Genomic DNA, 47,246 nt, shown 5'->3' on the forward strand with positions numbered 1-47,246 from the left:
ACCAGTACCGGACTGAGCCGAGATAAAATTGAAACGTTAAAGCATTAAATTAATCTTCTCTTTTACAGCAAAATGCCGATATTTAAGATCGGCATTTTTGTTCTTATTTATGGCTTTAGCCAGTTTAAGTAGCGTCAGCTTCTTAAACATAAAACCACCCGCTATGCGGGTGGAAATCAAGGGTTATACCAAGAAAAACACCTTTCCGTTACGATATAGATGTTCAAGCTAATATACGTAACTCAAATAAGGAAAGGTGTTTATGGGAATTAAAGCACAAAGCTCAGCACATACAAAGTGTAGTGGTCAACTAATTCCGGACAGTAAATTAGAGAGAGCCTCAGCTTTTGCCGGTGGCACCCCCTCGTTGAACTGATGTGGCCGACTCCAGTTGTCATAATCCATCAGGTAAAAACTTATATCCCGCTGGGCTTCTGCTCTGGTCATATAACCGGTTACAGGCATCCATTCTGATTTCAAGCTTCTAAACAGCCTTTCCATTGGGGCATTATCCCAGCAATTGCCACGGCGGCTCATACTTTGCGTCATGCGATAACGCCACAGCCTTTGCCGGAATGAATGGCTGGCATATTGGCTACCCTGGTCTGAATGGAACATCACGTTTTGCGGTCTGCCGCGTTGCTCGTATGCCATATCCAGTGCTTTAACCACTCAATCCGCATCCGGCTTTGCCGATAATGCCCAGCCAACCACTCGACGACAGTATAAATCCAGTACCACAGCCAGATAATGCCAGCCGCCTTCTGCCCAAATATAGGTAATATCACCGCACCAGACACTATCTGGCGCGCTAACGTCAAATTCCCTATTGAGATGATTCGGGATATCTGACCGTTCAGTCCGGGCCGTTTGATAACGGTGTGGGCCAGGCTGCTTACTGATTATCCCGGCTTCTTTCATCAGGCTTCTGACCTTGAAGCGCCCTATCTGATACCCCAGAGCACGCATCATGCCCAGTAACGTTCTGCTGCCAGCTGAGTGGCGGCTTGCTTTAAATAACGCGGTGATTTTACTGCGCTGCTCTAACCGTTCAACATTAATCAGCCTGCTGCAATGCTTGTGTTCGTAATAACTGCTGGCGGCAACATCAAACACATCACAGACTAATTCCACTGCTTCATGCTCTCTTAACGAGTCTATCAACGTGTACGTTCGAGTTCGTCCGACATCAAGAGAGCGGTAGCCTTTTTTAATATCGCTTTCTCCCGCTCTAACCGATTGACTCTGGCCTCCAGCTCTTGAATGCGCTGCTGCTCTGGCGTCAGGGCTTTAGCCTTCGGTGTCACACCGCCCCGTTCTTGCTCAAGTTGCTCAACCCAGCGCCGCAGCACCGATTCACCCACACCAAGTGACTTAACTGCTTCTGCAAGGCGGTAGCCTTGGTCAAGTACCAGACTGGCAGCATCACGCTTAAACTCTGTAGAAAACGTACGACGTTGTCTTGTCATTGAACACCTCTTTTAACTAACGTGGTAATCTTACCACTTAAATGGGTGTCCGGTTTTATTAGACCACTACAACCTGAAAGATAACGGGTATAAATCCTTGAATTAATGAAGGGCTTATGGTTGCTCCCCTTGTGTTTCATTTATCCTTCGAAAAAAGCAAACCATAGGCTCAACACGATCTTCTCTACTCACTCTTTTGATCATCAATTAATCGATGAAAGAAAAATAGCCAAATAACCTCATTCCTGATAAATAACTTTTCAAAATAGTAGAACACTTGGAGGGAACTCAGTCCAATTTTTGCAATCTGATCAATTGTAAATAATCCCAAACCACTAAACGGACTGAGTTATGCCTATCATAGCACCTATACCCCGCAATGAACGACGCCAGATGAAAAAAATTATCCAGAACACCCGAGATAAAGATTATGCTCGCAGGCTCATGGCCATATTGATGCTGCATCGAGGCGAGTCTGTCTCTCTGGTCGCCAAAACCCTTTGCGCCAGGCGTTCTTCTGTCTATCGCTGGATAAACTGGTTGACTTTATATGGTCTGGAAGGACTCAAAAGCCTGCCTGTGGGCAGACCCGCTGTCTGGAATTTAATCCCGCTTTATCCTTTGCTGTCTTTTTTATTGCAATATTCTCCCCAGCAATTGGGTTGCCTGCGTTCTCGCTGGAGTCTTGAGTTTTTTATAATTAAAATCAATGAATTATTAAACATAAAATTATCCATCAGTACCTTCTATCGTTACTTACATAAAATGGATATCGTGTGGCGAAGGGCAGCCCCGACGCTTAAATTACCCGATCCCGAGTACCCTGAAAAAATGGCGAAAATTACCGAGGCATTGTCAAAGTGTTCAGAAAAACATCCCGTTTTTTATGAAGATAAAGTCGACATTGAGCTGAATCCAAAAATCGGTGCTGACGGGTATTTAAAAGGGCAACAGAAACGTATAGTGACACCAGGAAAAAACCAAAAACATTATTTTGCAGGTTGCCTGAATGTTCAAACGGGAAAAGTGACTTATGCTGACGGGTTAAATAAGAATTCTCAGTTATTTATCAATGTATTGGAAGAACTTGAACGCCAGTATTGTCATGCTGAAACCCTCACTTTGATTTTGGATAATTACAGTATCCATAAAAGCCGACGGGTCAGAGATTGGCTGGCTTGTCATCCTAAATTTAATCTGTTGTTTTTACCTGTTTATTCACCCTGGCTGAATAAAATTGAGCGTCTGTGGCAATCCTTACATGAAACGGTGACACGAAATCATGGCTGTCAGTATATGTGGCAGTTGCTTGAGAAAGTGAAAACGTTTTTAAATTCATGTCCCTACAGGAATAGCAGAGAATAAAAAGAGTGAGTGTATTATAATTATGAAAAGTTATTTATTTATTACTAAGTCATGCTCTCCCTGCTGACTGGGGTAGCACCCCACTTTGTTTAACCTGCCATAATCATTTAAAAATGAGAATACAGAAGTATTAGGAATACTATATCGAGGACAGATTTAATTCAATAAGTGCAATTTTTTAAAAGAAGATTTAATTGCATTTACTATGCGAATTTAAGGATATTAAAGTTATCTTTGCTATTTTTTGCTGTCGTTTAACTTTGTTATATCCAATTGAATTATTGAGAAGATTTCCAGTCCCGATACTTTTTTGTGAATCGCTTTTCGGTACTGGAAGAGCTGACATTGAGAACGATTGATTTTGCATTGGCAAGATCAAGGATAGTTTAAGAGCCGTGAAGGGGGAAATGTCACCTCTTGTCATGTCAGGTGTCAAGATTTAGGCCATTGTCTGGCGGTATGTAGTACACGGAGAATTCTTACTATTCTGCCTGCAACGTCATAAATTAATGTGTAATTTTTGTGGGCCACTAACTCACGAGTGCCGTTAACCCTGCCTGGACGACCAGAGTCGGGGTGATTAGTTAGATAACTGGCTTTCTCTGAAAAAAGTTCATCAAGAGCTAATGCTGCTAAAGGGTTATTTACCTCAATGTAGTTATATATTTCCTCACGGTCTTGAATGGCTTCTGGCGTCCAAAATAATTGCATTACTTGGCCTCAAAACGGCGGAGTGTAGCTTTGCGGCGGGCTAAAAATTTAGCCTCAACTTGGTCGGCTGGCACTAGATTACCGGCATCGGCAGAAGCTTGGCCTATTTCTATTTGCCTGCGGAGCCAAGCATCGTGGACGCTCGCTTCTTGTTGCTGACGCACGAAATCGCGCATGAAGTCACGTAGTAGTTGTGCGCCTTTGCGATCGAGTGATTTCGCTGCTGCGGTAAAGTCATTTTTCAGGGCATCATCAACCCTAAAGGTAAAAGTAGTTTCGCTCATAGCTAATGATTCCATCGTAATGTGTTACAAAGTAAGTACAGTGTAGTACTTAAATGGGTGGAATACTACCTTTCGCTTCTAGATCGACGAGGCTTTTCTGAATTTAGTCGACCATAAGCTGGCCGATACGGCAGTCGTACAGCGTAGCTAGTTTCTCTAGAGTAGATCGACGAGGCTTTTCTGATTTTTCCCACTGAGAGACAGCAGACTGACCGACACCTAATTTTTCTGCAACTTCTGATTGTGACAAGTCGCGATAAACACGCCAAGCAGCAATGATACTAATTTGTTGTTCAACCATGATCCCAACTACTTCATGTGGGATAGTTTCTTCATCATTTTCACCTACTTCATATGATACTGATACATAATCTTCATCTCGATCAGACAGGGCTAGTAGACGTTCATACTCCGCTATAGGCAAAATTACTGATTGCCGTACACCGTTTTCGTCAGTAATAAAGTTGATTCTAGGCATGGAATTTACTCCGGTTAAATTAAATTTAATCAATATAATACAATAGATTATGATTTTTCCTTGCTATTTTTTGCTAATAGGTGTTTGTTTGTCTGCGTTTTACTTCTTTGACTTCGATGATCACAGGTTCACCGTTAATTACGTCAAATAAGATGCGATAATCACCTACTCTTAATCGATACTGGTTTTTGCTGCCGCTCAGCTTTGTTATATCCAGTTGAACTATTGGGAAGCTTTCCAGTTCCGATACTTTTTTGTAAATCGCTTTTTGGTACCGGATGTCGATCTTGGCTAACTGTTTAGCAGCTCGACCAGACCAAACCACTTTGATCATTTTTTCCCTTATCGATTAAAAAACAGATCTATTTTAGATGAGACTAATATTAGATTAAAAGTCTGATATTGACAATGAAAATCTAATTTTTATGTCCATTTTTCTAATGTAAGAATAGTAAGTCTAATAATCAAGTAGTAAGCTAATAATGTTAACTACAGAGATATCTCTATAACTGACATTGAGAACGGTTGATTTTGTATTGGCAAGGAAAGACAGCCTAGGAGACGACTGTCAGGGAAGAGAGGGCTACTTAGTCATACAGTTTAGAGCTTTTCTCCATTAACGGCTGACCAATGATAAGGTTGTAATTCACTTATGGTTTTAAATAACAGCTCGTTTTTCTCATTAGTCACCGCCGCTTTTACGGAGCCTCCCCAATGAACCAGACGTTCCCGACATATTCCACAGGGTGACAAAATGATATATTCACAACCGGCATCTTCACGGCAGAGACATATAGAGTGCGTTACCGCTTCATTCAGTTTATGGGCCTCTAAATAGGCGCCAACTTCCATACAAAGAGATAATGCGTCATTTTTGGTATCAGGGGCAATGCTGGTTAAGATTTTGCCCGATTCTGTCCGTACCGCGGCAGCGCCACCCCATCCTTTGGGGTATCGTTTTTCAATTAAGTTAACTGCGGCATTATATAACTCTTGTTCTATATTCATTAATTTACTGCTCCTATCTCGTTAGCTTATTTTATTTTTCTGGGTTAATAAAATAGTACAATTTATATCATATAAAATACGGATGGTTTTTTCCAGGTAGACTTTGTTTTAAATAATATTTTTAAATAACCATCCCACTGATAATGACCGCCAGTCGATTAAATAATTCACTAAACATACGTTCGGTAAATGGCGCTAACATCGGGATTAAAAGTGTGAGTACCAATATTCCGGTAGTTAGTGTTAACGGAAAACCGACCACAAAGATGGAAAGCTGTGGTGTCATCCGGTTTAAAATCCCCAATGATAAATTCAGTGTTAATAATAGTGTTATCAATGGTAGAGCCAGCATCATGCCGTTGATAAATATCATGCTGGCGCTTTGTGCTAGCAGTAAAAATCCTTGAGCGCTGAGTTGCAGTGGTTGTACCGGAAGAATCTGGAAGGTGTCTGCCAGAACCGATAATAGCCATAGGTGACCATCAAAGGCCAGAAATAACAGTAAGGTCAAGAGGTTAAAGATTCGTGCCAAAATAGGCATATTGGGGCCGCCGGAGGGATCAAAAAAGGTAGCGAATGAGAGCCCCATTTGTAAACCAATCACTTCACCGGCATGACGCACGGCTGCAAAGGCAATTTGCATTGTCAGGCCAAGTGATGCCCCAATTAAGATTTGCTGGAGCATCACCCAGAATGCCGCAACAGAGAAAATAGGCACTTGCGCAGGTTGCAGGTTTGGCATCAAGAGCAGTGTTACCATCACGGCTAGTCCGATTTTGACTTTCTTAGGTGCCTGTTTTTCACTGAATAATGGCGCAGTACTGAACAGCGCAAGCACCCGAATCAGCGGCCAGAAAAATTCACTGACGAACTGGATCAGCATTTCACTGTTAAAAGAGATCATAACTAGCCAATTATCACCGGTATGCTGCTGTAGAGTTCACGCATGTAGTCCAGCAATAGGTTTAGCATCCAAGGACCGGCGATAACGGTAGTGACAAATACCGCCAGAATTTTGGGAATAAATGATAGTGTCATTTCGTTAACTTGTGTTGCAGCTTGCAATAAGCTCACAATTAAACCACATAATAAAGCCGCTAACAGCAACGGCGCAGCTAGCGCCAATGCGACTTTCATGGCTTCTGTTCCCAATGCCATTACTGATTCAGGAGTCATAATGTTTGCCTCTTTTCAGGTCAACCGTAAAAACTTTGTGCCAGAGAACCCAGTAGTAATTGCCAGCCGTCAACTAAGACAAATAGCATGAGTTTAAAGGGCAGTGAGATGGTTGCAGGGGGGACCATCATCATCCCCAACGCCATCAATACGCTGGCGACCACCAGGTCAATAATCAAAAATGGAATAAACAGGGTAAAACCAATCTGAAAAGCGGTTTTCAATTCGCTGGTAATAAATGCCGGCATTAATACTCGCATAGGAACAGAATCGGCAGTTTCAAATGGCGGCTGATCAGCAAGACGTGCAAACAGCGCTAAATCGTTTTCCCTTGTCTGACGCAACATAAATTGCCGTAACGGCTTGGCGCCATTTTCTAACGCGGTTTCCAGACTAATTTTATCTTCACTGAAAGGCAGATAAGCATCTTGATAAACTTTATCGAAAACCGGTGACATAATGAAAAACGTCATAAATAACGCCAGTCCAAGTAAAACCTGATTAGGCGGTGCCGATGGGGTGCCTAAAGCATTACGCAATAAACCCAACACGATAATAATGCGGGTAAAACTGGTCATCATGAGTAGGGCTGCGGGAATAAACGTCAGCGCGGTAATGAAAACTAATGTTTGAACCGGTAGTGACCAACTCTGCCCACCGTTTGCCAGCGGTTGACTGATGATGCCCGGTAACTGTGCCGCGGCATCTATCGGTAAAATAAGCGCGGCGAGTATCATCCCCAGGCGGCATGACAATGCAAACTTATCCCTTATAAAGAGAGAACTACTTTTTTTCATCATCTTTGCCTTGTCGCATCAGCGTATTTTTTAAAATCTGACCAAATAGTGCCGGTTTTATAGTTTGTTCTTCGGTGGTATCACGGTGGGATTCAGGTATTGGCATCTGGTGTAATAAATTAATTTGCTGAGCAGTGACACCTAATACCAGCCAGTTATCTTCAATTTCGACAATGACGACACGTTCACGTTGTCCCAGAGAGCAACTGGCTTTGATACTCAATTGTTGCTGAGTTTTCCCTTTGTTGGAAAACAGCCCTATACGGCGTATTAGCCAAGTGAGGGTGAAAATCAATAGCAATACCCCCGCCAGCGCACTACTGACCTGCATCAACGTCTGACCTGCGGGAAGTGGCGCGGATGTGGCGACTTGAGTAACCGCTTGGGTTTGCGCGGCAGAACCTGCCGCGCCATTATGCAAAGAGGGCTGGAAAGCCATATTAACGACTCAGGCGACGCATACGTTCAGAAGGGGTGATGATATCAGTGATACGGATACCGTATTTATCGGATACAACCACAACTTCACCCTGAGCAATCAGATATCCATTGATTAAAATATCCAACGGCTCCCCGGCAAGGCCATCAAGAGAAACTACTGAACCTTGAGATAATCTCAGCAGTTGTTTGATGGTCATTTTTGTTCGGCCCAATTCTACGGATAATTTAACCGGAATATCCAGAATCAGGTCGATATCCGATAAGTGAGCCAGTGTATCCTGAGGCTCCAGAGATTCAAAAATTGCCGCGCTACTGTCAGAGGTTTGTTGTTGCGCGGCCTGTTGTTCCAGAGCTTCTGCCCACATATCTTCGGCAGATCCGGTTGAAGCGGTATCTGTGGGTTGCTTAGCATCACTCATTGGGCTGTTCCTCATCCAGAGCATTTAAAACAGGGTTAATAAGATGTTCGACACGCAGGGCATATTGCCCGTTTAATGTTCCGTACTGACTGGTGAGCACGGGCACACCATCAACGTGAACGATCAGGCGTTCGGGTTTATCAATAGGTAAGATATCGCCCGGCTGAAGTTGCAGGATTTTTGACAGCCTCAGCGGGATATCAACAAAGTTAGCGACCAATTCCAGCTCTGAATGCTGAACCTGTTTTACCAGGCTTTCTCGCCACAGGCTGTCTTCTTGCCGGGCATTTTCCAATGGTGGATTGGTCAGACGTTCCCGTAGTGGTTCGATCATGGCAAACGGAATACAGATATTAAATTCACCACTCAACGCACCAATTTCCACTTGAAATGGCGTTGTCACCACAATATCGTTCGGTGATGTTGTAATGTTGGTGAATTTCACCTGCATTTCAGAGCGAATATATTCCACTTCAATTTTGAAAATGGCGCTCCAGGCATCACGATAGGAATCCAATGCCATGCGTAACATCCGGTTAATCACTCGCTGTTCAGTATGGGTGAATTCACGACCTTCCACTTTGGTCGGGAAACGTCCGTCACCACCAAACAGGTTATCTACCGCGATGTAAACCAGGCTTGGTGCAAATGCAAACAGCGCTGTTCCTCTTAGCGGTTTCAGATGAACCAGATTAAGGTTGGTCGGTACTGCCAGGTTACGGGCGAATTCATGATAAGGCTGAATTTTTATTGCGCCGACGGTAATGTCAGGACTACGGCGGAGCATGTTAAACAACCCCATCCTAAAATGACGAGCAAAGCGTTCATTAATAATTTCCAGTGCTTGCAGACGTTCCCGAATAACACGACGTTGGGTATTGGGATCATAAGGGCGAACCTCATTTTCCCCGGACGCGGTATTTTCTACGTCGTCACTGGCACTGTCGCCATTGAGCAGAGCATCAATCTCTGCCTGTGAAAGAATATTGTCACTCATGGTGATTATCGCAGAATAAACGTGGTAAACAGCACATCGGTGATGACCTGATCCGGTTCACCGGGTACCAAGGTTGGGCGAAGTGTTTGCTTGATGTCGTCCATTAGACGCAATTTACCGCTGTCATGAGCCAGATCGGCTGATTTTTGGCGTGATAATAGCAACAACATACGACTACGAACTTCCGGCAGATACTCGTGGAAACGCTGGCGAGTTTTTTCATCAGCTAAACGTAAAGTCACACCAATGTAGAGCACTCGGTCAAAGTGATCTTCATTGTCGATCAGGTTGACGGTGAAAGGCTCCAGAGTCATAAAGACAGGGACTGCTATGGCTTTGGATGCCGCGGAGTCACTCTCTTTTGCCTGTTTAAGTGCCCACCAACTGTATCCCCCGATGGCGGCACCGATAACGGCAATCAGTACTAACAGTATCATCCCAAATGGATTTTTGCGTTTATGCTCGTAGCTATAGTCAGACATGGACAGACAAATTCCTGTTTTTGTTGCGGATAAGTGTCCACGCATTCCATAGTGGGCTGACTTATCCATCAATATCGATAATCATTATCCCGCGTATTTCCGCAGGCAATAGCTGGAACAAACGGGGAAAAAACGACTAACTCGTTCGTTTGTTGTGAAGCTACTTGTCACTATCAGGCGAAAATATCCACACCTCCTCGGGCGGACGCGAGTTGATGAGGTGTTAAATGTACTGTGGATTCAGTGGCTGAGTGATTTTCCGAGGTGGCATCAGCATTGCGACTTGCGGTTCCGCCTGAATGTTGTGAATCAGAGCGTTGTTCTTGTTGCCACGGGCTAGCGTTATCACTGCTGACACTGCTTTGGGTCAGTTGAATACCACTTTCTGCCAGTGCATGGCGAAGTCCAGGTAATGCCGCTTCCAGTGCTGCCCGGACATGGCTGTGAGCCGATGCCAGATGTAATTGTGCTTGATTATCTTCAACGGACATGCGGATTTGCAAGGCACCTAGTTCTTGTGGATGCAGGCGCAGCTCTGCCTGTTGCAGGCCGTTGCGGTTGAATAAAATAATTTGTTGGTTTAATTGTTGTTGCCACTCTTCACTACCTAACTGGGCATTCAGTAAGAGGGTAGAGGTACTGGATAACTGAAACTGGGCGGTCTGATTGTGTCCTGCGGAGAGCAGGGGAGAGGTTGCCACAGAGGAGATTTGCCCGATTTGCTGATTTTCAGTGGCGGTCGGTGCGTGCTGGATCTCAGCTTGAGCGGTAGTTTGAGTTAATGCTGATTCGCGTGGATGGGGCTGAGTTGTCGTTTCATGCTGGATAGTTGCGACAGCAATCTTGGGTTTTACTGAAGAATGTTGCACCAGTCTGTTTTCAGGTTTGGTTTTAAAAAAGGTTTCTGCTTTTTCTTCTTCTTGTTTTGGTTGTTCTGCAATCTCTGTCAGAGGATTCTCTTCAGCCGATAATCCTGTAATGGCTAATTCTTTCGCGCTAATTTGACGGTTTTTATCATTATGCTTGATGAGTCCGTCAGGTTGGAGGCTACTTTTCTGGTTTTCTGATTTGATGGCTAACCCGGATAATTGTATGGGTAAACTTGCCGCCAGCTCTTCTGCTGACATGAGTTTCTCATCAACAGCAACCGGTTGTTTGTTTGCATCTGCTTTTACATCAAGGGGAATCAGCGAGGAGGTAATAGGCTCCGTTGGTATTTCATTGGAGGTAGATAATTCATTTGCGATAGACAATTCGTTTGGGACAGATAATAATGGCGACAAATCGTGGTCTGTATCATCAATAATCTCTTCTCCTTCTTTGGATGATACTTTTCCTGGTTTGACCCCGCCTTTCTGCGCCAGTTCGGTTTCCAGATTAAGAAATTGAGCAAAAGCCGAAGGTTGATCGGCATCAGTGAGTGAATTACTGCGCGTTGGTTGATTTTCTGTCGGTTTCAGGTCGGCAGGCAAAAGAGTGAGATTCATTATTTATTTCTCCGTTGTGCGCTACGTTGGGCATATTCATCCATCTGTTTCTGTTCCGTTCTGTTCTGATGTAATCTTCGGTTGTTATCTGCCCGTTGTTGCAAAGTATCGAAGGCATTAAGGCGCTGTTGTTTTTCCCGCCACTGTGATAAAGCCGTATCAAGCCGCTGTTGCCATTGATTAAGCTGCAATTTGTGCTGTTCAATCGCTTTTTCCAGCGTTTTCATGAATTGCTGATAATTTTGCCAAGTGGTACATGGCATACCATTACTCAATGTGTCATTTAGGCGTTCCCGGTATTCATCCTGATAGCCCATCAACGTTACGAGTTGTTGCTCCATTTGCTGATAGTTCTGACGAACTTGTGCTAAGTGAGTGGCGGCTTTTTCCACTGCATTTTGTGCAAGGTCACGCAAGGTTATGAGAGGTGATTGTTGCTGCATCTTATTCCTCGCTTTAATGGCAACACCCAGAAAATCGTTACGTTATGTAGGTAACAACTGTTGTAATTGAATGCAGGCAGCTTCATATTCACTACGCTCTTCAATATCTTGCTGTAGAAATTGTGCCATGTAGGGATAAAGCTCAATGGCTTTGTCCAATAGCGGATCACTGCCAGCCGCATAAGCACCGACGTTAATCAGATCACGGTTACGCTGATAGCTTGCGAGTCGTTGTTTGAACTGCTGTACCCGCCGGTAGTGCTGCTTATCAATGAGTGCGGTCATCGCGCGGCTGATAGAGGCTTCAATATCAATTGCCGGGTAATGCCCTGATTCTGCCAGCGAACGGGAGAGGACGATGTGACCATCGAGAATTGCTCGGGCAGCATCGGCTATCGGGTCTTGCTGATCATCACCTTCGGTGAGTACGGTGTAGAACGCGGTAATCGATCCACCGCCATTCACCCCATTGCCTGCACGTTCCACGAGTGTCGGAAGTTTGGCGAAAACCGAAGGCGGGTAGCCTTTGGTTGCAGGAGGCTCGCCAATGGCTAGGGCAATTTCACGTTGAGCCATACTGTAGCGGGTCAATGAATCCATAATTAGCAATACATGTTTACCCCGGTCACGAAAATCTTCAGCGATACGGGTAGCGTAGGAGGCACCTTGCATGCGCAACAGAGGTGAGATATCGGCGGGTGCGGCGACAACCACTGAGCGGGCTAAGCCAGCGGTGCCGAGGATGTTTTCAATGAAATCTTTAACTTCGCGGCCACGTTCACCGATCAAGCCAACGACAATCACATCAGCTTGTGTGTAACGTGCCATCATGCCAAGCAGAACACTCTTACCGACCCCGGAACCGGCAAACAATCCCATACGCTGCCCACGGCCTACGGTCAGTAGGGCATTAATCGCTCGTACACCGACATCCAGTACATCACTGATTGGTGTACGTTGCAGAGGATTGATTGGCGGTGTGGTGAGTGGGGCACGATAGCCGGTATCTGGCGAAGGAAAACCATCCAGTGGACGACCGGCGCCATCCAAAACTCGTCCTAACAGTTCCGGGCCAAGCGGTAACTGGCGTCCACTGCCACAATCTTCACTGTATGGGCGGGCGTATACACGGGCGCCGGGTACAATGCCTTCCAGATCTTCAAGTGGCATGAGGAGAAGTTTTTCGCCATTAAAACCGACAACTTCACTTTCAACTTCTTCAATATTGCTGCCATTTTGCCGCTCAATCAGGCAGGTTGCTCCGAGAGGTAGATGTAAACCCGTTGCTTCCATCACCAGCCCGGTCGCTCTGGTCAGACGTCCATAACGACGCACTGGTGAAGTTTTCTCCAGTTTCTGCTCAAAAGCATCCAGTGTCGCCAGCCAGCGCCCGAGTCTTGCTGTCATTACAATTCCCCCGGTGCGGCCAGCCGGCATAACTCATGCCAGCGAGTGGCCAAACTAGCATCTAAATCGCCTTCATCGGCACTGATTTTGCAACCACCAGGATGCAGTTTGTTATCTGCCAGTAAGCGCCAGCCGTGTAATGAGAGCGTATTGCCTAATTGTTGTTCAACCATTGGCATGTCGCGTGGATGAACCCGCAATTGGGGTTTTCCACTCAACATTGGCTCCTGTTGAATAAATTCACGGATCTGATTGAGCAGGGCGGTGCCATCACAAATCGCCGGTTGACCTAAGATCTGTTTCGCCGCGGTCAGTGCTAGCTGCATCAAGCGGGAGGCAATGATCGTGTCAAGCCCTTCCAGTGAGTGTTGGAAATCCGCCAGCAGATTTTGCCACTGTTCGGTGATAGGTTGCTGTTGCTGAATAGCATCTTTTCGCCCCTGTTCCAAACCGGCCTCTAAGCCGGTCTGGTAGCCTTTTTCATAACCTTGCGCTTGACCTTCGGTAAATCCCTGTTCATGGCCTGCTTGTCGAGCCTGTTCTTTCAGGTTATCCAGCATTACCGCCTGTTCAAGGATTTCATTGTGCTCAGAGTCTTCCTGTGAGTCATCAACGGGCTCTGGTTTGGCCCGTAGTTTTTCCCACTGTGTGAGTTCGTTTGGTTTCCAGGGTTGCCAGTCAGCATTGTTTAATTTATCAGACATAGCTATCGTCGCCACCATTTAGGATAATCTCACTGTTTTCTGCCAGACGACGAACAATAAGCAGAATCGCTTTCTGTTCGCTTTCCACTTGCGACATCCGCACCGGACCACGGTTTGCCAGGTCATCGCGCATAATCTCTGCGGCACGTTGAGACATATTGTTGAGGAAATGATCGCGCAGTTGCTGGTTGCAGCCTTTCAATGCAATGAGCAGGGAGTCAGTCGTGATTTCCTGCAACAGGCGTTGGATACTGCGGTCATCCACATCGATAAGGTTTTCGAACAGGAACATTTCATCGATGATTTTTTGTGCCAGTTCATTATCGTAGGCACGCATGGCTTCGATAACATTCTCTTCTTGCTGACTTTTCATCAGGTTGATAATTTCAGCCGCAGTACGAACGCCACCCATTTTGCTACGCTTGAGATTCTGACCGTCTAACAGGTTATTGAGCACTTCTGTCAGTTCAGCCAGTGCCGCTGGCTGTACCCCACCAAAAGTTGCGATACGTAGCATGATGTCGTTGCGTAATTTGTCATCAAACAGCGCAAGGATATCGGCTGCTTGTCCACGATTTAAGTGAACCAGAATGGTGGCGATAATCTGTGGATGCTCTTCACGGATCATATCGGCTGCCATTTGTGGTTCCATAAAGTTGAGGGTCTCAATACCAGTGGTGGTTTCACGGGATTCAAGAATATCCTCAAGCAGACTGGAAGCGCGTTCTTCACCTAGCGCTTTAATTAACACCGAGCGTAAATAGTCACTGGCGTTGATACTCAGTGCTGCATACTGGCCGGCATCTTCTTCAAATTCTGCCAATACATCCACCAGTTGCTGGTTAGAAATTTGGCGCATGCCTGCCATTGTGATACTGAGTTGCTGGACTTCCCTGGAGTTTAGGTGTTTAAACACCTCAGCCGCCTGATCTTCTCCCAGGGTCATTAACATGACGGCGCTTTTTTCTGTTCCGTTCAGGCTCATTGTTCGTTACTCATCCATTGACGGATCACCAGTGCCACTACGCGAGGATCTTTTTCTGCCAGCTCGCGAATGCGTTGGCTTTGAATTTCAGCACTGACTCGTTGACGTGTCAGTTTCTGGCGCGTTTTTTCATCCATTTCTGCACTAGATTCAGTCATTTGTTTTTTCTGAACTTTCTGTGCTTCAAGGGCGGCTTTTTCCGCAGCGCGTTTTTTGGCAAGTTGAGGCACAACCATTTTGCGCCACAGCAGCCATGCCACCAGAATCAATAGCAGGTAGCGGCCAAAATCGAAGGCTTTTTCCAACAGAACCGGATTCTGCCAGACAGGGATAACCTCGATATTTTCTTTGCTTTCAGTAAATGGCGTGTTAACCACATTTAAGCTGTCGCCACGCTCTTTAGAAAAGCCCATCGCTTCTCTGGTCAGCGCTTCTATTTTTGCCAATTGCTCAGGGGGTAGTGCCTGAGTTTCCGGGCCATTCTTGCCTTCTACCGTGGCATAATTGACGACAACAGCGACAGATAAGCGTTCAACACCGCCGGCTTGTTGTTGCACATGGCGAATAGTCCGGTCCACTTCATAGTTTGTGGTTTCGTCACGGCGGTTATTGCGATTACTGTTGACCGTGCGCTCGTTACTACTACCGGCGGATGAGGTTTTCTTATCGCCCTTGTCGTTTTTGTTGTTCTCTTTGGTATTTGGCTTATCAATCGGCGCACTCGGTGGCGGGCTAGGTTGATTGGAAAGCGCGCCGGGAATACCGCCAACCTGAGGGCCGCCACTCTGTTCGCTCTCGCTTAACTGTTTTGAGCGAACCGCCGCCTGATTTGGTGGCTGATTAGGCTTATATTCTTCCGCTGTCTCTTCACGACGGGAAAAATCCACCTGTGCCGTCACTTGCGCGTGAACGTTACCACGGCCGACAACCGGAGCCAAAATCGCTTCAATACGATGTTGGAAGCGGTTCTCTACTTCCTGAATGTATTTCAGTTGACTGGTGTTTAGGTCGCGGCCGGTAGCGTCGGCTTGGGTCAACAGACGTCCAGCTTGATCAACGATGGTGACATTGCTCGGCGGTAAGCCGGCGACACTACTGGAAACCATATGGACGATGGCATTTATCTGGCCTTCATCCAAAGTGCGGCCTTGTAATAGCCCAACGGTAACGGAGGCTGAAGGCGATTTCTGTTCACGGACAAACAGCGAGGGTTTGGGGAGTGCAAGGTGAACACGGGCATTTTGCACCGGCCCCAACGATTCAATGGTGCGTGACAGTTCACCTTCCAATGCCCTTTGGTAGTTAACTTGCTCACTAAATTGGCTGATGCCAAACTTTTCTTTATCGAGTAGTTCGAATCCCGCAGCCCCACCCTTAGGCAGCCCTTGTTGTGCCAATCTTAGCCGTGTCTCATGCACCTGTTCGGCAGGGATCATGATAGCAGCGCCATTTTCGGCAAAACGGTAAGGGATATTTAATTGGGTTAATTGGGTGACAATATCGCCACCATCTTTATCGCTCAGATTACTGTAAAGCACCCGATAATCGGGGCTGCGTAACCACAGGAAAAGGGCAATGACAATCGCAACGGCTGCGCTGCCGGCAACTAATAATGGCACTTTAGGATCAGCTTTTATCTGGTTAATGATAGCACTGAAACCTTTAGTTTGATTTTCAACGTCGGTTGTTGCGGCACTCATAGACGATCCTTGCCTTGCTGTTCAACATGAATACTAAAAGCGTGGCGTAACAAAACAGACTCCCCATACGCAAGCGAAAAAATTCTTCCTATTTTCAGTTTTGTCATTATTCGCTGTTCACTCATCTTTTAATGGCACAATAAGCCCTGACTTTTTACTTTAATTACCCGCTTTAGATCGAGAGGGCTATGTTAGGGTGGCAGTCTAAAAATATGCCGTATAAGCTTTGGGTTAATATGGCATTGAATTGCGTAGGGTATAGGGTGGTTTAACACGAGGTTTTTATGTCAATTCAGGCAATTGAAGGCGTGCTGCAACAGATGCAGGCTCAGGCATTACAGGCAGCCAATATCGCAAAACCCATGCCATTGCAGGGTGGATTTGCCAGTCAACTAACGGCGGCTGTGGGTAAAATTAATCAAACACGTTTGAATGCCACAAAACAAACTCAGGATTTTACCTTAGGCGTACCCGGTGTTGAATTGAATGATGTGATGGTGGAGATGCAGAAATCCAGTATCGCTTTGCAAATGGGCGTCCAGGTAAGAAATAAGCTGGTGGCTTCTTATCAGGAGATTATGAATATGCAGGTGTAGGTATTAATTTATATCCGTCATCTTTCAAGTTGCCTCTTTGTTGGCTGCACTCACTCACCCCGGTCACATCGTTATCTATGCTCCCGGGGATTCGCTCCCTTGCCGTCGCGATGCATCTTAAAATCCATTGGGTATATTGATATCTATCGTTATCAACCTTTTGTATTTTCTGTTTGGGGATAGCCACCCGGATTTGCAGGTGGCCTTTGATGTTATGGATGTGCAATTATCGGTTTTATTTCGGGTCTTTTGTGTTGGGAGGCAATCCATAGCTCATATTGAGATTGCATTTCTGTCCACATTTCAGCGCTGGTTCCCAATGCAGCCTCTAGACGTAATGCCATATCCGCGGATATGCCGGCATTGCCGTTTAATATACGGGATAATGCGGCGCGAGTGATGCCCAATGATTTTGCTGCGTCAGTTACAGATATATCCCCAAGATACTCGCGTAAAACAAATCCAGGATGTGCCGGGTTATACATTCTGCCCATTTTGTTATTCCTCAGTGGTAATCTTGATAATTGACGAGAATGACATCTTCACCTTCAAATCTAAATGTTAATCGCCAATTGCCATTGACCGATATAGCCCAGTGACCTTTTAAATCAGCCCCTTTTAGCGGATGAAGTTTCCAACCCGGAGCGTTCATATCATCTGGTTTTTTAGCCGTGTTTAATGCGGTTAACTGAATTTGTAACTTTACAGCATGTTTTGGTTGAATGCCTGCTGTAGTGCCAGTTTTGAAAAATTCTTCCAGACCTTTATGTTTGAAATTTTTAATCATTTTCGACATTGTAGCATTGTGTTGTGTATAGCGATACTATACGGATATGGGTGTCAGAGGTCAAGTTACAGTATTTCGGGGTTTTTCATACTAGTTTGCCTTACTTATCATTGCTCATTGTTGGCAGAGGCGATTTAATCACCAAGATTTCTTATCTATTTCTTATAATCTGAATTGAAATCAATACATCCTAAACCAAGCTCACAAAACGGGTAAATAATGGTGATGAAAGTACATCACCTTTATTTCTCAATTACTTTTGTTCCGTAGAGTTCATAAGAGTATGATAGGGTTCAACAGGGAATTGGCCGTAGCTATCATTTAATAATTGCTGTTGGCTTGCTTGTTTGATGAGTTTACTTAATTCATCAAGTCTTTTCTGTAGTAGTTTTTTAATCTCATTTTCATTATCTAAAATTGTCTGCAAAATGTTGGTCATTTTTTGCTGTAACGAAAGAGAAGTCGTCGATGATATTGAAGAGTGGCTGATCACTTCTACTGCTTTGAGGTAGGTGATTTCCATATCAACAAGTTCATCCCATTTTTCATTTTTAGCTAAATTAAGCATTTGCTCACTTAAACTTAGGATCTGTTGGTAAGCTGACAAAAGATCCATTTTATTATCCATTAAACAATATCCTGACTGGCGTTGTAATGAGGGCCAATTTGCCGCCAAGCGTCTGAAATCTCGGTGAGTAACTTTATTACTTCGGTAATGGCTGGCTCATCATTGCGTAAATTAGCGTAGAGTAAACGTTGGGTCATATAGTCGTAAAGGGAAGCGAGATTGTGTGCCAGCTCTCCACCTTTTTCATTATCTAACCCCTGTTTGAGGCCATTATCGATGATATTGATCGCTTTGGAAATAGCTGCGCCTTTTTCCGCGATATTACCTTGTTCCATCAGAATAATTGCTCGACGCAGGGCGCTAAGCGCCCCGTTGAACAAAATCTGAATCAACTGATAGGGGGAGGCGTTCATAATTTCGCTTTCCACATCTATCTGGGCATATAATTGACTTGCCGAACGTTGATACATAATTTCCTTTAATTATCTCATTTGCTGTAATTGTGAGAGGAAGCTACCGGTTTTTCCCAAGGAAGAGACCATTTTATCCAGTTGTGAAAATTGGCGTTTATAACGTTCAATTGTTTCGTTAATATTCTGTTTCGTCCTGTCTACTTGTTGATCAAGGTTTTTTAGACGCTTGTTAATGCCATTAGTCGCGGTAACTAAAGTACCTTCATGACTATCCAGAGCATCTTTTAGTAGTTTATGTGTCTGGGTGGCAAAACCCGTTTCTTTACCGTCACCCATAAAGAATGCTTTTACATTAGTCGGTTTTTCTTTTAGATTTTTTTCCAGTTTTTCGTTATCAATTTCCAGCTTGCCGTCAAACTTTTGTTTAATGCCCAGTTTATTCAGGGTTGGAATATCATTAACTGCCTGAGAGCTGAAAATCTGGCTTCTTAGCTGGTTCTGTATTCCGCGTAATGTGCTGTCACCTAATAAAGCACCATTATCTTTCGACGGTTCTTCACCCTGTTTTACTTGCTTAAATTTGGTCAGTGAATCAAATGTCGTTTGTAATTCATTATAAGCATCAACCCAGTTTTTAATCGCCTCTTTCATCGGCTCAATATCACGGGATATGACCAGCATTTCTGGCTTATATTCCCCTGGTTTATCTTTATCCTCGGTCGTTTTTTTCAGATCTAGTTTAACGCCTTCGGGTGCATCGGTAATATGGTTTGTCTGACGTTCAATTGGGATTTTATTAACGGTTAACAGTGCATTCTTAGCTTCGACGGTTTGAGTGAGTTTACTCGTTGTGCCCGGATAGTCTAGAAACTCGCTAAGTTTGTTATCACCTTCAACAGTGATGGTCATCACGGATTCAGTGCCCGCTTTTTTAGCCGTTAGCACTAAATAATTTTCGCCATTTTTTGCCTTAATAATACTGGCGTTGACATTACCTTCCTGTTTATTAATCGCATCACGAATCTCAATGATGGATGTTTGTCCATCTGTCAGCTCGATTTTCATCGGCTTTTTTTCACCAGGCTGAGTAATAGTGATTGTCCGGGTTTTACCTTCGCCCAAAGATTCACCCACATACTCTTTGATATTATTGACTTTTTCTGTTTTTAATGATTGTGCCTGTGCCAATTGTTTAACTTCAATACTGTAGTTACCTGGGCTGGCTTTGGAATCAGTACTGGCAACGAATGCATCATGTTTTTCGCTGGCAGTGGTTGTGTTAAGTTTATCGAATTTTTTCAGTGATTCAGACGCGGTTTCCAGTTTTTCTAAACTGCCTTTTAATGTACCAAAAGCGGTTAGTTTACCTTTATAACTGGTTTGTTGCTGTGTCAGCGGTACTAAACGTTTTTGTTCTGCTGCCTGAAGTTTATCCAATATAGAGCCCAGATCCATCCCCGACCCGGCGCCTAATGAAGAAATGCTAGCCATTTATTGACTCCTTTATTAGTAAAGCTTTATTGAACCGGTTATCGGTAAGTTTTTAGAAAAGTTTACTAATAAAAATAATTTTTCTATGGTAAGAATAGTCGTGAAGAACCGACGTTGTTTGGCTTATCAGGGCAGCGTGATAAAAAAGAAAAAGTTTTTTCAAGAAAAATTAAAGGTTCTTTGAGGAGCGCCGATAAAACTGTTGGCGGTGATGAACACCGTGGGTAAAACCCAAACTTATATATCGACTTGATTTTAAAAAGGAACTCTAACTATGGCACAAGTCATCAACACCAACAGCCTGTCCCTGCTGACTCAGAATAACTTGAATAGATCCCAGGGTACTTTGGGTAGCGCTATTGAGCGTCTATCTTCTGGTCTGCGTATCAACAGCGCGAAGGATGACGCGGCTGGTCAAGCGATCGCTAACCGTTTCACTGCAAATGTTAGAGGTTTGACTCAGGCAGCACGTAACGCTAATGACGGTATCTCTATTGCACAGACTACCGAAGGTGCACTGAACGAAATTAACACCAACTTACAACGTATTCGTGAACTGACTGTTCAGTCACAAAACGGCAGCAACTCTGAAAGTGATATCAAATCTATCCAGGAAGAAGTGACTCAGCGTTTAAAGGAAATTGATCGTATTTCTGAACAAACTCAGTTCAATGGTGTTCGTGTTTTGCGTGAAGATAGCAAAATGACCATTCAAGTTGGTGCTAATGATAACGAAGTTATCGACATCGATCTGAAAAAAATCGACAAAGAAGCTCTGAATCTGGGTAAATTTACTATTTCTGCGGAAGTTCCACACGGAGAAGTAGTTAAACAGGTTGACGATGGTGCAGGTGGGAAGAAAGATATCGATCATACTGCCGACGCTAAAGTTAAGGACCTGAAAAATGTAGAAGTCTATAAAGCCGTTAAGGATGATGGTTCAGTTGATCCTGGTAAATATGTTGTCAAAGGTACTGACGATACAGATGGCAAAGTAAAATATTTCGAAGCCACTATTACTAAAGAGGGTAAATTAACAGCAGGTGCAGACATCACTGCTAAAGCATCAGAAAAGCCTCTAGAAACTTTGGACAGCGCTCTGGCACAAGTTGACAGCCTGCGCAGTTCTTTGGGTGCTATCCAGAACCGTCTGGAATCTACCGTTAACAACCTGAACAACACCGTTAACAACCTGAGCTCTGCTCGTAGCCGTATCGAAGATGCTGACTACGCGACCGAAGTATCTAACATGAGCCGTGGTCAAATTCTGCAACAAGCGGGTACTGCGGTTCTGGCTCAGGCTAACCAAGTTCCTCAGACTGTATTGTCTCTGCTGCGTTAATTGCTCAGCTAGGGCAATATGTGAACCTGATTCACATAAAAATCCAAACAAATCAAGGATCGGCTCGCCGGTCCTTCTTTTTTAGGAGTTTATCAGGAACAGCCTAAAATTTGTGATACTATTAGGCAGACAATAAATTTCGCATAGGTGAAAAAGAAGTGTTTTTACTACATTGTTCAAACGATTGCCCTTGTTAGGGGATTGGATAATGATGGTTAGTCTCTTTTTCCAAAGGTGTCTGTTGTTGTGAGCGATTTGTATACCGCCGAAGGCGTGATGGACAAAAACAGCCTCTGGAAGCGCTACGTACCATTAGTTCGCCATGAAGCGTTAAGGCTACAAGTTAGGTTACCCGCGTGTGTGGAGCTGGATGATCTACTTCAGGCCGGGGGAATCGGCTTACTAAATGCGGTGGAACGTTTTGATTCCTTACAAGGAACCGCGTTTACCACTTATGCGGTACAACGCATCAGAGGTGCAATGTTGGATGAGTTAAGGAGCCGCGATTGGGCTCCGCGTAGCGTGCGTCGTAATGCGCGCGAAGTGACGCACATCATCCGTAAACTTGAGCAAGACTTAGGCCGTCCAGCCAGTGAGCAGGAAGTTGCTAAAGAATTAAAGATTGATCTGATAGAATATCGGCAGATACTGTTAGATACGAATAACAGTCAGTTGTTTTCGTATGACGAATGGCATGAAATTCATGGTGAAAGCTGTGAACCTGCCATTGGAGAAGGGCATGAAACTAATCCCTTACAACAATTGCTGGAGAGTGACGTTCGTCAACGGGTAATTGAGGCTATCGATTCGTTACCTGAGCGAGAAAAAATGGTTCTGACGCTGTATTATCAGGAAGAACTTAATCTGAAAGAGATTGGCGCAGTACTTGAAGTCGGGGAGTCCCGTATAAGTCAGCTACACAGCCAGGCGATTAAACGCTTGCGGGCACGCTTAAATCCGGAAAAGTAACTTTTTTGCTTATTTGTTTTTTGTTTAAGACTACACACAGGGCTTATCTCTTATGTCTGTTACAACACAAAAGAAACGGCCGCTCAGCCGTTACATTAAAGACTACAAACATAGTCAAACTCATTGCTTGCATTGTCACAAAGCTCTTGACCGTATCTCTTTGGTTTTTAATGGCCAAGTGATCAACAAAGAGTCCATCTCCGAGATGACGGAGTTGATTGATGACAAGACTTGGGATGAGCTGCAAGATAAATTTGTCGCGTTATGTCGTTTTTGCAGTGAGATTTATTGCAATAGCGAGACAGATTATTTTGACATCATGTCTTTCAAACAGTACCTGTTTGAACAGACTGAAATGAGTCATAGTACTGTTCGTGAGTATGTGGTTCGTTTACGACGTTTGGATGAATTGCTCACTTCAAGCAATTACCCTGTAAAAGAGTTCACAACAGAGAAAATTCAGGAAAAACTGAGTGAGAAGCTGTCACAGTCGGCATTCAGTAACTACAACATTGCCTTGCGCAAGTATGAACAGTATTTGAGCTGGCAACAGGGCGGTCACTAAGCTGGAAATATAAACAGCAAAGAGATGATTAATTTTGGGGGAACACATGTTTGATATGTTCCCCTTAGCTATAACAGAAATTAACCGATAGTCATCAGACTGGCATTACCCCCCGCCGCCGCGGTATTAATGCTCAGTGAGCGTTCATGTAGCAGACGTTCTAACAGCAAATTAGTTTCTCCACGGGCAAAACCTTGTACGGAAATGATAACGCCTTTACGTTGCGCGACGTGTTCGCAAACTTGACGCAGTTGATCAGAGTCACCGTGGTAAATAACCGCTTCGAATGCCGTATCTTCACTTTGCCAGTCCTGAACCAAGTTGATTGATTTACGGACGCTATCTGGTAATTGACGAAACAGTTGCTGATGTAATTCATCATTTTGCCATAGCAACTGACAGCCTACAGACAGTGTTGCTGCCAGTTGAATGAATGTATCTTGTTGATTATCCGCCAGGCACAACACCTGACCACGAGGTAACAGGGTATAAGTATTGCGTTCACCCGTCGGCCCCGGCAACAGGCGGGTGGTGCCACCTTGTGCCAGCAATTTATATTGTTGAACTAACTGATTTAGCTCTTCGTTATGCTGATTGGCTGCCCATTCTGTTAATGCATCAAAGGGAGCCATTAGCGCTGAACGGACATTGGCATCCAGTGGATATTCAGCATCCTGACGTTCCAACGTTTGGTTGATCGCATTTTGAGGACGGCAAGAGAGCAGACGGTATAGGTAGAGTGGGCCGCCTGCTTTCGGTCCGGTACCAGACAAGCCTTCACCACCGAATGGCTGTACGCCAACAACAGCGCCTACCATGTTGCGGTTAACATATAGATTACCGACTTTCGCCTTAGCGGTAACTTGTGCAATCGTTTCGTCAATACGAGTATGGACACCCAGAGTCAGGCCATAGTTGGAGCTATTAATTTGATCCAGCAATTTATCCAGCTCGTTACGTTTAAAACGAACAACATGCAGAACTGGGCCGAAAATCTCCTGTTTCAATTCATCAAAGCTTTCCAGTTCAATCAGTGTCGGTTTAACGAAAGTGCCTTGATCCCACTCTTGATTGTCAACCACATTATCTTGTGCTGCCTGATAAATCGTGAGCCCTTTGGTACGCATTGCTTGAATATGACGATCAATGCTGGCTTTGGCTTCCGCATCAATGACCGGGCCGATATCGGTAGACAGGCGCTCAGGATTACCCATCCGGCATTCAGACATGGCGCCTTTCAGCATAGTAATGGTGCGTTCTGCTACATCATCTTGAATACAAAGGATACGCAAGGCAGAGCAACGTTGACCTGCACTGTCAAAAGCAGAGGCGATCACATCAGTAACAACTTGTTCGGTCAGTGCGGAAGAGTCGATAATCATGGCGTTCAGACCACCAGTTTCGGCAACCAGAGGGGTTGGGCGCCCTTGTGCATCAAGTCGTCCGGCAATATTACGTTGTAATAGGCCGGCCACTTCAGTGGAGCCAGTAAACATCACGCCTCGTACTCTCTCATCACCCACCAGAAGAGAACCAATGGTTTCACCTTGGCCGGGTAATAATTGCAATGCATCGTGGGGAATACCTGCTTGATGCAGTATTTTGACCGCTGTTGCCGCAATTAATGGGGTCTGTTCCGCAGGTTTTGCTAATACGCTGTTGCCGGCAGCCAATGCAGCCGCTATCTGTCCGGTAAAAATGGCTAATGGGAAGTTCCACGGGCTGATACAGACAACTGGCCCCAGTGGGCGATGCGTATCATTAGCGAAATCATGGCGAACCTGTCCTGCGTAATAATGGAGGAAATCGACCGCTTCGCGTACCTCAGCAATCGCATTATTAAAGGTTTTGCCGGCTTCCCGAACCAAAATACCTAATAGCGGTTGCATCTGATTTTCCATCAATTCCGCCGCACGAACCAGAATAGCGGCCCGTTCTGATGGTGGCGTCGCAAACCAGATTGCGCCGGCTTCTGTTGCGACATCCAGCGCATGACCGACTTCCTGTTCAGTTGTTTCACGAACATGGCCGACAATATCCGAAGGGGCCGCTGGGTTAATAACCGGTTTAGCGGCCGGTAACTCACCTTGATGGTGATAATTGCCGCCCAGTAGTGGCTCGCTATATTGCTCTTCGGTAGCAGAACTTAATAGTGCACTGGAAAGAGAAGCCAGACGATGTTCGTTGGCAAGATCCAGACCGGCTGAGTTTGCGCGATCTTTGCCATACAGATTGTGAGGCAGAGGAATTTTCGGATGTGGAAGACCGATTTGGCCTTCGGTTTCGGCCAGCTTCTGAACCTTTTTCACCGGATCGGCAACCAGTTCATCCAGTGGTAATGTGGTATCGGCGATACGGTTGACGAAGGAGGTGTTAGCACCGTTTTCCAGCAGACGGCGGACCAGATAAGCCAACAGTGTTTCGTGAGTGCCTACTGGCGCATAAATACGACATGGGCGGTTTAATTTACCATCAGCGATTTTCCCGACCACTTGTTCATACAAGGGTTCTCCCATGCCATGCAGGCATTGAAATTCATATTGACCGGGATAATAGTTTTGGCCTGCCATATGATAAACGGCAGCTAAAGTATGGGCGTTATGAGTAGCGAATTGAGGATAAACCAGATTGGGTACTGACAACAGCTTGCGGGCGCAAGCCAGATAAGAAACGTCAGTATAAACTTTGCGGGTGTAAACTGGGTAACCTTCCAGCCCGTCGATTTGAGCATGTTTAATTTCGCTATCCCAGTAAGCGCCTTTTACCAGTCGGACCATTAATCGGCGGCGGCTGCGCTGTGCTAAGTCAATAACTGTATCGATAACAAAGGGGCAGCGCTTCTGATAAGCCTGAATAACGAAACCAATGCCATTCCAGCCAGCCAGTTGCGGTTCAAAACAGAGCTTTTCCAACAGATCGAGAGAAATTTCCAGGCGATCTGCTTCTTCGGCATCAATATTGATACCAATATCATATTGGCGAGCTTGTAATGTCAGAGAAAGCAGGCGTGGATATAGCTCATTCATGACGCGCTCATATTGAGCACGGCTATAACGCGGGTGCAGGGCAGAAAGCTTAATGGAAATTCCAGGTCCTTCATAAATGCCGCGGCCGTTAGATGCTTTCCCGATAGCATGAATGGCTTGTTGGTAGGAAACCATATAATGCTGAGCATCTTCCTCAGTTAAAGCGGCTTCACCTAGCATGTCGTAGGAGTAACGGAACCCTTTTTCTTCCAGCTTACGTGCACTTGCCAGCGCTTGGGCGATGGTTTCTCCGGTCACAAACTGTTCACCCATCAGGCGCATTGCCATATCTACGCCTTTACGCACTAATGGTTCGCCGCTCTTACTGATAATGCGATTCAGTGAATTGGAGAGTTTGGCTTCGTTGTGGGTAGAAACCAGTTTGCCGGTAAACAGTAGCCCCCAGGTTGCTGCATTGACAAACATGGACGAACTTTGGCCTAGGTGAGAATGCCAGTTGCCGTTACTGATTTTGTCGCGGATCAGCGCGTCGCGAGTGGCTTTATCAGGAATACGGAGCAGGGCTTCCGCAAGACACATTAGCGCAACGCCTTCCTGAGATGAAAGTGAGAATTCCTGCAATAACCCTTGAACCAGACCTGAACGACCCATGCTGTTTTTCTGGTTACGCAATTTTTCTGCAATGCTGTAAGCCAGCTGATGAGTCGCTTGTGCTTGATCTTCTGGCAATTGCGCCTGTTGTAGCAGCATGGGAACTGCCTGTGTTTCTGGCAGGCGATAGGCCGCAGTAATTGCGGAACGTTTTACTGATTGAGGCAGGATATGTTCTGCGAAGTCGAGGAAAGGTTGATGAGACGAATCTGTTACCGTTTCTTCTGCGATTACCTTCTCTTCTTTAATATCCTGATTAGCAGAGAGTTCAGCGATCTGTTCATCGTTTTCAAGACGTTCAAGATAATTAAAAATAGCTTGTTTAATTAGCCAATGTGGAGTGCGGTCGATCCGTTGTGCCGCAGCTTTAATGCGATCGCGCGTTGCTTCATCAAGCTTCACGCCCATTGTTGTACTACCCATCTTTGCTCCTTAATAGGTAAGGTTTATCTAAAATTGCATGATAATATCTGACATGTTGCAACTTTGTGCAACCTTATGAGAATCGCTTGTTTTATTTTTGTGAAATTAATCTAGTTATTATAATTATGTGGATATATTTATTTTTGTGACTTTATTTGATTGATATATATTGGTTTAACATTTTGTAGTTAATATAGGCGTATGACCCTAAAATGGTTAAAAAGTATAATTTTAAAATCAAATAAATGTGATTCAGTAAACGTTTTTTGTAAAAAATGACGTTAATTAGTTGTTAAATTACCTGATGCTAATCTAGGATTCACTGTAACTTTCTAATTGGTTACAAAAATAATTATTTCAATTTAGAATTATGGTCCATCTTTAGGTGCAATCAGGTGCAACGTTCCTGAACCTGGCAGGGAAAACTCTGTGTACCCGGGAGAACTGCGGATTTGCAAAACACAGATAACACTATGGAGAACTTGCATGACAGTAAATACACCAATGCTAATCACCTTTATTGTCTACATTACTGGAATGTTGTTGATAGGTTTTTTGGCTTATCGTTCAACCAAAAATTTTGATGACTATATCTTGGGAGGAAGGCGACTAGGTAGCGTGGTAACGGCTTTGTCTGCCGGTGCTTCGGATATGAGTGGCTGGTTATTAATGGGCTTACCTGGCGTAGTCTATTTTGTGGGGATTTCAGAAAGCTGGATAGCCATTGGTCTTGCTTTAGGTGCTTACCTGAACTGGAAATTGGTGGCAGGCAGGCTACGTATCCAGACGGAAGTCAATAATAATGCGCTAACATTGCCGGATTATTTCACCGGTCGTTTTGACGATAGTAGCAAAATTCTACGTATTATTTCTGCGCTGGTTATTCTGATATTCTTCACTATCTATTGTGCTTCTGGCGTGGTTGCCGGAGGATTATTATTTGAAAGTACGTTTGGTATCAGTTATCAGAAGGCCATGTGGCTCGGTGCCGCAGCAACAATTGCCTATACTTTCCTTGGCGGCTTCTTGGCGGTCAGTTGGACTGATACGGTTCAGGCCACATTAATGATCTTTGCGCTTATCTTGACGCCGGTCATCGTTATTTTCTCTGTGGGTGGCATTGATACCTCTCTGGCTCTGATAGCCGCAAAAAGCCCGGCTTATATGGATATGTTCAAAGGGTTGAATTTTATTGCCATTATCTCGCTGTTGGGTTGGGGGTTAGGTTATTTTGGTCAGCCACATATTCTGGCGCGTTTTATGGCGGCAGACTCCCATCACACTATCCGCAAGGCTCGTCGTATCAGTATGACCTGGATGGTGTTATGTTTGGCGGGCACTATTGCTGTCGGTTTCTTTGGTATTGCTTATTTTGAGGTGCATCCTGAACTGTCTGGCCCGGTCATAGCTAACCGTGAGCGTATCTTTATGGAATTGGCGGTTATTCTGTTTAATCCGTGGATAGCGGGTATTTTACTCTCTGCTATTCTGGCCGCGGTGATGAGTACCTTAAGCTGCCAGTTGCTGGTATGTGCAAGTGCTTTGACGGAAGATCTTTACAAACCCTTTATCCGTAAATCTGCCAGCCAGAAAGAGTTAGTGTGGGTGGGGCGTTTCATGGTGCTGCTGGTGGCGGTCATCGCGATGGTGATAGCAACCAACCCGGACAATAAAGTACTGGCTCTGGTCAGTAATGCATGGGCTGGATTTGGTGCTGCGTTCGGCCCGGTCATACTGATTTCTGTTATCTGGAAACGTATGACACGTAATGGCGCATTAGCGGGGATGTTGGTGGGGGCCGTCACGGTATTGGTGTGGATGAAATACCAGTGGTTTGCGTTGTATGAGATTATTCCTGGCTTTATCTTAGCTTCTATTGCGATCGTGATTGTGAGTCTGTTGGGTAAAGCGCCGAGCAGCGCAGCGCAACAGCGTTTTATTGATGCTGAGGCGCAATATAAGACTAAATGAGTTGAAATAAGGTAAATTGCAATAAAGGTAAAAAAAGTGTGAAGGCGAAATGCCTTCACCAGACCACTAGGTCATATACCCTATTGATTTCAAGATGCATCGCGACGGCAAGGGAGTGAATCCCCGGGAGCATAGCAAACTATGCGACCGGGGTGAGCGAGTGCAGCCAACAAAGAGGCAACTTGAAAGATGACGGGTATATAGATATTAAGGAGTTGAATAAGTTAGCTGTACAAACGTGTTCTACGTTTTTTTACAATTTGAAAACCGATAATTAAGACCAGAAACCAAACAGGCGTGATGATTAATGCCTGGCGGGTATCATCCCGTAAAGTGAGTAATATCAGAACAAATGCAAAAAATGCCAGACAGACCCATGACATGATAATACCTAATGGCATTTTATAGATTGAAGCCTTGTGTAATGCTGGGCGACGTTTCCGGTAAACCAAATATGAGCATAGGATCATGCTCCAAATAAACATAAACAGAATGGCTGAAACAGTAGTGACTAGGGTAAATACATGCATAACATCAGGAATTAAATAAATCAGCACCACACCACAGGATAAACATAAACAGGTGAAGATTAACCCTGATGCAGGCACAGAACGGCGTGAAAGGCGGCTGAATTGCTGTGGTGCATCGCCTTCTTTTGCTAATCCAAATAGCATGCGGCTGGTGGAGAAAACCCCACTGTTTGCTGAAGAGGCGGCGGAGGTTAATACCACAAAGTTCACGATACTGGCGGCAGCGGGTAAACCGATTAGAACAAACAGCTCAACAAAAGGACTTTTATCTGCAATGATTGAACGCCACGGTGTGACTGACATAATAATTATCAGCGCCAGCACGTAGAAGGTGATAATACGAATCGGGATGGCATTAATGGCTCTGGGTAGCGATTTCATTGGATCTTTAGTTTCTGCGGCCGCGGTGCCTACTAATTCAATGCCCACAAAGGCAAATATAGCTATCTGAAATCCGGCAAAAAATCCACTTAACCCTTTGGGAAAGAATCCACCATCATTCCATATATTTGCCAGTGAAGCGGTATGACCGGCTGGAGATTGAAAATGCATGCCAATCAGAACAGCGCCTGTCACGATTAAAGCGATAATGGCAACGATTTTTATCATAGCGAACCAGAATTCCATTTCCCCGAATAATTTCACTGTAGCCAGATTAAGGGAGAGCAGCAGTGAAACACAGAGTAGGGAAGTAAGCCATTGTGGAAAATCTGGTTGCCAATAGCTGATATAGGAAGTGATTGCGACTACATCGGCGATACCGGTAATGACCCAACAAAACCAATAAGTCCAGCCGACGAAAAAACCTGCCCAGGGCCCGAGCAAATCGGCGGAGAAATCACTGAATGATTTATAATTCAGGTTTGAAAGCAATAGTTCACCCATTGCGCGCATCACGAAGAACAGCATGAAACCGATAATCATATAAACGAATATGATCGATGGTCCGGCGAGAGAGATTGTTTTCCCTGATCCCATAAACAGACCCGTGCCGATGGCGCCGCCAATAGCGATAAGTTGTATATGCCGGTTGCTTAGATTACGTTGCAACTGCGTTTCCCCGGTTTTAGCGGAAAGTGAAGTGTGTATATTTTCTGCCATAGTATATAGTATCCAATATTTTCTTAGGTAAATTGTTACGGCTCTTTAAGTGGCCTTATATATGATGATGTTTGCGAAAAAGATTGTGACACAGATTACTATAGTAATAACAGTCTGATCTCACTTTAAAAACAAATTGGTTGCAATTTAACTTGTCAATGCTGTTGGAATTGAATGTGAATTATTCTTTTAGAAAAAAATAGCCATAATATATTGACGCTAGCTTTGTATCGGGGAATAATTGCTCATATTGGGTTGTTAGCTCAGTCGACAGAGCAGTTGACTCTTAATCAATTGGTCCGGGGTTCGAGCCCCCGACAACCCACCAAGTTAAGGCCAATCAAATGCGTTAATTACCGGCGGCTACTCATTGTTGATAAGCTTTCTTAAGTGATGGTCAGGCTTTCTGGCATGCAGAATTGAGTTAAGATTATTTCGATAAATCACCAAGATTGTCAATTTTGTGGAATATTCAACCCTGGTGATGATACATTGCTCATTAATTAAATTAGAAACGATAGCCGACAGTTATATTAAAACCATTAGTAGATAAATGATCTTTCTCATTTCCGTCTTTAATACTAAAACGGCTACCTTCATAACCAGCGGTAATTGAGGTATTGGTAGTTGGGTTGATAATAAAACCCGTTCCCCAACCTAAAGTATTTTTGCTTGTTGATTCTTTCTCGATATATCCACCACTATAGTGGGCAGTAGATTTATCATTTATTCTGGATAGCCCGAGTTGCCCATATAAACTAATATAGTCATTAATTCTATAGGTTGGGCCAATCATTAAAGAATAGTACTTTAAGTCATCCCTTGTGTAATATTTTGTTTCTTTTTCATTTCCTTTAGCAAAGGTAAATGATGATAATAGCCCCCATTGATCATCAAGCTCATATCGGTAACTCAATGTTGCACCATTTAGTGCACTTACATCTTGTGGTTTCACATAGGCGTATCCGATTGAGGCTGTATGTTGTTCTGCTTGAGCAGGTAAAGCTATCGCAGATACAGAAAAGATAACTCCACAGCTTAATAACAATTTTTGCATTTCATTACACTCTATATACTTCTAAAATAAACGACTTTATAATGCATTTAAACGATTTGCTTACTAGCAGTTGTGATGAGTATCATAACTTACACCATGAGTATATATTTTTTGATTAAATTTAGATGTTATTTTCAAATCATTACATTATTACTGACTTTTTAAGGATAGAAATAGCGACAAATAAACTCCGTTGTTAAATTCTGTGGCGACTAACTGTCGCCACTTAAAATAGAGCAGGTTTGTTATATCCGTTAATGGTTGGCTATATTTTTATTTGTCTATAGTTGATTTTAGCCATTGGATAAAGGCATTGACTTTCTCATTCTGTTGTTGAGGCAGGGTACAGGTATAGTAATATTGTTGACATAATACTTCAGTGTTGGGAAAGGGGGCGACTAATTCATTGTTTTCAATTTTTTCCCAAATCATATTTTTTCTTCCCATTGCAACACCTGCATGGTGTATTGCAGCAACGGCAGCTAAATCAGAACGATCAAAGACAATACACTTTTGTGATGGCTCCAGTGTAATGCTAAAGTGTTCTGCCCAAGTATTCCACTCTTTGGTATCAGAATCGTAGCTCCATGCTTGTTTATCATGCAATAGTGTGCAGTATCGTAGATTATCAATATTTCCCATTAAATTATGTTGTTCGGCATACTGTGGGCTACAGACCGGGGTAATATACTCACTCATCAGATATTGATGTGATAATTCGTTGGATATAATATCATCAAAATAGATCGCAAGATCGATACCATAACCACGGAAATTCACATTTTCATTACCGACTAAGATGTTCAGGTTAATGGATGGATAGAGCTGATTAAAATCAGCTAATTTAGGCACTAGCCAGCATTGAGTAAAGGTTGGGCGGGAGTAAATAGTCAGGTTACCCGATAACTCCTGATTTTTTATTTCCAGAATTTCCTGATTTAGGTGTTCCAGCGTTGATTTAATTGTCCAAAATAAACGCTTTCCTTCACAAGTTAATTCAATTTTTCTGTGAAAACGTTGGAACAGTTTGAATCCTAACTCTTGTTCCAGAGAACTGATTCGATGGCTGACCGCACTGGCAGTGATAGCTAATTCGTCAGCAGCCAGAACAAAAGAGCCGTGACGAGCGGCTATCTCAAATGTATGCAGCTTTGATAACTGGCTTCCATTGAGTAACTTATTTACAACCATGAAATTATCATCTGTGTACATATTTATCGTGTTTCTAGTTCATCGACGACGGATAATATAACCGTATCATTAAGGCGGTATGTTTCAGATAGTTTTAGTGATTTAAATCGCAAATAAAGTGAAAATTTTGATCGGTATCACTGAATTGGCTCAATCTGATTCATGCATGGCTATGTATTAATCATTTGTCAAAAATTGAATATTCATATTCAATAATGAAAATTCGTGTGACGAACAAAGGTTAACTGTGGGGAATGATTAAGTGGATTCACAACCTTGGGTGATTGGTACGTTACTCACAAGTATTGTGTTAATTGTATTTACGATAATTAAATTAAAGATTCACCCTTTTCTTGCTCTATTGTTAGCCAGTTTTTATGTTGGTGCCTTAATGGGAATGAACCCTGTTGAAATGGTGAGCGCCATTCAAGGAGGAATCGGGGATACGTTAGGTTTTTTAGCCGTAGTGATTGGTCTGGGGACCATTCTTGGTAAGATGATGGAGATATCCGGCGCGGCAGAGCGGATTGGTATCACATTGCAAAAATGCCGATGGCTGTCACCTGATATCATTATGGTACTGATTGGTTTGGTTTGTGGTATTACGCTGTTTGTTGAAGTCGGGGTGGTATTGTTAATTCCACTGGCATTTTCTATTGCCAGGAAAACCAATACGTCACTGCTGAAATTAGCGATCCCATTATGTACAGCGTTGATGGCGGTTCACTGTATTATTCCTCCACACCCGGCTGCATTATTTGTGACGAATAAACTGGGTGCGGATATTGGCTCGGTGATTATTTATGGGCTGATAGTTGGCCTGTTTGCCGCTTTGGTGGGTGGTCCATTATTTCAGAAACTTCTCGGTAGCCGTCTGCCTTTTAAATCGGTTCCGGCTGAATTTTCTGAAATTGCAGTTCGTAAAGAAGAAAATTTACCCTCTTTAGGCATGACATTGTTTACTGTGTTATTGCCAATTGGGTTAATGTTGGCTAAAACGGCCGCTGAATTAAATATGGAAAAAAGTACCACGCTTTATACGGTATTGGAATTTATTGGTAATCCTATTACAGCCATGTTCATTGCCGCGTTTGTTGCCTATTACACCTTGGGCATCAAGCAAAATATGGGAATGAGTACGCTGTTGACGAAAACGGAAGATTGTTTCTCTTCTATCGCCAATATTTTATTAATTATCGGCGCGGGCGGAGCATTTAATAGTATTTTAAAAGTCAGTGGCCTTAGTGATACGTTGGCCGTTATTTTGTCGAATCTGGATATGCACCCAATTCTTTTGTCTTGGTTGGTTGCCATTATTTTGCATGCGGCGGTTGGTTCAGCAACAGTCGCAATGATGGGGGCAACAGCGATTGTTTCGCCTATGCTGCCGCTATATCCAGATATTAGCCCTGAAATCATTACATTGGCTATTGGTTCTGGTGCTATCGGCTGTACTATTGTGACTGATTCACTGTTTTGGTTGGTTAAGCAATATTGCGGAACAACGCTCAGTGAAACTTTTAAGTATTATACAACCGCAACATTTATTGCTTCTGTGGTTGCGTTGGCTGGGACGTTTCTTCTTTCTACCATCGTGTAATGGCTACCATTATGTAATGGAAAGAAGTAACCGTTCAGCTTGAAAAATAAGAATAAGAAGTGCGAAGTGTCAATACCAGGGAAGCCTATAAAATAGGCAAATTTATATCTAAAATAATAAACAAGATAAACATTAAGGTAGTAATCAAAATAAGGGGAAGAGAAAAAATAAAGTATGATGTGCTGATATTTGTAGGAAGTTGCAGTAAATATAATAAGAAATTCTAATAATCAAAAAAGCAAGAGTTGTTTTTATATACCCTATAGGATTTCAAGATGCATCGCGGCGGCAAGGGGGTGAATCCCCGGGAGCATAGATAACGATGTGACCGGGGTGAGCGAGCGCAGCCAACAAAGAGGCAACTTGAAAGATGACGGGTATATACCAGGGAAACACTTATTTTAGGTTAATACATATATGAAAGGTACTGAAATTCAACAATTACTAAATGAACATCCGTTAGTAAAAAATTTGATGGAATTAGAGGAAATTTTCTGGTTTAACCCTTGTAATACCACCTTGAAAGAGGGATTGCCTTTTGTCGGTTTGGGCGCTGATGATGTTGAGGATGCTGAAGCACGCTTGGATCGTTTTGCGTCTTATTTATGTAAAGCTTTCCCAGAAACAGCCGTCACACATGGCATTATTGAATCAGAAATAGTGGCTATACCTACGATGCAAAAAACACTGGAGCAACATTATGGTGTGGGTATCACAGGGAACATTTTGCTTAAAAAAGACAGCCATTTGCCCATTTCCGGTTCGATTAAAGCCCGTGGTGGAATTTATGAAGTGTTAACTCACGCGGAAAAATTGGCATTACAGGCGGGGTTGCTTGCTGAAAACGATGATTACAGCAAACTGTTTTCAGAAGAGTTTAGACAGTTCTTTAATCAATACAGCATTGCTGTAGGTTCTACCGGCAATTTGGGGCTGTCCATTGGTATTGTCAGTGCAAAATTGGGCTTTAATGTCAGCGTACATATGTCTGCCGATGCTCGTGAATGGAAGAAGCAAAAGCTACGTTCACATGGGGTCAATGTCGTGGAACATGAGCTAGATTATGGGGTAGCCGTGGCCAGAGGGCGTAAAGAAGCTGAATCTACTCCTAACTGTTTCTTTATTGACGATGAAAACTCCCAAACGTTGTTTCTGGGATATTCTGTCGCAGGTGGACGGGTAAAGGCGCAGTTTGAGCAGATGAATATTGTGGTTGATGAAGATCATCCACTATTCGTTTATTTGCCGTGTGGTGTTGGTGGCGGTCCTGGTGGTGTTGCATTTGGATTGAAACTGGCTTTTGGTGATCATGTGCACTGCATTTTTGCTGAACCGACCCATTCTCCCAGTATGTTGTTGGGGGTATATACTGGTTTGCATGACAATATTTGCGTGCAGGATATCGGAATCGACAATATCACTGCTGCTGATGGTCTTGCGGTAGGCAGGGCTTCCGGCTTTGTTGGGCGAGCGATGGAACGTTTGCTGGATGGATTTTATACTGTTCAAGATCAGGAAATGTATAATCTGTTGGGCTTACTGGATCGTGATGAAGGTATCCGGTTAGAGCCTTCGGCGTTAGTTGGGATGGCGGGTCCTGCTCGTGTGAGTGGAAACCTTGATTACCTGAACAATAAGAACCTTTCAGCAGAAAAGATGAAACAGGCTACGCATTTGGTTTGGGCAACCGGCGGTGGTATGGTGCCCGATGATGAAATGACAAAATATTTGGTGACAGCCAAAATCTAATTGGTCTTTTTCACAGGGGCAATCCGGTTGCCAGCATCTGGTTTATCAGGTTCAATATCTTGCTGGCCTCCAGATTATTACTGAAAAACGCGTTGATTTGATTTCCTACTCTGAAAAGTCATCTCCTTAATGTTTTTCAAGTAATATTCCCGCCAGCAGTTGGCGGGAATATATCAGTACACTGGTTACTTACATCAAACATTTTTGTAATTAAATGAATGTGTTCCTGAATATTTCCACAACGGTTCCCAGTAGGATTCTATGAAAGCCTTCACCGCATCTTCTCCCTCAATAAGATAGTTGAACTCCGAAAGATAACCCGGATAGAGATTATCAGAACCAACCACGTAGAGTTCATCATCAATTATTGTTACTTTTGCATGATTCCCAGGAGCAGGGGGAACTTTGGGATATACCGGACCACTTGCTTTAATTAAGGATCGGAATGGGCGTCCTATAGCACCTATCTGTGGGGGTCTTTCAGCAAGAGACGGTTCTTTTAGCGTAGCAGTATAAGAATTTTCATCCGGGGTTGGCCATTTGTATGTAGTGCCTTCAATCAAAAGATCTTCAGGTACTTTGTCTGTAAAGAAAAAAGGGGCAACCTCAATTCTTTTCAATGCGGCTTGCCTGATTCCATCAGGATCTTCCAGCTTCTCATCGGTATGCTCATCATGTGTCAAATAGTATTTAAATATTTCAAACGTTCTTTTGGCTCCAGAACCAAAAGAATATTGATCACCAGCAGCACCAGCTGCTGCATCAAGTGGCGATACAACAATTTGAACTTCCAGTTCGGGGTTGGAAAGTAATGCTTCGATTAACCATCGGCACACATGATGATCTTTCCATTGTTTTTTCCATGCACTGACAAGATCCTGTTGGGACATGCGGATTTTTTTCTTTGCATTCTTTATTATAAACTCTTTCATTATTTCGGAGCCTTTTTTATAATCCGTTCGCATATCAGGCCCAGACCAATATTTACCTACGGATAATATCCTGCTTGTTTTCTTATATTCTGGGTCCTTAGGTGGATTTTTTAGGCATTCTTCTTTTTTTCTGTCTATATATTCAGTAATGTGCTCTTTTTTTAATGGATCTGCTGGCTTTCCCACAATACCATTTGCATTAACCCATCTATTTTCATCTATATCAAAGAATTCTTTAGTTAAGAGATCTGTATCAGCCTCCCACATGTTATTTAAAAATAATTGTGAGCTTAATGATGCCGTTCCTATAACTTTAACAGAGACATCATGAACTGGAGGGTAATTTTTAAAAAGATCCATATTTAAATTATGGCCCCCGACAAATGACTCAATTCCATCAACTGCGATAATTTTTGTATGATTCCATGTCATTCTGGTATCATCTTCTGGAAACATTTCTTCTGGCAGCGCTTTCTTCTCTAATGATACTTTAAGTCCGTCTACTATCCTGTAAAACCGACCAATCCATATTTCAGGTATACACTCCCAATGATCTCTCCTTTCTTGAATTAATTTAATAATATCATTCTTCAATGCCAGATATTCAGGGGTACCTTCAAAGTATGAATTCACACCGTTTAATAAAGATGTCGGTGTTTGAGCGAATAAGAACCTTATCTGAGTTCTGTCCTTCCTGTTTATTTTTTTGGTAAATGCGCGATCAATAGCTGATAGGATAACTTTTCTCCACTCTGCATCCGGGGCATTCAAGGAGGAAATATCGCAGCGATAACGCATGTTTTCCAGAATGCTTACAATAGCATCTTCAAATTCCGCTGCTCTTTTAACCGCCTGTGGCATTATCTCTTTTCCAAAAGGAAGCCCCCATATTTTGGGAGTATCAAATATTTTTACATAGTTGATTTCACTTGTTTTATTAAAGTAACCGTCCAGTTTTTTTTGTAAACCATCCAATAAATTCATATATACATCCTCCAAGCAACAATTTTTTTACATATCAACCAACAGCCTGCCAGCATCAGGCAAGCTATTTATAATCATAATCAATTTTTGAGGGGGGGAAGTTAAAAAAGATAGAACCGACTTCGCATTTTTAAAGGGGGGGGGATAAATCGACTTTTCTGAGCCATATACCCGTTATCTTTCAAGTTGCCTCTTTGTTGGCTGCGCTCACTCACCCCGGTCACATAGTTTGCTATGCTCCCGGGGATTCACTCCCTTGCCGTCGCGATGCATCTTGAAATCCATAGGGTATAGATCCGTAATTCAGGCGATATCAACAATTCAATGAAGCCAATTTTATTGAGAATGAAAATAAAATTGGCCTTGCTGTGTCTTATTGCGTTGAGCGGGGGATTTTGAGAGGTTCCCTTTTATATCATGGGAATAGAGATATCGAAATTGTAATTAATAATTGCATAATGCGATAAAATGTTGCATTTTATACACGTGCATTTTATAACGCATGTAGTACAAAATCCCAGAGGGGTAAACTAAACTATGGCTATCAGTATACGTTTGGATGATGATTTCGTGAATGATGTAAAAATTCATGCAGAAGCTTCAAGCAGAAGTGTACCTAAGCAAATCGAGCATTGGGCTAAGATTGGCCGCATTGCGGAGGATAACCCTGATTTGCCGTACTCTTTTATCCTTGATTCTTTACTGGCAAAAAGCGAAGTCAATAGCGGTAAGGTGTCGCGTTATGTCAGAAGGACAAAAAGATCCAAAGATTGAAGTTTATGAAACAAGACGTTTCTCTAAGGCATTATCTAAGTTATCTGAAGATCTTCTTACGATAGTAGAAGATGAGATTGATAGAATAATTGATAATCCTGAGATCGGTGAGCAGAAGAAAGGTGATTTAAGTTTCCTTCGAGTTCATAAATTTCAGTTAAATAACCAGTTAACATTGCTTGGTTACTGTTGGGTTGAAGAGAAAATAGAGTTATACCTGCTGAACTTTGGCTCTCATGAAAATTTTTATCAGGAATAAAAGCGACACAGAAAAGCAGATTTTAAACTCATTGGATAGGGGCTAGGGGCTCTATCCAATAAAGCGCGTTTCAAGGCTGCGTATTGCGTGGCCTTTTTTACACCACTCATTCAATAAACCCCTATTTACTTAAATCAAAGGCTACAAGCGGCGTATACCCGTTATCTTTCAAGTTGTCTCTTTGTTGGCTGCGCTCGCTCACCCCGGTCACATAGTTTGCTATGCTCCCGGGGATTCACTCCCTTGCCGTCGCGATGCATCTTGAAATCAATAGGGTATATATCATTCTCAAGCAAAATCATTGTTGTATTAGTTTGTTTCTGGTATGACTTGGCTATGCAGCTATTGATGATTTGCAACGAAGTGTATTTATTAATCTATATGAGAGAAAAAATATGCCTACACTTTTTGACCCAATTCGCATTGGTGATCTCGACTTGCCAAATCGCATCATTATGGCTCCTCTGACACGTAACCGTGCAGAAGGAGAAGGGCGTGTCCCTAATGCGCTAATGGCGGAATACTATGCTCAACGCGCTTCCGCTGGTTTGATTATCAGCGAAGCGACTTCCGTAACCCCACAGGGAGTTGGCTACGAGAATACGCCGGGTATTTGGTCGGATGAGCAAGTTGCTGGCTGGCGATTGGTCACGGATGCTGTGCATGCTGCTGGTGGGCGTATTTTTATACAGCTTTGGCATGTGGGGCGGATATCGGACCCTGTTTTCCTTAATGGAGAACGGCCGGTGGCGCCAAGTGCAATTGCGGCTGATGGTCATGTTAGCTTATTACGCCCAAAACGTCCTTTTGTGGTTCCTCGGGCGCTTGAGTCTGAGGAGATTCCCGGCATTGTTGAAGCATTCAGACGCGGAGCGGAAAATGCGAAAACGGCAGGGTTTGATGGAGTAGAAATACATGGTGCCAATGGATATTTGCTCGATCAATTCTTGCAAGATAATGCTAATCTGCGCACAGATCAGTACGGAGGTTCAGTCGAAAATCGGGCTCGGTTGCTGCTGGAAGTGACAGACGCTTGTATTTCGGTTTGGGGATCAACACGTGTTGGTATGCATTTGTCCCCACGTGGTGGTCATTACTCTATGGCGGATTCCAATCCTGTGACGACGTTTGGATATGTAGCACGTGAACTTGGTAAACGAGGTATTGCTTTTATCTTCTCACGTGATGCTGTGGTTGATGGTGACTTAAGTAAGGTGATAAAAGAGGCTTTTGGGTCAACCTATATTGCTAACGAGGAACTTACTAAAGAAAGTGCCGAGCAAGTTCTTGCTGACGGCCGGGCTGATGCAGTGGCTTTTGGTCAATTATTCATCTCCAATCCAGACTTACCTCACCGGTTTTTAGCTAAAGCGCCATTTAATGAACAACAACCGGAAACTTTTATGGTTCCTGGTGCTATAGGCTATACTGATTATCCAGTGCTTACCTAGGTAAGGGGATATCTTACCCGCAGTGGATAGCCTAACATGAAAGATATTCGAATTGTTTTTCGGGGATGTTAATTTAAAGCTTTAATGGCGCTTTTTGGTTGAACGTCCCAAGATATCCGGCTGGCTCATTTTATAAGAGCCGGTCATATTTCATTGCAGGATAATTTGAAGGAGAATGATAATGTCAGATTCATTAAATGTATCTATTGTTCGTCGTTTTTACGACTCTATGGGTGATATTGATGTTCTTCGCCAGATCATGGCGAGCGATATTATTTGGGATGTTACCGAAGGATCTCGGTATGGTGGGGTTTATGAAGGGATTGAGGATATATTAAATAATTTTTTTGTGCCGTTTTTAAATGATATTGATGAGTTTATTGTGGACAGTTCTGAATATTTTGAGTCAGATGATCATGTCATTGTTCTGGGTAATTATTTGGGACGGGTGAAGCGTGGCAAACGGTTCATTTCTCGTTTCGTTCATATATGGACAGTGCGGGATGGGCGGCTAGTTAAATTACAACAAACTGCCGATACGCTTCAGATTGAGCGTGCTCATGCAGATTATGCTATTCGGTGACATCGGTTATTATGCCGGCAATATTAACTGAGCCAAACAATAGCATAGGGTGATCAATTTTACTAAGCACTTTGTCTAGGCTCGAACTTATACGAAAATAGGTGATATCGGTTGTTTTGATGTTTTGTTTCATCTTCACCTTGTTGAGTGAGCAGTTTTATCAGTAATTTTCCGGTGTCCCTGCCTATTTGGGGATAATCAATGCGAATTGATGTCAGTGTTGGCTGTGTGTGGTCACAGTTATTTGAACCATCCAGACAAGCAACAGCCAAATCAGCGGGTATTTTAAGTAGACGCCGCTGACATTCAAACATGACACCTAGGGCAATCACTTCGTGACTGCAAATCACACCTTCCAGTTCAGGTTGACGTAATAACATTTCAGTAATTGCCTGGCGACCAAATTGCATGCTAGCAGTATCCGAGGTAGTGATATTTTGGTCAGCATTCTGATAGTGATGCAGCATGGCTTTATGCCAGCCATTAATTTGCTGATTGCGTAAACGGCTATCCATTTGGGCGCCAATATAACCGATATGCTTGCGGCCATTATTCAACATATGTTCAGTCAACGTATAGGCAGCCGCGGAAAAATCGGTTTCTATATTAATTGCCGTCTGCTGTTGATGAGAGTTTGCAACATTAATAATGGGAATATTGATATGAGAAATATTGCTGTGGGTTTTATCTGCCAATAGCGAACCAAAAATCACCAATGCGACTGCATTGCTTTGCAGTAATGTCATGATAATTTCAGCTTCTTTATTATGGTCATATTCATGACATCCAAGTAAAACTTGAAAGGCATGTTTATTCAGCACTTGTTGCAGTGACTGTATAAATGTAGCACTAGCTTTATCTGTCAGTGAGGGCACAAGTACTGCAATAATATTACTTTGGCCCGAAGCAAGTACGCCGGCAGCGCCATTTGGGATATATCCCAATTTTTGTATAGCGTGTTCAATTTTTTCTCGCAATTTATCCGATACCACTTCTGGTGTTCTCAATGCGCGTGAAACTGTCATTGAACCGACACCGGCATACTTAGCAACATCTTGTAATGTTACTCGCCCTGTATTACGGCGTTTTCGTGTCTTTTTCATCAAAATATTTTTCTATTTTTTTAATTAGCGGCTATAAATTTGACGATGGGATTCTACCTGATCTCAGGCAAGCCGTGGAGGAAAAAACCATGATGTACTTTCGCTTTCTGGTGAATTAATCAAATAACAAATGATAGCGCTATCACAATTATGAGTTACTATCATAGATAGCGCTATCATTTGTGACTAATATCACTAGCAGAAGATAGAAGATAGAAGATAGAAGATAGAAGATAGAAGATAGAAGATAGAAGATAGAAGATAGAGAGTAGGTAGAGTGGAATGAGATTTTAATTAGGGGAAATTGATGCTAAAGACGTTACTCACCCAAGATGTGATCCAAGTGATACCGGATGCTAAAAATTGGCGTGAAGCGATTGCGATTGCTTGTCAGCCTCTGGTGGAAAATGGCGCCATTTCTGCTTGTTATATTGATGCTATTTATCGTTCGCATGAGGTAATTGGTCCCTATTATGTTGTTGGGCCGGGAATTGCTATGCCACATGCCAGACCGGAACAAGGGGTCAACAAATTAGCTTTAGCGTTAACTGTGATTAGCAAAGGAGTGGAGTTTGGTTCTGAAGAAAATGATCCGGTTAATTTGTTGATTGTCTTGGCAGCAACGGATAGCAACAGCCATATCGAAGTGATCGCTAAACTTGCCGAACTATTTGATAATCAACAAGATATTGCATTACTGATGAGTGCCAAAAGTAAAGAAGAGATTCTTGCCGTGATTAACAAGTATTAAGTCGTTATTTTTGCTATGGGGTAACAGTATGAAAATCACTGTCGTTTGCGGACATGGGTTAGGTACCAGCTTGATAATGGAAATGAGCATCAAAAATATTCTGAAAGAGATGGGAATAGATGCCAGTGTTGATCACGTCGATCTGGGGTCAGCAAAAGCAACTCAAAGCGACATTTTTGTCGGGACTAAAGATATTGCAGAACAACTGGTTATTCAGGCAGTCGATGGCAAAATTGTTGCGCTGGACAATATGGTGGATAAATCGGCAATGAAAGTACGTCTGTCCGTGGCATTAGTTGAACTTGGTGCACTGTAACCGGGGAGGTTGTCATGGAGTTTTTTCATTTTCTGATGAGTGATGTTCTGTCAGAACCTGCGATTTTGGTGGGGGTTATCGCGCTTGTTGGTTTGATCGTGCAAAAGAAACCGGTGACTGAATGTATCAAAGGTACCATAAAAACCATTATGGGGTTTTTGATCTTGGGGGCGGGTGCTGGATTAGTCGTCTCTTCACTGGGGGATTTTGCTGAAATTTTCCAACACGCTTTTGGTATTCAGGGAGTCGTACCAAACAACGAAGCAATTGTTTCCATTGCGCAAAAGAGTTTTGGTAAAGAAATGGCCATGATCATGTTCTTTGCTATGGTGATCAATATTTTGATTGCGCGTTTTACCCCGTGGAAATTTATCTTTCTGACTGGGCACCACACATTATTTATGTCCATGATGGTCGCGGTGATTCTGGCAACAGCAGGGATCAAAGGCTCGATGCTAGTGGCTATTGGTTCTGTGGTTGTTGGCGTTGCTATGGTTTTCTTCCCGGCGATTGTCCATCCATATATGAAGAAAATAACAGGTTCTGACGACGTTGCCATTGGGCATTTTTCCTCGCTTTCCTATGTTCTCGCTGGTTTTATTGGCAGCAAACTAGGAAATAAGGCCCACTCAACCGAAGAGATGAATGTTCCGAAAAGCTTGCTGTTTCTGCGTGATACACCGGTTGCCATCTCTTTTACGATGGCGATTATTTTCATGATCAGTTGTTTATTTGCTGGCGGTGATTTTGTGAGGGAAGTCAGTGGTGGGAAAAATGGATTTATGTTCTCTCTAATGCAATCTATTACCTTTGCCGCAGGTGTATACATTATTCTGCAAGGTGTGAGAATGATAATTGCAGAAATTGTTCCTGCATTTAAAGGAATCTCTGACAAACTGGTACCCAATGCTAAACCTGCGTTAGATTGCCCGGTTGTCTTTCCTTACGCTCCTAATGCAGTATTGGTAGGATTCTTGAGCAGTTTTGTGGCTGGTGTTATCGGTATGTTTGTCCTGTATGCACTCGGTATGACGGTCATTATTCCCGGCGTTGTGCCGCACTTTTTTGTTGGTGCGGCGGCCGGGGTTTTTGGTAATGCGACAGGGGGGCGTAGAGGCGCTATTCTCGGGGCTTTTACTCAAGGCTTTCTGATTACCTTCTTACCCGTATTTCTGTTACCCGTTTTGGGGGATATCGGTATTGCTAACACGACATTCAGTGATGCTGACTTTGGCGCATTGGGCATTCTGTTAGGTATTATTGTTCGTTGATTGTGGAATATCTGGATCTTGGAATTGAAACAGGGTCATAAACACCCTGTTTCTTGCCAAAATATTGATGTAAACCATTCGACCATGATAAAGCACCCGTCAGTGCTCATGAGAATTTCTTGGTTTCATCGTTTTTTATATAAAGTCTTCAACAGAAATAGAAAAGTAAATTTTCAAAAAAATGATTATTTAGTCACGTTTTTAGCCCTTTATTTTGATTTATCAAATTGTTATCCATATATCAGTTAGGGGAAATTTAAGCAAAATTCAGGTTAATTAAACAGGTCAGAGAGAAATATGTAATAATGAAATCGATTATTTATAGCAAAATATGGCCTATAGATTGAAGATATTGGGGGGGAATATAAAGATCATAACTATTCTCTTTGCAAAGTGTTCTTAACTCAATTGCTGAGCTAACTGATAGTTTCTCATAGATACTTTCGAAATATTTTTCCACAGTGCGATATGAAATTTTCATTTCGTCAGCGATATATCTATTACTAACGCCACGGCAGAATAAAAAAATGATTATCCATTCTTTCTCTTTTAATATATTGTTAGGTTGTTGAAATCGAATTGATATAGGAATATTGTTCTCCATATAATGAGATACAGTAAAATTATGTATTTCTCTTGCGTGAGCAATTATACCAATACACTGTTTATTTTCATCCATTAACGGATATTTATCACAGAAATAGGATGTGGCTTGTTCATTTTTTGCTTGAGGGTAAGTGCTAAGAGATGATATTCGTTGCATACCCTGTAACACCTTATGATCATGTTCCTCAAAAAGATGAGAGAATTGATTAACTGGCGAAGGTAATTCTTTATCGGTATACCCAATAATATCAAGATTTTCAGGTAGCTTATTAGCTTTGATAAACATTTTATTTGCATAAATAAAGCGGAACTCCTTATCTTTTACAAACCACGGTTCTGAGCTTTTATCCCACATATTAGTTAATTGAGGAGTAATAAAAGGGACTTTTTTACATCCTGATTGACTCATATTTGACCTTTATAACATTATTACCTTATATACCCGTTATCTTTCAAGTTGCCTCTTTGTTGGCTGCACTCACTCACCCCGGTCACATAGTTCGCTATGCTCCCGGGGATTCTCTCCCTTGCCGTCGCGATCCATCTTGAAATCCATAGGGTATAAAAAATTTGAATAAATAGACGATATTTATAAGTAAGACAATAAGAACCTTTTTGGTGCATAGAGATCAAAACTATTTAGTCGGCAATATTCCTCCAGTTGTGAGTCTGAGTTAACTTTCAATTTATTATAAATCTTTCTTATATATTCCTCTATGGTTTTATGTGAAATTTTGAGTAATTGACAGCTTTGTTTCCTACTATATTTTTGTAGAAAAAGAAAGACAACTTCCCATTCTTGTTCAGTAAGGAGATAAGTTGGCGATTGAAACATAATAGAAGTAGGTAGTTTACTGTGAAATAGCCGAGTCAATGAATTATCCTGAACTTTCCAGGCATGGAAAAGAATACCGATGCATTCACCTTTACCATCATCGAGTGGAAATTTTTCCTGGAAATAAGATGATAAAACTTTATCTCGCCCAAATACATGTGTCTCTAATGATAAAATACTTTCTCTATTTTTTATTACCTGCAAATCATGTGTAATAAAATCTTTGGCAAATTCATTGCCCCTCCAGGGAATATCACTATCATATTTACCTTCATAATCATAGTTGGCATTTATATTTTGGAGTTTAATTAATGCACTATTACCATAGAGAAAACAGGAAGATTTATCTTTTATTCCCCACGGTTCATTGCTTACTTCCAATGTGTTGATTATTTGTAACGAAATAGTTGGATTTTTTCTAGTCATATTTGTGTAATATTTTGATTTAGGAAAACATAATGCTTTCTTGTTGCAAAAATTTTTCTGGTGTGTCGAGATCAACATCGTTAAGACAACAATATTCTTTTTGTTTTTGGCCGATGTATTTTTGTAAAATCATGACTATTTTCCCACATGTAAACTAATTGCGGAGTGATATTATTTTGTTTGTTTAACATGACAACTCCTTAATGAGTCTTTAAATCATTATCTGAAGCGTTTTTTTAATGATTACACTTAAAATAACCTGAATATATAAGAGATTGCAATAATTAATTGGTAAAGAAATAAAATTTATTGATTTTTACACATATCTGTTAATTAAATGGTTTATTATTCTGTGTAAAAAATACCTCTATGTAAAAAAATATAAGTATTAATATTGTTTAGTTCTGAAATTATTTAAGTTGTCTTTATACAGGTTTGATTTAATCCTTAACATCTCTTTCTCTGTTTTTATTTTCCTTGGCTGTCGAGATCATATTGTATATACCCGTAATCATTGAAGATGCTTGATTTTATCCGAAATGGAGATCATTATCCTCGCTATGAAAATATTTATTACATCAGAACAAAAAATCAAACTTGAACGTCTTCAC

At 42.8% G+C, this 47,246-nt stretch carries 49 protein-coding genes, 1 tRNA gene and 1 pseudogene; 16 read left to right on the forward strand and 35 right to left on the reverse strand.

Annotated features, from left to right (window positions below):
* Positions 1–306: 306 nt before the first annotated feature.
* Positions 307–1,469 (reverse strand): annotated as a pseudogene (locus ACGF49_RS19115) (IS3 family transposase).
* Between the two features lie 351 nt (positions 1,470–1,820).
* Between ACGF49_RS19115 and ACGF49_RS19120 the strand changes: the two are divergent.
* The gene (locus ACGF49_RS19120; RefSeq protein WP_113043999.1) at positions 1,821–2,834 is read left to right on the forward strand and encodes an IS630-like element ISPlu10 family transposase; all 1,014 of its coding nucleotides are present in this window, start codon (positions 1,821–1,823) and stop codon (positions 2,832–2,834) included.
* A 432-nt stretch (positions 2,835–3,266) separates the two neighbouring features.
* Here ACGF49_RS19120 and ACGF49_RS19125 read toward each other — a convergent pair whose 3' ends face one another.
* The 18 genes from ACGF49_RS19125 to fliF all read right to left on the reverse strand — a co-directional run bounded on the left by ACGF49_RS19125 (position 3,267) and on the right by fliF (position 16,353).
* Positions 3,267–3,545 carry a type II toxin-antitoxin system RelE/ParE family toxin gene (locus tag ACGF49_RS19125; RefSeq protein ID WP_113043998.1) on the reverse strand — a complete coding sequence of 93 codons (279 nt, stop codon included), beginning with the start codon at positions 3,543–3,545 and terminating at the stop codon, positions 3,267–3,269.
* Entirely contained in the window at positions 3,545–3,829 is a 285-nt protein-coding gene (locus ACGF49_RS19130) for a CopG family ribbon-helix-helix protein (protein ID WP_011146195.1), read from the reverse strand. Before ACGF49_RS19130 ends, ACGF49_RS19125 begins: the two co-directional genes overlap by 1 nt.
* A 103-nt stretch (positions 3,830–3,932) precedes the next feature.
* The gene (locus ACGF49_RS19135) at positions 3,933–4,307 is read right to left on the reverse strand and encodes a helix-turn-helix domain-containing protein (RefSeq protein WP_113043997.1); all 375 of its coding nucleotides are present in this window, start codon (positions 4,305–4,307) and stop codon (positions 3,933–3,935) included.
* A gap of 73 nt (positions 4,308–4,380) precedes the next feature.
* Positions 4,381–4,641, reverse strand: a complete 261-nt coding sequence (locus ACGF49_RS19140; RefSeq protein WP_112895984.1) for a type II toxin-antitoxin system RelE/ParE family toxin — start codon at positions 4,639–4,641, stop codon at positions 4,381–4,383.
* A gap of 266 nt (positions 4,642–4,907) precedes the next feature.
* On the reverse strand, positions 4,908–5,315 hold the full coding sequence (locus tag ACGF49_RS19145) for a cytidine deaminase (protein ID WP_387492315.1): 408 nt from the start codon (positions 5,313–5,315) through the stop codon (positions 4,908–4,910).
* A 121-nt stretch (positions 5,316–5,436) separates the two neighbouring features.
* Positions 5,437–6,219, reverse strand: a complete 783-nt coding sequence (gene fliR / locus ACGF49_RS19150; protein ID WP_228901545.1) for a flagellar biosynthetic protein FliR — start codon at positions 6,217–6,219, stop codon at positions 5,437–5,439.
* 2 nt (positions 6,220–6,221) lie between these two features.
* Entirely contained in the window at positions 6,222–6,491 is a 270-nt protein-coding gene (gene fliQ / locus ACGF49_RS19155) for a flagellar biosynthesis protein FliQ (RefSeq protein ID WP_049581963.1), read from the reverse strand.
* Positions 6,492–6,511: 20 nt separating this feature from the next.
* Entirely contained in the window at positions 6,512–7,228 is a 717-nt protein-coding gene (gene fliP / locus ACGF49_RS19160) for a flagellar type III secretion system pore protein FliP (protein ID WP_112896021.1), read from the reverse strand.
* 46 nt (positions 7,229–7,274) lie between these two features.
* Positions 7,275–7,727, reverse strand: a complete 453-nt coding sequence (gene fliO, locus ACGF49_RS19165) for a flagellar biosynthetic protein FliO (RefSeq protein ID WP_113043994.1) — start codon at positions 7,725–7,727, stop codon at positions 7,275–7,277.
* A gap of 1 nt (position 7,728) precedes the next feature.
* Entirely contained in the window at positions 7,729–8,148 is a 420-nt protein-coding gene (gene fliN / locus ACGF49_RS19170) for a flagellar motor switch protein FliN (RefSeq protein ID WP_112876880.1), read from the reverse strand.
* The gene (gene fliM / locus ACGF49_RS19175) at positions 8,141–9,145 is read right to left on the reverse strand and encodes a flagellar motor switch protein FliM (RefSeq protein ID WP_112876881.1); all 1,005 of its coding nucleotides are present in this window, start codon (positions 9,143–9,145) and stop codon (positions 8,141–8,143) included. Before fliM ends, fliN begins: the two co-directional genes overlap by 8 nt.
* Positions 9,146–9,150: 5 nt before the next feature.
* Positions 9,151–9,627, reverse strand: coding sequence for a flagellar basal body-associated protein FliL (gene fliL / locus ACGF49_RS19180; protein ID WP_113043993.1), 477 nt, complete (start codon positions 9,625–9,627; stop codon positions 9,151–9,153).
* A 173-nt stretch (positions 9,628–9,800) separates the two neighbouring features.
* Complete coding sequence (locus ACGF49_RS19185) at positions 9,801–11,114, reverse strand: flagellar hook-length control protein FliK (protein ID WP_228901543.1); 1,314 nt, start codon at positions 11,112–11,114, stop codon at positions 9,801–9,803.
* On the reverse strand, positions 11,114–11,557 hold the full coding sequence (fliJ, locus tag ACGF49_RS19190) for a flagellar export protein FliJ (RefSeq protein ID WP_113043991.1): 444 nt from the start codon (positions 11,555–11,557) through the stop codon (positions 11,114–11,116). The genes ACGF49_RS19185 and fliJ overlap by 1 nt, the downstream gene beginning before the upstream one ends.
* Before the next feature lie 42 nt (positions 11,558–11,599).
* Entirely contained in the window at positions 11,600–12,964 is a 1,365-nt protein-coding gene (gene fliI, locus ACGF49_RS19195) for a flagellar protein export ATPase FliI (protein WP_387492322.1), read from the reverse strand.
* A complete protein-coding gene (gene fliH / locus ACGF49_RS19200; protein WP_228901539.1) occupies positions 12,964–13,668 on the reverse strand; it encodes a flagellar assembly protein FliH in 705 nt (234 codons plus the stop codon). Before fliH ends, fliI begins: the two co-directional genes overlap by 1 nt.
* Positions 13,661–14,653, reverse strand: a complete 993-nt coding sequence (gene fliG / locus ACGF49_RS19205) for a flagellar motor switch protein FliG (protein ID WP_113043988.1) — start codon at positions 14,651–14,653, stop codon at positions 13,661–13,663. The genes fliH and fliG overlap by 8 nt, the downstream gene beginning before the upstream one ends.
* Complete coding sequence (gene fliF, locus ACGF49_RS19210) at positions 14,650–16,353, reverse strand: flagellar basal-body MS-ring/collar protein FliF (RefSeq protein ID WP_387492325.1); 1,704 nt, start codon at positions 16,351–16,353, stop codon at positions 14,650–14,652. The genes fliG and fliF overlap by 4 nt, the downstream gene beginning before the upstream one ends.
* A gap of 284 nt (positions 16,354–16,637) precedes the next feature.
* Here fliF and fliE point away from each other — a divergent pair, with 284 nt between their 5' ends.
* A complete protein-coding gene (gene fliE, locus ACGF49_RS19215) occupies positions 16,638–16,949 on the forward strand; it encodes a flagellar hook-basal body complex protein FliE (protein ID WP_113043986.1) in 312 nt (103 codons plus the stop codon).
* On the opposite strand, the gene ACGF49_RS19220 is transcribed toward fliE, so the two are convergent.
* The 6 genes from ACGF49_RS19220 to fliD form a co-directional block, all read right to left on the reverse strand.
* On the reverse strand, positions 16,930–17,136 hold the full coding sequence (locus ACGF49_RS19220; protein ID WP_387492328.1) for a hypothetical protein: 207 nt from the start codon (positions 17,134–17,136) through the stop codon (positions 16,930–16,932). The two genes, fliE and ACGF49_RS19220, sit on opposite strands and share 20 nt — an antisense overlap.
* Before the next feature lie 25 nt (positions 17,137–17,161).
* Positions 17,162–17,443, reverse strand: a complete 282-nt coding sequence (locus ACGF49_RS19225; protein WP_113043985.1) for a HigA family addiction module antitoxin — start codon at positions 17,441–17,443, stop codon at positions 17,162–17,164.
* An 11-nt stretch (positions 17,444–17,454) separates the two neighbouring features.
* Positions 17,455–17,736, reverse strand: a complete 282-nt coding sequence (locus tag ACGF49_RS19230) for a type II toxin-antitoxin system RelE/ParE family toxin (protein WP_113043984.1) — start codon at positions 17,734–17,736, stop codon at positions 17,455–17,457.
* 253 nt (positions 17,737–17,989) lie between these two features.
* Positions 17,990–18,364 carry a flagella biosynthesis regulatory protein FliT gene (fliT, locus tag ACGF49_RS19235; RefSeq protein ID WP_113043983.1) on the reverse strand — a complete coding sequence of 125 codons (375 nt, stop codon included), beginning with the start codon at positions 18,362–18,364 and terminating at the stop codon, positions 17,990–17,992.
* Positions 18,364–18,774, reverse strand: coding sequence for a flagellar export chaperone FliS (gene fliS / locus ACGF49_RS19240; RefSeq protein ID WP_011146214.1), 411 nt, complete (start codon positions 18,772–18,774; stop codon positions 18,364–18,366). Before fliS ends, fliT begins: the two co-directional genes overlap by 1 nt.
* A 12-nt stretch (positions 18,775–18,786) precedes the next feature.
* A complete protein-coding gene (fliD, locus tag ACGF49_RS19245) occupies positions 18,787–20,208 on the reverse strand; it encodes a flagellar filament capping protein FliD (RefSeq protein ID WP_228901531.1) in 1,422 nt (473 codons plus the stop codon).
* A gap of 274 nt (positions 20,209–20,482) precedes the next feature.
* Between fliD and ACGF49_RS19250 the strand changes: the two genes are divergently transcribed.
* From ACGF49_RS19250 to fliZ, 3 genes are all read left to right on the forward strand, one after another.
* Entirely contained in the window at positions 20,483–21,550 is a 1,068-nt protein-coding gene (locus ACGF49_RS19250) for a FliC/FljB family flagellin (RefSeq protein WP_271859725.1), read from the forward strand.
* 246 nt (positions 21,551–21,796) lie between these two features.
* Positions 21,797–22,519: an RNA polymerase sigma factor FliA gene (locus tag ACGF49_RS19255; protein WP_113043980.1), complete on the forward strand. Its 723-nt coding sequence runs from the start codon at positions 21,797–21,799 to the stop codon at positions 22,517–22,519.
* A 52-nt stretch (positions 22,520–22,571) separates the two neighbouring features.
* A complete protein-coding gene (gene fliZ / locus ACGF49_RS19260) occupies positions 22,572–23,084 on the forward strand; it encodes a flagella biosynthesis regulatory protein FliZ (RefSeq protein ID WP_011146218.1) in 513 nt (170 codons plus the stop codon).
* An 80-nt stretch (positions 23,085–23,164) separates the two neighbouring features.
* Here the strand turns inward: fliZ and putA are convergent, their stop codons facing one another.
* Entirely contained in the window at positions 23,165–27,145 is a 3,981-nt protein-coding gene (gene putA, locus ACGF49_RS19265; protein ID WP_387492335.1) for a trifunctional transcriptional regulator/proline dehydrogenase/L-glutamate gamma-semialdehyde dehydrogenase, read from the reverse strand.
* Positions 27,146–27,631: 486 nt separating this feature from the next.
* Here putA and putP point away from each other — a divergent pair, with 486 nt between their 5' ends.
* Positions 27,632–29,116, forward strand: a complete 1,485-nt coding sequence (putP, locus tag ACGF49_RS19270; protein WP_113043978.1) for a sodium/proline symporter PutP — start codon at positions 27,632–27,634, stop codon at positions 29,114–29,116.
* 224 nt (positions 29,117–29,340) lie between these two features.
* Here the strand turns inward: putP and cycA are convergent, their stop codons facing one another.
* Complete coding sequence (gene cycA / locus ACGF49_RS19275; RefSeq protein ID WP_387492338.1) at positions 29,341–30,747, reverse strand: D-serine/D-alanine/glycine transporter; 1,407 nt, start codon at positions 30,745–30,747, stop codon at positions 29,341–29,343.
* A gap of 252 nt (positions 30,748–30,999) precedes the next feature.
* Between cycA and ACGF49_RS19280 the strand changes: the two genes are divergently transcribed.
* A tRNA-Lys gene (locus ACGF49_RS19280) sits at positions 31,000–31,075 on the forward strand.
* Positions 31,076–31,255: 180 nt separating this feature from the next.
* On the opposite strand, the gene ACGF49_RS19285 is transcribed toward ACGF49_RS19280, so the two are convergent.
* Complete coding sequence (locus ACGF49_RS19285; RefSeq protein WP_113043976.1) at positions 31,256–31,804, reverse strand: Ail/Lom family outer membrane beta-barrel protein; 549 nt, start codon at positions 31,802–31,804, stop codon at positions 31,256–31,258.
* Positions 31,805–32,077: 273 nt separating this feature from the next.
* Positions 32,078–33,016, reverse strand: coding sequence for a DNA-binding transcriptional regulator DsdC (gene dsdC / locus ACGF49_RS19290; protein ID WP_113043975.1), 939 nt, complete (start codon positions 33,014–33,016; stop codon positions 32,078–32,080).
* Between the two features lie 241 nt (positions 33,017–33,257).
* Here dsdC and dsdX point away from each other — a divergent pair, with 241 nt between their 5' ends.
* Together dsdX and ACGF49_RS19300 are read left to right on the forward strand one after the other, a co-directional pair.
* The gene (dsdX, locus tag ACGF49_RS19295) at positions 33,258–34,595 is read left to right on the forward strand and encodes a D-serine transporter DsdX (protein ID WP_387492341.1); all 1,338 of its coding nucleotides are present in this window, start codon (positions 33,258–33,260) and stop codon (positions 34,593–34,595) included.
* A gap of 417 nt (positions 34,596–35,012) precedes the next feature.
* Entirely contained in the window at positions 35,013–36,344 is a 1,332-nt protein-coding gene (locus ACGF49_RS19300; RefSeq protein ID WP_387492344.1) for a D-serine ammonia-lyase, read from the forward strand.
* 194 nt (positions 36,345–36,538) lie between these two features.
* On the opposite strand, the gene ACGF49_RS19305 is transcribed toward ACGF49_RS19300, so the two are convergent.
* Both ACGF49_RS19305 and ACGF49_RS19310 read right to left on the reverse strand, forming a co-directional pair.
* Positions 36,539–38,260 carry a phospholipase gene (locus ACGF49_RS19305; RefSeq protein ID WP_271859624.1) on the reverse strand — a complete coding sequence of 574 codons (1,722 nt, stop codon included), beginning with the start codon at positions 38,258–38,260 and terminating at the stop codon, positions 36,539–36,541.
* 101 nt (positions 38,261–38,361) lie between these two features.
* Positions 38,362–38,484 carry a hypothetical protein gene (locus ACGF49_RS19310; RefSeq protein ID WP_271859625.1) on the reverse strand — a complete coding sequence of 41 codons (123 nt, stop codon included), beginning with the start codon at positions 38,482–38,484 and terminating at the stop codon, positions 38,362–38,364.
* A gap of 313 nt (positions 38,485–38,797) precedes the next feature.
* Between ACGF49_RS19310 and ACGF49_RS19315 the strand changes: the two genes are divergently transcribed.
* From ACGF49_RS19315 to ACGF49_RS19330, 4 genes are all read left to right on the forward strand, one after another.
* Positions 38,798–39,034, forward strand: a complete 237-nt coding sequence (locus ACGF49_RS19315; RefSeq protein ID WP_011146234.1) for a hypothetical protein — start codon at positions 38,798–38,800, stop codon at positions 39,032–39,034.
* The gene (locus ACGF49_RS19320) at positions 39,003–39,293 is read left to right on the forward strand and encodes a type II toxin-antitoxin system RelE/ParE family toxin (protein WP_113043971.1); all 291 of its coding nucleotides are present in this window, start codon (positions 39,003–39,005) and stop codon (positions 39,291–39,293) included. The genes ACGF49_RS19315 and ACGF49_RS19320 overlap by 32 nt, the downstream gene beginning before the upstream one ends.
* A 395-nt stretch (positions 39,294–39,688) precedes the next feature.
* Positions 39,689–40,744 (forward strand): alkene reductase, encoded by a 1,056-nt coding sequence (locus ACGF49_RS19325; protein ID WP_113043970.1) that lies wholly within the window; start codon positions 39,689–39,691, stop codon positions 40,742–40,744.
* 181 nt (positions 40,745–40,925) lie between these two features.
* Positions 40,926–41,327: a nuclear transport factor 2 family protein gene (locus tag ACGF49_RS19330; protein WP_113043969.1), complete on the forward strand. Its 402-nt coding sequence runs from the start codon at positions 40,926–40,928 to the stop codon at positions 41,325–41,327.
* A 62-nt stretch (positions 41,328–41,389) separates the two neighbouring features.
* On the opposite strand, the gene ACGF49_RS19335 is transcribed toward ACGF49_RS19330, so the two are convergent.
* Complete coding sequence (locus tag ACGF49_RS19335; RefSeq protein WP_228902673.1) at positions 41,390–42,430, reverse strand: LacI family DNA-binding transcriptional regulator; 1,041 nt, start codon at positions 42,428–42,430, stop codon at positions 41,390–41,392.
* A gap of 307 nt (positions 42,431–42,737) precedes the next feature.
* Here ACGF49_RS19335 and ACGF49_RS19340 point away from each other — a divergent pair, with 307 nt between their 5' ends.
* From ACGF49_RS19340 to ACGF49_RS19350, 3 genes are read left to right on the forward strand one after another with little or no spacing between them, the layout of a single operon-like run.
* A complete protein-coding gene (locus ACGF49_RS19340) occupies positions 42,738–43,181 on the forward strand; it encodes a PTS sugar transporter subunit IIA (RefSeq protein ID WP_113044364.1) in 444 nt (147 codons plus the stop codon).
* A 28-nt stretch (positions 43,182–43,209) separates the two neighbouring features.
* Complete coding sequence (locus ACGF49_RS19345) at positions 43,210–43,497, forward strand: PTS sugar transporter subunit IIB (protein ID WP_113044365.1); 288 nt, start codon at positions 43,210–43,212, stop codon at positions 43,495–43,497.
* 14 nt (positions 43,498–43,511) lie between these two features.
* Positions 43,512–44,768, forward strand: a complete 1,257-nt coding sequence (locus ACGF49_RS19350; RefSeq protein WP_113044366.1) for a PTS ascorbate transporter subunit IIC — start codon at positions 43,512–43,514, stop codon at positions 44,766–44,768.
* A 319-nt stretch (positions 44,769–45,087) separates the two neighbouring features.
* Here ACGF49_RS19350 and ACGF49_RS19355 read toward each other — a convergent pair whose 3' ends face one another.
* Genes ACGF49_RS19355 through ACGF49_RS19365 form a run of 3 tightly spaced genes read right to left on the reverse strand, consistent with a single transcriptional unit; the run spans position 45,088 to position 46,635 of the window.
* Positions 45,088–45,783 (reverse strand): helix-turn-helix transcriptional regulator, encoded by a 696-nt coding sequence (locus ACGF49_RS19355; RefSeq protein WP_113044367.1) that lies wholly within the window; start codon positions 45,781–45,783, stop codon positions 45,088–45,090.
* Positions 45,784–45,803: 20 nt separating this feature from the next.
* Positions 45,804–45,998: a hypothetical protein gene (locus tag ACGF49_RS19360; protein WP_146748146.1), complete on the reverse strand. Its 195-nt coding sequence runs from the start codon at positions 45,996–45,998 to the stop codon at positions 45,804–45,806.
* On the reverse strand, positions 45,964–46,635 hold the full coding sequence (locus ACGF49_RS19365; RefSeq protein ID WP_387492351.1) for a helix-turn-helix transcriptional regulator: 672 nt from the start codon (positions 46,633–46,635) through the stop codon (positions 45,964–45,966). Before ACGF49_RS19365 ends, ACGF49_RS19360 begins: the two co-directional genes overlap by 35 nt.
* Between the last annotated feature and the right edge of the window lie 611 nt (positions 46,636–47,246).

Source organism: Photorhabdus sp. RM96S, from assembly GCF_042879335.1.
In the GTDB taxonomy this organism is placed as follows: Bacteria; Pseudomonadota; Gammaproteobacteria; order Enterobacterales; family Enterobacteriaceae; genus Photorhabdus; species Photorhabdus kayaii.

Bases quoted from the DNA above. Each gene is read 5' to 3' on its own strand.
- ACGF49_RS19185 (WP_228901543.1), bottom strand. From the start codon at position 11,114: ATGAATCTCACTCTTTTGCCTGCCGACCTGAAACCGACAGAAAATCAA.
- ACGF49_RS19360 (WP_146748146.1), bottom strand. From the start codon at position 45,998: ATGCACCAAAAAGGTTCTTATTGTCTTACTTATAAATATCGTCTATTT.
- ACGF49_RS19345 (WP_113044365.1), top strand. From the start codon at position 43,210: ATGAAAATCACTGTCGTTTGCGGACATGGGTTAGGTACCAGCTTGATA.
- putA (WP_387492335.1), bottom strand. From the start codon at position 27,145: ATGGGTAGTACAACAATGGGCGTGAAGCTTGATGAAGCAACGCGCGAT.
- ACGF49_RS19140 (WP_112895984.1), bottom strand. From the start codon at position 4,641: ATGATCAAAGTGGTTTGGTCTGGTCGAGCTGCTAAACAGTTAGCCAAG.
- fliI (WP_387492322.1), bottom strand. From the start codon at position 12,964: ATGACAGCAAGACTCGGGCGCTGGCTGGCGACACTGGATGCTTTTGAG.
- ACGF49_RS19230 (WP_113043984.1), bottom strand. From the start codon at position 17,736: ATGATTAAAAATTTCAAACATAAAGGTCTGGAAGAATTTTTCAAAACT.
- fliR (WP_228901545.1), bottom strand. From the start codon at position 6,219: ATGATCTCTTTTAACAGTGAAATGCTGATCCAGTTCGTCAGTGAATTT.
- ACGF49_RS19330 (WP_113043969.1), top strand. From the start codon at position 40,926: ATGTCAGATTCATTAAATGTATCTATTGTTCGTCGTTTTTACGACTCT.
- fliZ (WP_011146218.1), top strand. From the start codon at position 22,572: ATGTCTGTTACAACACAAAAGAAACGGCCGCTCAGCCGTTACATTAAA.
- ACGF49_RS19120 (WP_113043999.1), top strand. From the start codon at position 1,821: ATGCCTATCATAGCACCTATACCCCGCAATGAACGACGCCAGATGAAA.
- ACGF49_RS19130 (WP_011146195.1), bottom strand. From the start codon at position 3,829: ATGAGCGAAACTACTTTTACCTTTAGGGTTGATGATGCCCTGAAAAAT.
- ACGF49_RS19300 (WP_387492344.1), top strand. From the start codon at position 35,013: ATGAAAGGTACTGAAATTCAACAATTACTAAATGAACATCCGTTAGTA.
- fliG (WP_113043988.1), bottom strand. From the start codon at position 14,653: ATGAGCCTGAACGGAACAGAAAAAAGCGCCGTCATGTTAATGACCCTG.
- ACGF49_RS19340 (WP_113044364.1), top strand. From the start codon at position 42,738: ATGCTAAAGACGTTACTCACCCAAGATGTGATCCAAGTGATACCGGAT.
- fliF (WP_387492325.1), bottom strand. From the start codon at position 16,353: ATGAGTGCCGCAACAACCGACGTTGAAAATCAAACTAAAGGTTTCAGT.
- ACGF49_RS19355 (WP_113044367.1), bottom strand. From the start codon at position 45,783: ATGAGTCAATCAGGATGTAAAAAAGTCCCTTTTATTACTCCTCAATTA.
- fliM (WP_112876881.1), bottom strand. From the start codon at position 9,145: ATGAGTGACAATATTCTTTCACAGGCAGAGATTGATGCTCTGCTCAAT.
- ACGF49_RS19320 (WP_113043971.1), top strand. From the start codon at position 39,003: ATGTCAGAAGGACAAAAAGATCCAAAGATTGAAGTTTATGAAACAAGA.
- fliN (WP_112876880.1), bottom strand. From the start codon at position 8,148: ATGAGTGATGCTAAGCAACCCACAGATACCGCTTCAACCGGATCTGCC.
- fliP (WP_112896021.1), bottom strand. From the start codon at position 7,228: ATGATACTCGCCGCGCTTATTTTACCGATAGATGCCGCGGCACAGTTA.
- fliD (WP_228901531.1), bottom strand. From the start codon at position 20,208: ATGGCTAGCATTTCTTCATTAGGCGCCGGGTCGGGGATGGATCTGGGC.
- ACGF49_RS19305 (WP_271859624.1), bottom strand. From the start codon at position 38,260: ATGAATTTATTGGATGGTTTACAAAAAAAACTGGACGGTTACTTTAAT.
- cycA (WP_387492338.1), bottom strand. From the start codon at position 30,747: ATGGCAGAAAATATACACACTTCACTTTCCGCTAAAACCGGGGAAACG.
- fliO (WP_113043994.1), bottom strand. From the start codon at position 7,727: ATGGCTTTCCAGCCCTCTTTGCATAATGGCGCGGCAGGTTCTGCCGCG.
- fliT (WP_113043983.1), bottom strand. From the start codon at position 18,364: ATGGATAATAAAATGGATCTTTTGTCAGCTTACCAACAGATCCTAAGT.
- ACGF49_RS19250 (WP_271859725.1), top strand. From the start codon at position 20,483: ATGGCACAAGTCATCAACACCAACAGCCTGTCCCTGCTGACTCAGAAT.
- fliJ (WP_113043991.1), bottom strand. From the start codon at position 11,557: ATGCAGCAACAATCACCTCTCATAACCTTGCGTGACCTTGCACAAAAT.
- fliQ (WP_049581963.1), bottom strand. From the start codon at position 6,491: ATGACTCCTGAATCAGTAATGGCATTGGGAACAGAAGCCATGAAAGTC.
- ACGF49_RS19350 (WP_113044366.1), top strand. From the start codon at position 43,512: ATGGAGTTTTTTCATTTTCTGATGAGTGATGTTCTGTCAGAACCTGCG.
- ACGF49_RS19225 (WP_113043985.1), bottom strand. From the start codon at position 17,443: ATGGGCAGAATGTATAACCCGGCACATCCTGGATTTGTTTTACGCGAG.
- ACGF49_RS19315 (WP_011146234.1), top strand. From the start codon at position 38,798: ATGGCTATCAGTATACGTTTGGATGATGATTTCGTGAATGATGTAAAA.
- ACGF49_RS19145 (WP_387492315.1), bottom strand. From the start codon at position 5,315: ATGAATATAGAACAAGAGTTATATAATGCCGCAGTTAACTTAATTGAA.
- ACGF49_RS19335 (WP_228902673.1), bottom strand. From the start codon at position 42,430: ATGAAAAAGACACGAAAACGCCGTAATACAGGGCGAGTAACATTACAA.
- ACGF49_RS19125 (WP_113043998.1), bottom strand. From the start codon at position 3,545: ATGCAATTATTTTGGACGCCAGAAGCCATTCAAGACCGTGAGGAAATA.
- ACGF49_RS19365 (WP_387492351.1), bottom strand. From the start codon at position 46,635: ATGACTAGAAAAAATCCAACTATTTCGTTACAAATAATCAACACATTG.
- ACGF49_RS19285 (WP_113043976.1), bottom strand. From the start codon at position 31,804: ATGCAAAAATTGTTATTAAGCTGTGGAGTTATCTTTTCTGTATCTGCG.
- putP (WP_113043978.1), top strand. From the start codon at position 27,632: ATGACAGTAAATACACCAATGCTAATCACCTTTATTGTCTACATTACT.
- ACGF49_RS19135 (WP_113043997.1), bottom strand. From the start codon at position 4,307: ATGCCTAGAATCAACTTTATTACTGACGAAAACGGTGTACGGCAATCA.
- fliL (WP_113043993.1), bottom strand. From the start codon at position 9,627: ATGTCTGACTATAGCTACGAGCATAAACGCAAAAATCCATTTGGGATG.
- dsdC (WP_113043975.1), bottom strand. From the start codon at position 33,016: ATGTACACAGATGATAATTTCATGGTTGTAAATAAGTTACTCAATGGA.
- fliE (WP_113043986.1), top strand. From the start codon at position 16,638: ATGTCAATTCAGGCAATTGAAGGCGTGCTGCAACAGATGCAGGCTCAG.
- fliS (WP_011146214.1), bottom strand. From the start codon at position 18,774: ATGTATCAACGTTCGGCAAGTCAATTATATGCCCAGATAGATGTGGAA.
- fliH (WP_228901539.1), bottom strand. From the start codon at position 13,668: ATGTCTGATAAATTAAACAATGCTGACTGGCAACCCTGGAAACCAAAC.
- ACGF49_RS19325 (WP_113043970.1), top strand. From the start codon at position 39,689: ATGCCTACACTTTTTGACCCAATTCGCATTGGTGATCTCGACTTGCCA.